The 57671-nt window shown below is 68.1% G+C and carries 56 protein-coding genes and 2 pseudogenes (2 of these 58 cut by a window edge); 35 read left to right on the top strand and 23 right to left on the bottom strand.

The features are described 5' to 3' along the window. The 3 genes in view from PT015_RS17260 to PT015_RS17250 are tightly spaced (at most 42 nt apart) and all read left to right on the top strand, a layout consistent with a single transcriptional unit that may run on beyond the window. A protein-coding gene (locus PT015_RS17260) for a DUF4226 domain-containing protein (protein ID WP_285186060.1) crosses the window boundary here: on the top strand, positions 1-746 show its 3' portion. The gene continues 391 nt to the left of window position 1, outside the view; the window shows 746 of its 1137 coding nt (coding positions 392-1137); the start codon falls outside the window, past its left edge; the stop codon is at positions 744-746. Between the two features lie 42 nt (positions 747-788). After that, the gene (locus tag PT015_RS17255; RefSeq protein WP_285186059.1) at positions 789-1106 is read left to right on the top strand and encodes an ESX-1 secretion-associated protein; all 318 of its coding nucleotides are present in this window, start codon (positions 789-791) and stop codon (positions 1104-1106) included. Beyond that, the gene (locus tag PT015_RS17250) at positions 1103-1417 is read left to right on the top strand and encodes a DUF2694 family protein (RefSeq protein ID WP_285186058.1); all 315 of its coding nucleotides are present in this window, start codon (positions 1103-1105) and stop codon (positions 1415-1417) included. The genes PT015_RS17255 and PT015_RS17250 overlap by 4 nt, the downstream gene beginning before the upstream one ends. Here PT015_RS17250 and PT015_RS17245 read toward each other — a convergent pair whose 3' ends face one another. Then, complete coding sequence (locus tag PT015_RS17245) at positions 1418-1561, bottom strand: hypothetical protein (RefSeq protein WP_285186057.1); 144 nt, start codon at positions 1559-1561, stop codon at positions 1418-1420. A gap of 102 nt (positions 1562-1663) precedes the next feature. Here PT015_RS17245 and PT015_RS24640 point away from each other — a divergent pair. The 15 genes and pseudogenes from PT015_RS24640 to eccA all read left to right on the top strand — a co-directional run. Further along, positions 1664-1997, top strand: a pseudogene (locus tag PT015_RS24640) (hypothetical protein); the annotation flags it as partial. After that, entirely contained in the window at positions 1970-3280 is a 1311-nt protein-coding gene (locus PT015_RS17240) for a DUF5631 domain-containing protein (RefSeq protein ID WP_390888034.1), read from the top strand. The pseudogene PT015_RS24640 and the gene PT015_RS17240, both read left to right, overlap by 28 nt. Positions 3281-3320: 40 nt before the next feature. Beyond that, complete coding sequence (locus PT015_RS17235) at positions 3321-3647, top strand: DUF2710 family protein (protein ID WP_390887844.1); 327 nt, start codon at positions 3321-3323, stop codon at positions 3645-3647. Between the two features lie 39 nt (positions 3648-3686). Beyond that, positions 3687-5180, top strand: a complete 1494-nt coding sequence (eccB, locus tag PT015_RS17230; protein ID WP_285186054.1) for a type VII secretion protein EccB — start codon at positions 3687-3689, stop codon at positions 5178-5180. Between the two features lie 2 nt (positions 5181-5182). Next, complete coding sequence (gene eccCa / locus PT015_RS17225) at positions 5183-9268, top strand: type VII secretion protein EccCa (protein WP_285186052.1); 4086 nt, start codon at positions 5183-5185, stop codon at positions 9266-9268. Positions 9269-9362: 94 nt separating this feature from the next. Next, positions 9363-9677, top strand: coding sequence for a PE family protein (locus PT015_RS17220; protein WP_285186051.1), 315 nt, complete (start codon positions 9363-9365; stop codon positions 9675-9677). Positions 9678-9686: 9 nt separating this feature from the next. Beyond that, a complete protein-coding gene (locus PT015_RS17215) occupies positions 9687-10901 on the top strand; it encodes a PPE domain-containing protein (protein ID WP_285186050.1) in 1215 nt (404 codons plus the stop codon). A gap of 145 nt (positions 10902-11046) precedes the next feature. Continuing rightward, entirely contained in the window at positions 11047-11364 is a 318-nt protein-coding gene (locus PT015_RS17210) for a hypothetical protein (RefSeq protein WP_285186049.1), read from the top strand. A 60-nt stretch (positions 11365-11424) separates the two neighbouring features. Continuing rightward, entirely contained in the window at positions 11425-11712 is a 288-nt protein-coding gene (locus PT015_RS17205; protein WP_285186048.1) for a hypothetical protein, read from the top strand. Positions 11713-11779: 67 nt separating this feature from the next. Further along, positions 11780-12616, top strand: a complete 837-nt coding sequence (locus PT015_RS17200) for an ESX secretion-associated protein EspG (RefSeq protein ID WP_285186047.1) — start codon at positions 11780-11782, stop codon at positions 12614-12616. Positions 12617-12651: 35 nt separating this feature from the next. Beyond that, a complete protein-coding gene (locus PT015_RS17195; RefSeq protein ID WP_285186046.1) occupies positions 12652-13680 on the top strand; it encodes a MinD/ParA family ATP-binding protein in 1029 nt (342 codons plus the stop codon). Continuing rightward, positions 13680-15161, top strand: a complete 1482-nt coding sequence (eccD, locus tag PT015_RS17190; protein WP_313824598.1) for a type VII secretion integral membrane protein EccD — start codon at positions 13680-13682, stop codon at positions 15159-15161. The genes PT015_RS17195 and eccD overlap by 1 nt, the downstream gene beginning before the upstream one ends. Then, positions 15158-16807: a type VII secretion-associated serine protease mycosin gene (mycP, locus tag PT015_RS17185; RefSeq protein ID WP_390887843.1), complete on the top strand. Its 1650-nt coding sequence runs from the start codon at positions 15158-15160 to the stop codon at positions 16805-16807. Before eccD ends, mycP begins: the two co-directional genes overlap by 4 nt. Next, positions 16804-18336, top strand: coding sequence for a type VII secretion protein EccE (gene eccE / locus PT015_RS17180; protein ID WP_285186044.1), 1533 nt, complete (start codon positions 16804-16806; stop codon positions 18334-18336). The genes mycP and eccE overlap by 4 nt, the downstream gene beginning before the upstream one ends. 13 nt (positions 18337-18349) lie before the next feature. After that, the gene (gene eccA / locus PT015_RS17175; protein WP_285186043.1) at positions 18350-20197 is read left to right on the top strand and encodes a type VII secretion AAA-ATPase EccA; all 1848 of its coding nucleotides are present in this window, start codon (positions 18350-18352) and stop codon (positions 20195-20197) included. On the opposite strand, the gene PT015_RS17170 is transcribed toward eccA, so the two are convergent. Beyond that, positions 20188-20640 carry a nitroreductase family deazaflavin-dependent oxidoreductase gene (locus PT015_RS17170; protein ID WP_285186041.1) on the bottom strand — a complete coding sequence of 151 codons (453 nt, stop codon included), beginning with the start codon at positions 20638-20640 and terminating at the stop codon, positions 20188-20190. The genes eccA and PT015_RS17170 overlap by 10 nt on opposite strands. 8 nt (positions 20641-20648) lie before the next feature. Beyond that, entirely contained in the window at positions 20649-21482 is an 834-nt protein-coding gene (locus tag PT015_RS17165) for an NmrA family NAD(P)-binding protein (RefSeq protein WP_285186040.1), read from the bottom strand. 105 nt (positions 21483-21587) lie between these two features. On the opposite strand from PT015_RS17165, the gene sigI reads away from it, so the two are divergent. Beyond that, positions 21588-22436, top strand: a complete 849-nt coding sequence (sigI, locus tag PT015_RS17160) for an RNA polymerase sigma factor SigI (RefSeq protein WP_285186039.1) — start codon at positions 21588-21590, stop codon at positions 22434-22436. Here the strand turns inward: sigI and PT015_RS17155 are convergent. After that, entirely contained in the window at positions 22433-23512 is a 1080-nt protein-coding gene (locus tag PT015_RS17155) for a MinD/ParA family ATP-binding protein (RefSeq protein ID WP_285186038.1), read from the bottom strand. The genes sigI and PT015_RS17155 overlap by 4 nt on opposite strands. 663 nt (positions 23513-24175) lie before the next feature. Between PT015_RS17155 and gltB the strand changes: the two genes are divergently transcribed. The 3 genes from gltB (at position 24176) to PT015_RS17140 (ending at position 31242) form a co-directional block, all read left to right on the top strand. After that, positions 24176-28768, top strand: a complete 4593-nt coding sequence (gltB, locus tag PT015_RS17150; RefSeq protein ID WP_285186036.1) for a glutamate synthase large subunit — start codon at positions 24176-24178, stop codon at positions 28766-28768. Continuing rightward, on the top strand, positions 28761-30212 hold the full coding sequence (locus PT015_RS17145) for a glutamate synthase subunit beta (RefSeq protein ID WP_285186035.1): 1452 nt from the start codon (positions 28761-28763) through the stop codon (positions 30210-30212). Before gltB ends, PT015_RS17145 begins: the two co-directional genes overlap by 8 nt. Positions 30213-30639: 427 nt before the next feature. Further along, positions 30640-31242 carry an RDD family protein gene (locus PT015_RS17140; RefSeq protein WP_285186033.1) on the top strand — a complete coding sequence of 201 codons (603 nt, stop codon included), beginning with the start codon at positions 30640-30642 and terminating at the stop codon, positions 31240-31242. 3 nt (positions 31243-31245) lie between these two features. On the opposite strand, the gene PT015_RS17135 is transcribed toward PT015_RS17140, so the two are convergent. Then, a complete protein-coding gene (locus tag PT015_RS17135) occupies positions 31246-32094 on the bottom strand; it encodes an LLM class F420-dependent oxidoreductase (RefSeq protein ID WP_285186032.1) in 849 nt (282 codons plus the stop codon). Between PT015_RS17135 and PT015_RS17130 the strand changes: the two genes are divergently transcribed. The 3 genes from PT015_RS17130 to PT015_RS17120 are packed head-to-tail and all read left to right on the top strand — an operon-like array spanning position 32093 to position 34177. After that, positions 32093-32572: a hypothetical protein gene (locus PT015_RS17130; protein ID WP_285186031.1), complete on the top strand. Its 480-nt coding sequence runs from the start codon at positions 32093-32095 to the stop codon at positions 32570-32572. The two genes, PT015_RS17135 and PT015_RS17130, sit on opposite strands and share 2 nt — an antisense overlap. A 31-nt stretch (positions 32573-32603) precedes the next feature. Next, on the top strand, positions 32604-33611 hold the full coding sequence (locus PT015_RS17125) for a PHP domain-containing protein (protein ID WP_285186029.1): 1008 nt from the start codon (positions 32604-32606) through the stop codon (positions 33609-33611). 38 nt (positions 33612-33649) lie between these two features. Further along, entirely contained in the window at positions 33650-34177 is a 528-nt protein-coding gene (locus PT015_RS17120) for a hypothetical protein (RefSeq protein WP_285186028.1), read from the top strand. Between the two features lie 10 nt (positions 34178-34187). Here PT015_RS17120 and dinB read toward each other — a convergent pair whose 3' ends face one another. Both dinB and PT015_RS17110 read right to left on the bottom strand, forming a co-directional pair. Beyond that, positions 34188-35396, bottom strand: a complete 1209-nt coding sequence (gene dinB / locus PT015_RS17115) for a DNA polymerase IV (RefSeq protein ID WP_285186027.1) — start codon at positions 35394-35396, stop codon at positions 34188-34190. A 21-nt stretch (positions 35397-35417) separates the two neighbouring features. Beyond that, positions 35418-36059, bottom strand: a complete 642-nt coding sequence (locus tag PT015_RS17110) for a TetR/AcrR family transcriptional regulator (protein ID WP_285186026.1) — start codon at positions 36057-36059, stop codon at positions 35418-35420. 77 nt (positions 36060-36136) lie between these two features. On the opposite strand from PT015_RS17110, the gene PT015_RS17105 reads away from it, so the two are divergent. After that, positions 36137-37606, top strand: coding sequence for a flavin-containing monooxygenase (locus PT015_RS17105; protein WP_285186024.1), 1470 nt, complete (start codon positions 36137-36139; stop codon positions 37604-37606). On the opposite strand, the gene rraA is transcribed toward PT015_RS17105, so the two are convergent. From rraA to PT015_RS17060, 9 genes are all read right to left on the bottom strand, one after another. Further along, positions 37603-38094 carry a ribonuclease E activity regulator RraA gene (gene rraA / locus PT015_RS17100; RefSeq protein WP_285186023.1) on the bottom strand — a complete coding sequence of 164 codons (492 nt, stop codon included), beginning with the start codon at positions 38092-38094 and terminating at the stop codon, positions 37603-37605. The genes PT015_RS17105 and rraA overlap by 4 nt on opposite strands. Before the next feature lie 9 nt (positions 38095-38103). Continuing rightward, positions 38104-38604, bottom strand: coding sequence for an Rv3852 family protein (locus PT015_RS17095; RefSeq protein WP_285186020.1), 501 nt, complete (start codon positions 38602-38604; stop codon positions 38104-38106). Between the two features lie 91 nt (positions 38605-38695). Continuing rightward, complete coding sequence (locus PT015_RS17090; RefSeq protein WP_390887842.1) at positions 38696-39211, bottom strand: copper resistance CopC family protein; 516 nt, start codon at positions 39209-39211, stop codon at positions 38696-38698. After that, complete coding sequence (locus PT015_RS17085) at positions 39208-39891, bottom strand: YcnI family copper-binding membrane protein (RefSeq protein ID WP_285186019.1); 684 nt, start codon at positions 39889-39891, stop codon at positions 39208-39210. The genes PT015_RS17090 and PT015_RS17085 overlap by 4 nt, the downstream gene beginning before the upstream one ends. A 34-nt stretch (positions 39892-39925) precedes the next feature. Beyond that, the gene (locus PT015_RS17080) at positions 39926-40582 is read right to left on the bottom strand and encodes a DUF6474 family protein (RefSeq protein WP_285186017.1); all 657 of its coding nucleotides are present in this window, start codon (positions 40580-40582) and stop codon (positions 39926-39928) included. A gap of 94 nt (positions 40583-40676) precedes the next feature. Beyond that, the gene (locus tag PT015_RS17075; protein WP_285186015.1) at positions 40677-41075 is read right to left on the bottom strand and encodes a transcriptional regulator; all 399 of its coding nucleotides are present in this window, start codon (positions 41073-41075) and stop codon (positions 40677-40679) included. 469 nt (positions 41076-41544) lie between these two features. After that, complete coding sequence (locus PT015_RS17070; protein WP_285186014.1) at positions 41545-42078, bottom strand: peptidase; 534 nt, start codon at positions 42076-42078, stop codon at positions 41545-41547. Between the two features lie 190 nt (positions 42079-42268). After that, a complete protein-coding gene (locus tag PT015_RS17065) occupies positions 42269-42892 on the bottom strand; it encodes a superoxide dismutase (protein ID WP_285186012.1) in 624 nt (207 codons plus the stop codon). A gap of 154 nt (positions 42893-43046) precedes the next feature. Next, entirely contained in the window at positions 43047-43205 is a 159-nt protein-coding gene (locus PT015_RS17060; RefSeq protein WP_285186011.1) for a hypothetical protein, read from the bottom strand. A gap of 480 nt (positions 43206-43685) precedes the next feature. Between PT015_RS17060 and PT015_RS17055 the strand changes: the two genes are divergently transcribed. The 3 genes and pseudogenes from PT015_RS17055 (at position 43686) to PT015_RS17045 (ending at position 46025) form a co-directional block, all read left to right on the top strand. Beyond that, positions 43686-44030 carry a rhodanese-like domain-containing protein gene (locus PT015_RS17055; RefSeq protein WP_285186010.1) on the top strand — a complete coding sequence of 115 codons (345 nt, stop codon included), beginning with the start codon at positions 43686-43688 and terminating at the stop codon, positions 44028-44030. A gap of 32 nt (positions 44031-44062) precedes the next feature. Then, positions 44063-45064: pseudogene (locus PT015_RS17050) on the top strand (DUF4328 domain-containing protein); the annotation flags it as partial. Between the two features lie 136 nt (positions 45065-45200). Beyond that, positions 45201-46025, top strand: coding sequence for a glycerophosphodiester phosphodiesterase (locus PT015_RS17045; RefSeq protein WP_285186006.1), 825 nt, complete (start codon positions 45201-45203; stop codon positions 46023-46025). Here the strand turns inward: PT015_RS17045 and PT015_RS17040 are convergent. From PT015_RS17040 to PT015_RS17025, 4 genes are all read right to left on the bottom strand, one after another. Beyond that, entirely contained in the window at positions 46022-46570 is a 549-nt protein-coding gene (locus PT015_RS17040; protein ID WP_285186005.1) for a ferritin, read from the bottom strand. The two genes, PT015_RS17045 and PT015_RS17040, sit on opposite strands and share 4 nt — an antisense overlap. Positions 46571-46680: 110 nt before the next feature. Then, complete coding sequence (locus PT015_RS17035) at positions 46681-47766, bottom strand: LCP family protein (RefSeq protein WP_285191150.1); 1086 nt, start codon at positions 47764-47766, stop codon at positions 46681-46683. Continuing rightward, complete coding sequence (locus tag PT015_RS17030) at positions 47747-48505, bottom strand: CPBP family intramembrane glutamic endopeptidase (protein WP_285186004.1); 759 nt, start codon at positions 48503-48505, stop codon at positions 47747-47749. The genes PT015_RS17035 and PT015_RS17030 overlap by 20 nt, the downstream gene beginning before the upstream one ends. Before the next feature lie 32 nt (positions 48506-48537). Further along, positions 48538-49314 carry a DUF2470 domain-containing protein gene (locus PT015_RS17025; protein ID WP_285186003.1) on the bottom strand — a complete coding sequence of 259 codons (777 nt, stop codon included), beginning with the start codon at positions 49312-49314 and terminating at the stop codon, positions 48538-48540. Between the two features lie 101 nt (positions 49315-49415). Between PT015_RS17025 and pheA the strand changes: the two genes are divergently transcribed. Both pheA and PT015_RS17015 read left to right on the top strand, forming a co-directional pair. Then, positions 49416-50342, top strand: coding sequence for a prephenate dehydratase (gene pheA / locus PT015_RS17020; protein WP_285186002.1), 927 nt, complete (start codon positions 49416-49418; stop codon positions 50340-50342). Beyond that, the gene (locus PT015_RS17015) at positions 50339-51007 is read left to right on the top strand and encodes a histidine phosphatase family protein (protein WP_285186000.1); all 669 of its coding nucleotides are present in this window, start codon (positions 50339-50341) and stop codon (positions 51005-51007) included. Before pheA ends, PT015_RS17015 begins: the two co-directional genes overlap by 4 nt. Here PT015_RS17015 and PT015_RS17010 read toward each other — a convergent pair. The 3 genes from PT015_RS17010 to PT015_RS17000 all read right to left on the bottom strand — a co-directional run bounded on the left by PT015_RS17010 (position 51004) and on the right by PT015_RS17000 (position 53111). Beyond that, positions 51004-51204 (bottom strand): hypothetical protein, encoded by a 201-nt coding sequence (locus PT015_RS17010; RefSeq protein ID WP_285185999.1) that lies wholly within the window; start codon positions 51202-51204, stop codon positions 51004-51006. The two genes, PT015_RS17015 and PT015_RS17010, sit on opposite strands and share 4 nt — an antisense overlap. Before the next feature lie 127 nt (positions 51205-51331). Further along, the gene (locus PT015_RS17005; protein ID WP_285191149.1) at positions 51332-51670 is read right to left on the bottom strand and encodes a metallopeptidase family protein; all 339 of its coding nucleotides are present in this window, start codon (positions 51668-51670) and stop codon (positions 51332-51334) included. 16 nt (positions 51671-51686) lie between these two features. After that, a complete protein-coding gene (locus tag PT015_RS17000; RefSeq protein ID WP_390887840.1) occupies positions 51687-53111 on the bottom strand; it encodes a septum formation family protein in 1425 nt (474 codons plus the stop codon). A gap of 88 nt (positions 53112-53199) precedes the next feature. On the opposite strand from PT015_RS17000, the gene serS reads away from it, so the two are divergent. The 4 genes from serS to PT015_RS16980 form a co-directional block, all read left to right on the top strand. Further along, entirely contained in the window at positions 53200-54456 is a 1257-nt protein-coding gene (gene serS / locus PT015_RS16995; RefSeq protein ID WP_285185996.1) for a serine--tRNA ligase, read from the top strand. Beyond that, positions 54453-55652: a formate-dependent phosphoribosylglycinamide formyltransferase gene (gene purT / locus PT015_RS16990; RefSeq protein ID WP_285185995.1), complete on the top strand. Its 1200-nt coding sequence runs from the start codon at positions 54453-54455 to the stop codon at positions 55650-55652. The genes serS and purT overlap by 4 nt, the downstream gene beginning before the upstream one ends. 104 nt (positions 55653-55756) lie before the next feature. After that, on the top strand, positions 55757-56893 hold the full coding sequence (locus PT015_RS16985) for a GGDEF domain-containing protein (protein ID WP_285185994.1): 1137 nt from the start codon (positions 55757-55759) through the stop codon (positions 56891-56893). A gap of 102 nt (positions 56894-56995) precedes the next feature. After that, positions 56996-57671: the 5' portion of a GGDEF domain-containing protein gene (locus tag PT015_RS16980; RefSeq protein ID WP_285185992.1), read on the top strand. Its footprint extends 452 nt past the window's final position; only the first 676 of its 1128 coding nucleotides appear in the window; the start codon lies at positions 56996-56998; its stop codon lies off the right edge, out of view.

Below are 57671 nucleotides of genomic sequence, written 5' to 3'. Positions count from 1 at the left end.
CCAAGTCGAGCTCCACCGAAAGCCACACGGCCCCACCGAATTTTGCGCCGGATTCACTGACGGACGAGTTCCCCGACGACGACTACGGCATGCCGCCCGAGGAGGCCCCCGGAGCGCCGGCGTCCGCGCCGGTGCCGGCCGGGATGCCCAGCATGCCGTCGTTCGGTGGGGGAGGGGTGCCGAGTGGGGGCGGCTTCGGACTTCCCGGTGGGCTTCCGCTGCCGTCCGCCCTGCCCGAAGAGCCTGCCACCCTCGATGACGCGGCGTTCGATGCCGAGGAGCCCGACAACCAACTCGTCTCCGACGACGAGGGCCACGAGTCCAAGCCGGATGAACCCGCATCCGGACCGACCACCGTGACGCTGCCCAACGGCGAGACGTTGACCGCCGCGTCCCCGCAGCTTGCCGCGGTCATCGAAGCCGCCGCGGCCGGAACCCCGATCGCCGACGCCTTCCGCCACGAGGGCATCACCATTCCCGCCCCCGGCACTCCGGTCGGCGAGCCGCTGGACCCGGCGCGGTTGGTGCCCGGCGACGTCGGCATATTCACCGACCGGCACGCGCTCGCCCTCGGCGAGAGCCGGGCGCTGGTCAACGGGCAGATTCAGCACACTTCTACCGTCAGCGGCCCGACGTTCCTAGGCTGGGAGCACCCGCCGGTGCCGGTCAACGCGTCCGCGCCGGCCGCTACCGATCCACCCGCGCCCACCAGGCCGGCAACCGTCGACAGACCCGAGACAGCGTAGAAGCAGCCCGGCCCGCGCCGGAACGTCAGAAGGAGAGAGCGGATGGCAGACCGAATCCATGTGGTGCCGGCGCATTTGCGGCAGGCGGCCGGCCATCACCAAGAGACGTCGGAGTACCTGCGCGCGCTCCCGTCGTCGCACGAGGCCATTCAGCAGAGCCTGGACTCGCTCGGCCCGATCTTTGGTGACCTCCGCGAAGCCGGCCGGGAGCTGCTCGAGCAGCGCCGGCTCTGCTACGAGCAACAGGCCGACAATCACGCGCAGATCGCGGACGACCTGACAAAATCGGCCGGCATGTGGGAAGAGCACGACGCGGCAGCCGCCCAACAAATTGAGCGCATCTCCGACGACGGTCGATGACCGAGGCCGATCCCGCGTTCGACACCGTTCATCCAAGCGGGCACATTCTGGTCCGCTCATGCCGCGGCGGATACATGCACAGTGTGACGCTGACCGAAGCCGCGATGCACACCGATGCGGACAGCCTGACCGAGGGCATTCTGCTGACCGCCGATGTCTCGTATCTCAAGGCGGTAATGGAGGTTCGGGGTGAGATTGTCGCCGCGGGATACACCCCGTCCGCCGAGGTTCCTACCGCCGATGATCTTGACGTGGCGATCGAAAGATTGGTCGCCCACGAGCTACCGCGCCGCGACGAAACGGACCGCTAACTAGCGAACCCAGGTCTGGACCGCGTCGCGCTCCGGGGCAATATCAGCGGGCGGCTCGACGGGGTTGGCGCCGAACAACTCTCGCGCCTGGCTCAGTAGCGCGCGCACCTCATTCAACTGCTGCTGAAGCCCTGTATCAGCCATGCGTTCACGCTACTCAGACACCGTTATTCGCACAATTCACCCGTCTTTGCGGGCCGTCAAACAGCGCGGCTGTCGATGCGGCGTTGACGGTACGCTTGGCCGGTGGCGATCTTCGGACGGAATACGGCGCGTCAGCGCCTCCGGAGGGCTGCCCAGGAATCGCTGAAGATCCCGGCGTTCAAGTCCCCGGTCGATGCCACCCCGTGGATCACGGGAGGCCTCTGGCCTGCGGAACTGTCCATGGTGACGGCCGAGACCGCCCCGCTCGTCAAGTATCTGAAGGCCGACCTCCAACGAATCGTCAATTCGGCGAACGAGGAACTCAAGAACATTCGCTGCGCGGGGCTGGTCGATTCGACCCGGCAGGCGGAAGAAGCGCGAGTGATCAACGACGCCCGCGCCTTTGCGGTGCGCCGGGTCGAGTCGACCGTTCGGCACCTCCATTCCTTGAAATCGAAATTGCCGCCGGAGCACCGCCCGGTAAATGGCGTCGACGAGACGGAGAAAACGGCGCGATTCAAACTCGCTCCGCCGAAACAGGATCCCGAGCCGACCGTTGAAATACCGATCGTGGAGCCCGAAGTGGCGCCCGCTCCGCCTGCCCCGGAGCCTGCCGAGGCCAGGCACCAGAAGTACGAGCCGTTCGATCCCTGGGAGTCCCTCGAGTCGCCCGAACCAGAGGAGCTGACGCGGCGGTGGGAGCCCCTCGCGGAGGCCGCCGTCCCGGCAGCGGCGCCCGAGTTCGCGCCATCCGAGCCCGAACCGGAGCCTGAGCCGGAATACGAGCCTGAGCCGGATGTCGAGACCGAGCTCGAGCCCGAGCCGGAAGCCGAACCGGAATCTGAGCCGGAACCCGCTGTCGTGCAACTGGATCCGGAACAGTCGACCCCCAAGCACGCGTTCGACTCCGACGACACCGAGGTGCTCGAGGAACTCTCGTCGCTGCTGCAGGAGATCGCACCGCTGACACAACCGCCGATCGAACCGCCGCCACCCGCGCCGCAGCCGGTGATCGACGAGGCCGAGGCCAGCCGGCACCTGCCGGTCATCGAACCCGCCGCGGCCGCCGAGCCGTCGGAGTCGGATCGCGACCGGCTGGAGCGGCAGCTCAAGTTCGTCGCGCGCCAGGAACCCGGACTGCGGTGGGCGGTCGGCCTGCGCGAGGACGGCAGCACGCTGCTGGTGACCGACCTCGCCCACGGCTGGATACCGCCCGGCCTGAAGCTGCCCACCGACGTCCAACTGCTGGAGCCGGGTCGGCGCAAGGGCACCGCGGCGACGCTGCTCGGCCAGACGACCTTGGTGGCCACCTACGCGCCGGGCGACCCGCTCGGGTGGGCGATGGACTACGAAGTCACCGACACCTCGTCGCGACCGCGCGAACTTCCGCCGGTCGACGATCTCGGCTGGGTGCTCGGCGAGGCGACCCACTGGCGCGACGGGCTGCCACGGATGGTCAACACGTTGGCCAGGGCGGGGGCCGCGGGCACCGGCATCGTCGATGCCGAGATCGACATCCTGCGCGTCTACCTCGACACGTCGCGATATCAACTGCTCGCGCAGTACCCGGACGTCGACCCGGGGTTGTTGCTGAACTGCCTACTGCTGGCGGCGACCGAGGGGATCGCCACCAAGAACAACGTGCTCGCGAACTACCACTTCGCCTGGTTCCAACTGCTCAGTTCACCGCCGGCCAGCGGATGGAAGGCCGGCCCGTGACGAATGAATTGACGCTGTTCGGAGGGGTCGAGATACTGCCATGATGCCGGGGCCGGGTAGTCGCGCGCAGCTCAGCGACAAGGATCTCGTGGAGTCGGTGCTGCGCGAGTTGAACGACGCCGCTGACAAGTGGGAGGCCCTCGTCGGGCAGGCCGAATCGGTCACTTACAGCGTCGATCTCGGCGACATTCACGCGGTCGCGAACGCCGACGGGCGGCTGGTCGACCTGTCGTTGCACCCGAGCGTGATGTCCGGCTACAGCCATGGGGAGCTCGCCGACCGGTTGAACCTCGCCGTCGCAGCCCTGCGCGACGAGGCCGAGTCGGAGAACCAGGCCCGCTACGGCTACGGCGGAGCCCTGCAGTGACGGGAAACCGGTTGACGCACAACGAAGAAGGACGCTGACGTGCCACTCAATCTCTCCAACCGCGACCAGAACTCGGGGCACCTGTTCTACAACCGCCGGCTGAAGGCCGCGATCACCCGGTTCTCCGTGCGGATGAAGCATGACGACCGCAAACAGCAAGCGGCGGTAGCGTTGTCGATGGTGTTCGTGCTGATCGGCATCGGCTGGATGGCGCTGCTGCACGTGATGAAGCCGGCCGGTCTGGTTGGGCAGTCCTCGATCATCGGCAACCGCGACACCGGGGCCGTCTACGCCAAGGTCAACGGCCGGCTCTACCCGGCGCTGAATCTGACCTCGGCGCGCTTGGTGGTGGGCGCCAACGCGGCGCCGACATGGGTCAAGGCGTCCGAGATCGCCAAGTATCCGACCGGCCCGATCGTCGGCATTCCCGGTGTGCCGGACAGTCTTCCGATCACCGCGAGTTCGGTCTCGGCATGGTCGGTGTGCGACACCGCGCCCGCCCGGGGCACCGGGACGTTGCCGTTGGTGACCTCGATCGCCGGCGAACTCGCGAAGGACGGCCGGGCCGCGCCGATGCAGCGGAACCAGGCGATCCTGGTCACCCACAAGGGCGCGACCTACGTGGTGTGGGGTGGGCAGCGGTCGCAGATCGACCCCGCCGACCGATCGGTCACCTTCAACCTGGGATTGGATCCGGGGCTCACCTACCCGATCGAGATATCCAATGCGCTCTTCGACGCGATGCCGGCCACCGAACCCCTGATCATTCCGGCGATCCCGGATCTGGGGACGCCATCGACCTGGCTCCCCGGGTCGCCCGTGGGCGCCGTGCTGGAGACGCGCGACGCCAACGGCACCGTCACCGGCTTCTATGTGTTGCTGCCCGACGGAGTGCAGAAGATCACCAGCTTCGTCGCAGACCTGCTGCGCACCGCGACGGCCCAGGCCTCCGCAACGCCGACACTCATCTCGCCGGACAAGTTGATCCACATTCCCGCGGTCGACGTTCTCAACGTCGGGTTCTATCCATCGGGCAAGCTGAATTTCGTTGACACCGCGGCCAATCCGGTGACGTGCGTGGGTTGGCAGAAGCAGACCACCGACCCGCAGGCCACGATCAACATCATCAGCGGCCGCGGTCTGCCGGTGCCGATCGGAATGGATCAGCGCCTGGTGCGCCTGGTGCGCGACGACCGTGCGCCGGAATCCGTCGAGGCCGACCAGGCCCTCGTGCTGCCCGGTGCGGCCAACTTCGTCGCGACCACCAGCGGTGTTGCCAGCTCGGGTAGCCGCGAGAGCCTGTATTGGCTGTCGCCGCAAGGTGTTCGGTTCGGCGTGCAGTGGGACCGCAAGACCCTTGAGCCGCTCGGGCTCGACGTGGGCAGCGCCGTGCAGGCCCCCTGGCCCATCGTCCGCACGTTCGCGGCCGGGCCGGCCATCAGCCATGACAGCGCGCTGCTCGCGCGCGACACCGTCACCGGGGGCGGGGCCGTCGCGCCCGTTCCAGAACCCAACGCCGCGGCCGGAGGATAACGATGTCGAAACGTGGATTCGTCAGGGGCGCACGCAAACCCGCGCCGACGGTGCCGCCGGTGCGCGTCGCCATCGCTCCGCCGCTGGCCTTGCCGGAACGCGAACCGCGCAACATCCTGCTGATGATCGCGCTGCCCGCGCTGCTGGTGGGGATCATCGGCACGCTCGTGGTGATGTACACCTCCGGTGTCCGATCGCTGCAGTCCGGCTTCTTCCCGATGATGGGGCTCGCGGGGTTCGGCGCGTTGATGTTCAGCGGTCGGTTCGGCCGCGGTCGGCGCATCTCGTGGGGTGAACAGGAAAAGCAACGCCGCATCTATCTGCGCCAGCTCGACGAAGATCGTGAAGAGGTGCAGCGCGCCGCCCAGGATCAGCGCCGCAGCCAGCTGTTCGTGCACGGCGATCCGCAGCAATTGGACACCGTGATCGGCGGGCCCCGGATGTGGGAGCGCCGCCCCGACGATCCCGACTTCCTCGATGTCCGGCTCGGCATCGGCATCCAGCAGGCCAGCGACTCGGCGGTCTCGCTGCAATGGCCGGAGGTGCCGATCGGTGAGGAACTCGAACCGGTCACCGGCGGTGCCCTGCGCGATTTCATCCTGGAGCAGAGCAAGATTCGCGGCATCGGCAAGGTGCTGAGCCTGCGGTCCAAGCCCGGGTTCAGCTTCATCGGGCCCGAGCCCGCCGAGCTGCACAACCTGGCGCGGTCGATCCTGTGCTCGCTGGCGGTTTACCACAGCCCGAACGACGTCAAGCTGATGGTGGTGACCCGGCATCCGGAGCTGTGGTCGTGGCTGGTGTGGCTGCCGCACAACCAGCACGACGAGATGTTCGACGCATGTGGCTTGCGCCGCTTGCTGTTTGCCTCGCCCACCGAGCTCGAGGAAGCACTTGACGCCGAGCTGCACCGCAAGGGCCGCGGACCCTGGACGCCGCCCGTGGGCACCAGCCCGACGTCGATGCCGTCGGCGATGGAGTCGGCGGGCACCCGGCTCGGCCCGCACTGGGTGATCGTCGACGACAACATCGGCACACCCGAGCAGTGGGAGGGCGTGACCGGGCAGAAGGGTATGGCCGGAATCACCGTGTTGCGCTTGGCAACCCGTCCCGGTGTCGGAGTCGGGTTCGCCGACGAGGAGCAGCGGTTCGACCTGCGGGAGCGTCACCTCTATCACCGCGACGCGTTCTACGCGGTCGCGGACATGCTCGCCGAGAGCACCGCCTACCGGTACGCGCGCGCCCTGGCCAGGTGGTCGCCGATGACCGCGGGGGAGTTGTCCGAAACCGACAGCCAGGCGGGAGAGTTGTTGCGGGCGTTGGGAATCAACGATCCGCGCCAACTCGACGTCGACCGGCTGTGGGCCGAGAGCCGCGGCCGCGGCGACGCGAAATGGGCGATGGTGCCGGTCGGCGTGAAACCCGGCGGTGAACTGCAGTACGTCATCTTCCGCGCGAAAGACTTCGGCGGCTTCGGTTTCCACTCGGTGGTGATCGGCACGTCGGGTTCGGGTAAGTCCGAGTACTTCCTGTCGCTGGCCAACGGCATCGCGCTGACGCACTCACCCGAGACGTTCATCCTGATCTTCGTCGACATGAAGTTCGAATCCGCCGCGCAGGACCTTGCGGGCCTGCCGCACGTCGCGGGGTCGCTGTCGAACCTCGGCAAGGACGAGCGCCACCTGGCCGAGCGGATGCGCAAAGCGATCGACGGCGAAATCCACCGGCGTTACCGGCTTTTCAAGGAGGCCGGTGCGCGTGACGCCAACGAATACGAGGAGATGCGGCTCGCCGGCCGCGACCTCGAACCGGTGCCCATCCTGCTGGTGATCATCGACGAATACCTCGAGTTGTTCCATCACCACCAAGAGTGGATCCAGCTCGTCATCCACATCGGCCAGGAAGGCCGCGGCTGTAACGTCTTCTTCACCCTTGGCGGTCAGCGGCTGGACCTGTCTTCGCTCAGTAAAGCGAAGAGCAACATCGCCTTTCGGGTCGCGCTGCGTGCGGAGACGGCCGAGGACTCCCGCGACGTCATCGGCAGCGACGCCGCGCTGCACCTTCCGTCGAAAGAGAACGGTTACGCGCTGATGAAGGTCGGCCCGCGTGACCTCGAGCCGTTCCGCTGCTTCTATCTGTCGGCACCGTTCGTGCTGCCGAAGAAGGTCGTCAACGTCAACCGCACGATCGATGTCAGCTTCTCCCAGCCCCGCCCGCTCACGTGGGAGTACCAGCCGCTCAGCGTCGAGGACACCGCTGCGCTCGCGGTGGCCGACGAGCCCGAGGAACCGGACGAGTTCCTGTTCCACTCCGACGGCTTTCGCAAGAAAAAGCTGCTCGACGTCATCCGCGATTCGCTGATCTCCAACTCGGCCCGGCTGCCGCACCAAATCTGGCTGCCCCCACTGGAAATCAGCGAACCGGCCGATGCGCTGGTCAGCTACTGGCGGGGTAAGCCGTGGCACGTCGACTACGGCCAGAACCCGGGGCTCACGTTCCCGATCGGGATCGTCGACATCCCCGAGGACCACACGCAGCAGGTACACGTGATCGACGCCGAGATGGACAACATCATGGTCGTCGGCACCGCCCAGCGCGGCAAGAGCACCACGCTGATGACGCTGATGACGTCCGCGGCGTTGATGTATCGCCCGGAACGCGTGACGTTCTTCTGCATCGGTGCGTCGCTGTATCCGGTGGAGGAGATCCCGCACGTGGCCGGCGTCGTCAGCCTGAACGACACCGAAGGCGTCTCGCGGACGATCGCCACCATCGAGGGACTTATCCGTGCGCGAGAGGCGTCGTTCAAGCACTACCAGATCGACATCTCGGAGTTTCGTGAGCGACGGTTCGGCGCGGCCGGCGGGGGTGGCACCGACCCGGAGGACAAGTTCGGCGACGTGTTCCTCATCGTCGACAACTACGGCGATCTCTACGAGAAGGACTTCACGATGGGCGATCGCGCGATGGCGATTGCGCGCCAAGGCCTTTCGTACGGCGTCCATGTGATGACGAGCGCCAACGGCTGGTTTGTCGGCCAGAAGCAGGGGCTGCTGAACGTGTCGAACGCGCGCATCCAGTTGCGGTTGAGCAACCCGGACGAGTCGCAGATGGGCACCTCGACGGAGCGGCGCAAGGCCGCGCGAAACACGTTGGACCGACCGGGATTCGGTCTGACCCGCGACGGGCACGAGATGCTCGTCGGCGTCCCGGAGATCACCGGGACCGAGAGTGAGCGGGTAGCCGCGCGCGGCATCGGTGCGGTGATCGCCGCGGTCACCGGCGCCGACAAGGTGGACACGCTGTCCCGCCTGCCCGAGCAGGTGGCGCTGACCCAGATCATCGAGGCCTACGAGCGGACGCCCGAGGCAACCGATCCGCTGAACCTCCCGTTCGCGATCGGGGAGAGCGCGCTGCAGCCGGTGGCGCTGCCGATGCGGGCGGTGCCCAACATGCTGGTGATGGGCCGCCAGCTGTGCGGGAAGACCACGACGCTGGCCGCCATCGGGCAGGCGATCACGCAGCGATTCACGCCGGAGCAGGCGCAGATCACCGTGATCGACCCGAAGACCACGCTGATCGGCAAGATCCGCGGCCCGCACGTCCGTGCCTACGCCTACACCGCGGAGGACGTCGATGCGGTGATCGGCGAGCTGGCGAACGAGCTGCGCGATCGCCTGCCACCGTCGGGTCTGACGCAGGAGGAACTGCTGAATCTCAAGGCCTGGGAGGGGCCGCGACAGTTCGTCCTGATCGACGACGAGCATGAACTCAGAGGGCACAACCAGGTGATGAAGCCGGCTGCGACGGCGCCGCTGTGGCCGTTGATCGAGCGCAGCCGCCAGATCGGGCTGCACGTCATCGCCGCCCGGCTGCCCGGCAACTGGGCCGGTCAGGTCGTGATGAACCCGTTCCTGCAGAAGATGACCGGGTCGCGGTCGCCCACGCTGTTCATGGACAACGACCCGGCGACGGTCAAGGTGTACACCCGGATCAGTGCGCAACAACTACCCCCCGGCCGCGGGCTGATGGTGACGACCGAGGGCGAAATCGAGGGAGTGCTGGTCGGAAGCCCGGAGGCCTACGAATAGCCAGGCTTAATGCGCCGCACAATTGGCGTACACACGGTTGAGAAAAAGACCTTAGACTCAAGAAATTCCGCAGGGAGGTTCTGCGGAGCAGAACATGGGAGAGAACATGTCGATGTTCAATGTGAACCCCGCAGCGGTGAACCTGTCGTCTCTGACCGAGGCGGCCATCACCGGTCAGATGGCGGCCACCACCGCGGCCGGGTCGGCGGCGCTGACCGGCGTCGTTCCGATGGCCGGCTCCGCGGATGACGTCGCGTTCGCGACGGCGATGGCCGGCGCTGGCGGCGCCTACCTGGGAACCGCGGGAGCGCACTTCGGCGAGCGCGGCATCTACTCGGCCGGTCAGAGCCTGTCGTCGGTCAGCTACGTGCTTCAAGAGCTGATCAGCGCCGCGCAGTTCTCTTTCTAAGCACTCGGTATGCCAATCGACCCCAGGTGGGTCGCGGCGCCGCCCGAGATCGTCGCGGCGATCTTCGAGGCCGGCCCGGGCCCGGAGTCCATCGTCGCCTATGCGGCCGTCATGGCCACCGAGGCGGCGAGCCATCAGATGGGTATGGCGGCGTCGGCCGCCAACATGACCAGCACCGCCGACGTCTGGACCGGCGTGGCCGGCGCCGCCAACGTCGCCCGAGGCACGACCCTCAACATGGGCGGCCTCGAGCCGCTGGCCGGCCACTGCGCCAAGCACGTCTTGCTGGCCCAGTCCGCGGTGGATGCGTACACGATGGCGGCCCCGTCGGTCATCCCGTCGGTGGCCTGCACCGCGAACCGTGACCTCTGGGGTGTGCTCTGCGCGACCAACTGGTTCGGCCAGAACTTCCCCGGCATCACGTCTCAAGACCTGGAGTACTTCGGCGACTTCTGGCCGCAGAACTCCAGCGTCGGGCTGCTGTATGCCACCACGCTGGGCGCGATCGCGGCTGCCGCGGCGATTCCGCCGCCGGCTTTCGCGGAGGTGGCCCCGGTCGGCATGGGCGCGGCGGCCAGTCTCGCGGCGCAGGCCGGTCAGACGGCCGGAACCAACGCCGCGCAGGCGACGACGACGGGCGGTACTCAGCTGGCCAGTTCGGCCGGAGCGGCGCCGTCGGAGGCCTCCAGTCAACTATCGTCCGTGCTCGGAACGGGCCAGCAGATGATCTCGATGCCGATGCAGGCGTTCCAAGGCATGTCGCAGGGCGCTACGCAAGGTTTCCAGAGCGGACTCGGTCCGCTGCAGAGCCTGATGGGCATGTTCACCGGCGCGGGTGCCGGTGCCGGTGCCCCCGGGGCGGCCAGCCTGGCCGCGATGGGTGCCCCCCTCGGCGGCGGCGGCGCTGCGGCGGGCGGCCTGGGTGCCGGTGGCGCCGGGATGGGCGGCCTGAGTTCCAGCGCGGCCAGCCTGACCAGCTTCACCTCGCCGGCCAGCACCTTCGAGCCGGAGACGGCCGGACGACCGACCGGCAAGGCCGGGGTGCTCAACGCCGCCGATCTGCGCAGCCCGACCGCCCGCGCGGGCGGGCAGGCCATGCCGATGTCGCCGGCCGGCATGCTCGGCCGCGGTGACAACGCCTCGGGCGACAAAAAAGAGGACATCACCCACGCGCGCATCGTCGTGAATTCGGATCACCCGGACGCACAACGTACAGATCTTTAACAATTCGACACAACTGGGACAGATGTGACAATTGCGCGCTATATACAGCAGCAAAAAAGCTGAAGTGACACATCCCGAATAGCGCTTAGACTTTTGCCCATGCCCCACCCCGGGGATGGGGTAGGCGAGACCAAAGGAGAGGTGAATGAGCAACGTATCCGGACCGAGAATTCCGCCCGAACTGGCCATGCAGGTGAAGCAGAAGATCGACTCCCTGATGGAGCACGCGACCATGGCCGCGACCCAGGGTCTGCACGCGATCGAAGAAATGGTGATGAGCGGCGGGCACTCGGGTGACGCCGCCATGATGTCGCACACCAAGGCGATCGAGATCAACAACGACCTCACCCGGGTCATCACCGGATGCACGCACCTGGCCCACTCGCTCGGTATCGCGGTCAACCAATTCGTCTCGCACGACCAGGACGCCAAGAATCAGATGTCGGCGATCTCGCCGCTGTAGGCCGTCAGGTTCGTCGCCAACTAACTCAGCTATATCCCGCAAGAATCAGGAGACAGAACTATGCACCCGGAATTCATCACCTACAGACCCGACGTGATCATGGAGGGCACCGGAACGCTGGCCTCAGCATCGGCCGCCCTGCAGGAGGCCCAAACCGATCTGGTGAGCATCAACAACATGCTGGCCGAACACATGCACGGTACGTACCACGCGACATACCGGGAAAACATGATGCAGATCGAGCAGCCGTTGCTGCACCTGGCCGAGACGGTCGGCGTGCACGGTCAAGTGCTGAACTCGATCACCAACGACGCCGTGATGCTCGACGCCTCGCTCGGCGCGGGCTAATCAAACCAAGCCAAGCTGGGGCGCACGCGAAAGCTTGCGCCCCAGTGGCATCTCATAGGGACGTTTCGTGCTGACCACCACTGTCGATGGCTTGTGGGTTCTGCAGATTCTCACCGGAATCGAAACCCTCGCACCGGAATTGGGGCTGCGCGCCATCCGGCCGAGCGCAGAAAGCAAGGAAGCCGCGCTGGCCGACCCGGTGGCGGCGGACCTGCGGGCCGCGGGCGTGATCGACGACGAGGGGACCGTCGACCACAACGTCGTCGAATGGCTGACCGTGCTGTCACGGCGCGACGTCGCCCTGATGTTCAACGTGCGCACCCCGGACAACGGGCAGGCGCTCACCGGCGCGCTGCTGGCGCGCTTCGCCGAGTGGTGGGTCGTCATGGAGCGCTCCGAGGACTTGATCCGCGTCTCCGGCGCCGGTACCTCGACCGCCGAGGGTTCGGCGAACGCGGTGATCCGCGCCCAGATCGAGCGACTCTGCGGTACCAACGCCCCGGCGCCGCTGCGGCCGGTGACCCTCGACGTCGACGCACTCAAAGAGAAGGCGACGAATCCTCAGGCGCTGGAGGCGTTCCTGATCAGCCAGCGGCTGGACACCGACCAGCATCAGATCCTCAAGATGGCCGCCGATCCCGCGCGGTCGGCGCAGGCGGGGATCGTCGCGCTGCAATCCGGGCTGGCGCTCGCCGGCCCGACCCGCACTCAGGTCGAACCGGGCGCGGTCACGATCATCGACACCCCCGAGGGGCGGATCGTTGCCGAGCACGAGATGTCGGCAGGCAAGCAGTGGATGATCCTCGCGCCGGGCAGCGCGAGCAACATCACCGAGGCGGTTAACCGGATGATGCGCCGACTGCCCGCCAATGATGAATGGTTTTCATACCGAAAGGTAGTGTAAGTGAAGGTCTTCACTAGCGTGTTAGCATCGGCATCGTGACAAATCCGTGGAACGCGGCACCAAATTCACCGGAACAAGGCCGTCAATCGCAAAGATCTTCTGCCGGTTCGCGTTCTCAGCACCCCGACTCCGTATCGGAAACGCTACGCATCTCCGATATGGTCAGGGCGCGCAAAATTCCACCGGGTTCCGGGTGGCGCAAATTCATATATTCTGCGTCATTTCAGACAATTAATCTCGGTGAGTCACCGGCCGAGCGGCATTACCGTGAATTGCAGGGCCGCATCCGCCGCCACATCCGCAAGCAGTACGTCGTAGGAGTGGTGTCCGGCAAGGGCGGGGTCGGCAAGACCACGATGACGGCGTGCATCGGCGCGGTGTTCCGCGAGTGCCGCCCCGAGAACGTGGTGGCTATCGACGCGGCCCCCGGATTCGGCACGTTGGCCGGCCGGATCGACGAGTCCCCGCCGGGCGACTACTCGGCTGTCCTGAACGACACCGATGTACAGGGCTACGCTGACATCCGGGAACACCTGGGGCAGAACAGCTTAGGGCTCGACGTGCTGGCTGGAAACCGTGCGTCGGATCAGCCGCGGCCGTTGGTCCCGTCGATGTTCGCGGGTGTGTTGTCGCGGCTGCGCCGCACGCACAACGTGATCGTCGTCGACACCTCCGACGACCTCGAGCACCCGGTGATGAAGGCGGTGTTCGACGCGTGCGACACGTTGGTCTTCGTCTCGGGTCTGACCGCCGATACCTCGCTGCCGGTGACCCGCGCGATCGACCTGTTGCGGTCGATGGGCTACCACGAATTGGTCTCACGCAGCATGGTCATTTTGAATGACAGCCGCGACAAATACGACTCCGATGCACTGGCATATCTGACCGAACGATTCGGGCAGTCCGGCGCGACGGTCGAATTCATGCCTTTCGATCAGCATTTGGCCAAGGGCGGAATCATCGATACTCGCCACGAATTGCAGAAGAAGACGCGGCTCCGGCTATTCGAGATCACCGCGGCATTGGCGGACAAATACGTTCCGGACGCCGACAGGCCGCGGTAATGGCGAAGGTCGCATTCCCTGCGCGCTGCGCAGTTGCAGTGGTATGTGGCGAACACCTTGTCTCACAGGTGTATCCGGCCTCCGTGCCGGTCGAGGTCTTCGTCGACAACATCGTCGAATTGCTCAACGACGAGCTCAAACGCCGCGGCCTCACCGGACTGGAATCCGGCATCGGCTACGAACTGCACAAAGCCAACGGCGTGCGCCTCGACGTCACCAAGACGCTCGACGAACTCGGCGTCGAAGATGGCGCCACGCTGGTGCTGGTGCCCGCGGTCGAGGGCGATTCCTTCGAGCCGCAATACGAGTCGTTGTCGACCGGTCTGGCCCGGGTCGGAAAGCGGCTGTTCGAGCCGGTGACGGCAGCCACCGCCGCCCACACGTCGCTGGCGATCCTGGCGATGATCTCGGCAGCGGTGCTGGCCCTGGCCCTACGGACCCGGGCCGCGAGCGACTCGATGGCACCGGCCATCGTGACTGGTGTGCTGGGCATGCTGGTCATCGGCGCCGCCGCGGTCGCCGCACGCTGGTGGCCCCTTCGCACGGACCTGATCGGCGGCTTCGCCTGGATCTCGGTGCCCCTGCTGTCGGTCAGCCTGGGCGCCGCCGCGCCGGGCCCGGTCGGGGCGGCCCACCTGTTCATCGCGGCGCTGGCCGCGGCGATGCTGACCTCCGCGGTCGCTGTCTTCACGGGACGCTTCGTCAACATCGCCGCGACGGCGGTGACGCTGTGCGGGCTCGGGGGAGTGATCGCCGCGGCCCGGATGTGGCGGCCGGTCCCGGCGCAGTGGCTCGGCATGTCCACGCTGGTCGTGCTGCTGTTTCTGCTGACCCTGGCCCCGACCATCGCTCTCTGGTCGGCGCGGATCCGCCCGCCGTACTTCGGTTCGGTGACCGGGCGCGACCTGTTCCGGCGCAGCGCCGGTCTCCCGGTCGACGCGGTGTCGCCGGTGGAGGAGGCCGCCGAAGAGGAGTTGAGCCCGGACACCACCCCGCGCGGCGCCCAGATCGCCGCCTCGGCGGTCCGTGCCAACAACGTGCTCACCGGCATCTGCATCGGCGCGAGCATCGCGCTGCCCGCGGCGGTGTGGGCCACGTTGATGCCCGGCCAGCACCGCAGCGGCTACGCGGTGGCCCTGGTCGCGCTGTTCGTCCTGATCTTCATCAGCCGGGGGCGCGCGTTCGCCGACAAGCGACAGGCCGTCGCCCTGGTCGTCGGCGCCGCCGCGGCCACCTGTGTCGGGGTGATCAAGTACGCCTGGCACGCCCCGGCGGCCGCGTCCGACGCGGTGCTGTGGGGCGCGTTGATCCTCGCCGGGTTCGGTGCGGCCGGGCTGGTGGCGGCGCTGCTGGTGCCGATCACCCGGTTCACCCCGCTGGTCCGGATGATCGCCGAGTGGCTCGAGATCGCGGCGATCATCGCCGCTCTGCCGCTGGCCGCATGGATCGGTGGGCTGTTCAACTGGGTGCGCATGCGATGAGGCCGGCCACGATCGCGCGGCGGGTCTCCGCCCTGACCATGGTCGGCCTGCTGGTCGGCGTGCCCACGACTTTGCCTGCGGCGCAAGCGATTCCACCGCCAGCCGTCGACCCGGCCCGGGTTCCGCCGGACGGCAAGCCGGGCCCGGAGGCGCCGATGCGACAGAGCAACATCTGCGCGCGCACGATCACCGTCGCCGACCCGAATGTCGCCGTCACCGCGCCCGGTTTCACGCTGCTCAACATCGCCAAGGCGTGGCAGTACTCCACCGGCAACGGCGTGCCCGTCGCGGTGATCGACACGGGCGTCAACCCCTTTCCGCGACTGCCCGTTATCCCCGGCGGCGACTACATCATGAGCGGCGACGGGTTGATGGACTGCGACTCGCACGGCACCGTTGTCGCATCGCTGATCGCCGCTGCGCCGCAAGGCATTCCGATGCCCGCAGCGATGCCGTCGGTCCCGGCGTTCCCGCCGCCCGCCGGCCCGCCGCCGGCGATCGCCGCACCACCGCCGCCGGGTGGCCCGCCCCCGCCGATCGCGCCGCCCGCACCCCCGCCGGCCGTGACGATCACCGAGACCAAGCCCGCCGCACCGCCACCTCCGCCGCCCCCGGGCGACGAGCCGTCGAACGGACCCGGCGACCCGGCGCCTAGCGCACCGGACGACCCCGAGGTACCGGGCCTGCCGCCCGGCGCACCCGACGGCGTCGCCGGCGTCGCGCCGCACGCGCGGATCATCTCCATCCGCCAGTCCTCGCGAGCCTACGAACTCGAGCGCATGGGCGGCGGTGACACTCAAGCCCGCAAGAAGGCCGGCACCATCGCGACCCTGGCCAGTGCCATCGTGCACGCGGCCAACATGGGTGCCAAGGTGATCAACATCAGCGTCACCGCCTGCCTGTCGGCGGCGGATCCGTTGGACCAGAGCGCGATTGGGGCCGCCGTCTGGTACGCGGCGACGGTGAAGGACGCCGTGATCGTCGCCGCCGCCGGCAACGAGGGCGAGGATGAGTGCGCCCAGAACCCCGGCTTCGATCCGCTCGACACCGCCGACCCGCGCGACTGGCACCAGGTCAAAACCGTCTCGTCACCGTCGTGGTTCTCCGACTACGTGCTCTCCGTCGGCGCCGTCGACAACACCGGCGCGCCGGTGAGCAAGAGCCTCTCCGGGCCGTGGGTGGCCGCCGCCGCACCCGGCGTCGGCATCATCGGCCTCTCGCCACAGACCGGTCTGCCGGTCAACGCCTACCCGCCGCTGCACCCCGGTGAGAAGAACAACCCGTTCTGGGGGACCAGCTTCTCGGCGGCCTACGTCAGCGGCGTCGCCGCCCTGGTGCGGGCCAAGTACCCGGCTCTGACGGCGCACCAGATCGTCAATCGCATCCTGCAGACGGCGCACAACCCGCCGCGCGGCGTGGACAACCAGGTCGGCTATGGCGTCGTCGATCCGGTTGCGGCGCTGACCTTCAACGTGCCACCAGGCGACCGTCTGGCACCCGGCTCGCAAAGCCGCGTCATCGTGCCGGCCGCGCCACCGCCCCCGCCGGACCACCGGGCCCGCACCGTCGCCGTGGTGTTCGCCGGTCTGGTGGTCGCTGCGGCGCTGATCGCCTCTCTTGTCGCGCGGGCTCGGCGCGAGCGATGACGGCTACCATCCGGCTGGCGATCATCGTCGGAATCTTCGCCCTCGGCCTGATCGGCTGGACGTTCGGCGGATACCCCGGCGCCGCGGGCGGTGTGGTGATCGGCATCGCGGCCGGAGTCATCCGGTGGTGGCGCCAGCCCGCCTGGTCGTGGCTGATGCTGTGGCGGCAGCGCAAGCGGGCCATCACGCTCAGCGAGCCGATCACCGTGGCCAACGACCGATCCGGTGGTGGCGTCCGTTACCAGGACGGCGTCGCGGTGGTGGCGGTGCAACTGCTCGGCAAGGCGCACCGGCCGACGCTGTTCACCGGCTCGACGGCGACCTTCACCGAGAACACCGTCGACGTCGCCGAGTTGCTGCCGCTGCTGCATCAAAGCCTCGGCCTGTCCGTCGAATCGATCAGCGTGGTCACCGTCGGCGCCCGGCGCCGCAGCAGCGGTGACTACCCGCGGGTGTACGACACGCTGATCGGTACACCGCCCTACGCCGGCCAGCGCGAGACCTGGCTGATCGTGCGGATCCTCGGACTGCCCAATGCCGGTGCGCTGCAATGGCGTACCTCGGTGGGCACCGCGACGCTGGCCGCCGCGCAGCGCATTGCCGCGGCGTTGCGGCAGCACGGCATCCGTGCCAAGGTCGCGACCGCCACCGACATCGTCGAGCTGGAACGCCGGCTGGGGTCGACGGCGCTCAACGCCCACCACCAGCGCTGGCGGACCGCGCGCGGCGAGGGCGGCTGGCTGACGTCGTACTGGTACCGGCCGAACGACATCACCGCGGAGAGCCTCGAGCATGCGTGGGCGCTGCGGGCCGACGGAATCATCCAGAACATCACGGTTTTCGGCGACGGCAGCATGACCGCCACGGTCACCGTGCGCACCGCGCAGCCGCCGACCGCGCCGCCGAGCGTGATCCTCAAGACGCTGCCGGGGGAGCAGGCTCGCGCGATCGCCGCGAACCTCTGCGGGCCGATGCCGGTGCTGCACGGCCTGCGCCGCGGCGTGCTGACGACACCGCTGGTGATCCCGATCGGGCCGTCCGGCGTGCTGCTGGGCAAGGTCGACGCCGGTAACCGGTTGACGCTGCCGCTGGACGACCCGGGCGAGTTCAGCCGGGTGCACATCGCCGCGCAGGACGCGCTCGCCAAACGCATCGTGGTGCGGCTGGCCGGAGCCGGCGAGCGGGTCACCGTGCACACCCGCGACCAGCAGCGCTGGGCCAGCGTGCGGATGCCCGACATCGCGGTCGGCCCGCAGGTCCGGCCGATGGCCGGCACCACGGTCAGCGTGGTCGACGGCACCATCACTCCGGCGCCGCGGCCGAACACCCTGATCTCGATCGGCGAACCGGGCACGCCCTATCGCGGATCGGCCGATGTGCTCATCACCCAGATCGGCCCGGCGACCGTCGATGTGACTGCGGCCGGTCAACTGCATACGGTTGAGGTCGAGTTGTTCCGCGCCGAGAATCGTTACATCTCGTCGGAGCCGACGAACCTGAGGACATCCGAGCTCGAAGCAGTGGAATAGGAGGCGCGGCGCAATGACCAGCGCGACCACCACCGCCGCCGCCCGCAAGCGGTTCGACCAGGCGATGGACCTGTTCGACGGCGACGAGGACGCCGCGCAGGTGCGTTTTCGCGAGGCCACCGAGATCGATCCGTCGATGGCGGACGCCTGGCTGGGCCGGATCGCGGCCGGTGATACCGAGCTCGCCTCGTTGCAGCAGCTGTACGCCTACGGCGCCCGGCTGCATCGCGAGACCAACCGGCTGGGCGTGCGCCTGTCCGCGTCCATCAAAGCCGGCCCGTACCTGGCCATTTCGGTCACCGAGTCTTCGCACGCGGGTCTGGCGCTGGCCAGCGCGCTGGTCGACGACGGTCAGTACGAGAAAGCCGAAGCGCTGCTCAAGGATTCGGCGCTGCTGGACACCTGGGAGAACCACCAGTGGCAGCAGTACGTGCGGGCCTACCTGATGTTCGCCACCCAGCGTTGGCCGGACGTGATCTCGGTGGCGGCGACCATCCTGCCACCGCAGGCCATCATCATGTCGGCGGTGACCGCGGCGACCAACGCGCTGGCGGCCCACGCCGCGGCGCACCTCGGTCAGGCCCGCGTCGCGCTGGACTGGGCGGACCGGGTCGACATGCGCGCCGGCGGTGCGTCCGAGGCGCGGCGCCACCAGTTGACCGACACCGCGGTGACGGCGATCGACCCGAACGAATTCCCTTTGATCGCAGCCGATCTCGCATACGTCCGAGGCATGGCACACCGTCAGCTCGACGAAGAGGACAAGGCCCAGATCTGGCTGTCCAAGGCGACCATCAACGGCGCCCTCATCGAACCCGCCAAGGACGCGCTCGCCGATCAGCAGCTGCAACTGGTGGTCACCGACGAGGAGACGATCAACACCCGCAGCAACAAATGGGATGTCTCCACCGAGCGGTCGGCGTCTGATCGCCGCGACGAGGAGAACGAGGAGCGCCGCGAGGAGTTGCTGACCGAGGGCCGCGCGCTGCTGAACAACCAGGTGGGCCTCAGCGAGGTCAAGCGGGCCGTGGCCGAACTCGAGGACCAGATCGAGGTCCGCGCCCTGCGGATGGCGGCCGGTCTGCCGGTCACCAACCAGACCAACCACATGCTGCTCGTGGGTCCGCCCGGTACCGGTAAGACGACGACCGCCGAGGCGTTGGGCAAGATCTACGCCGGCCTGGGCATCGTGCGCCACCCGGAGATCATCGAGGTCAAGCGCGCCGACTTCTGTGGCGAGCACATCGGCGCATCCGGCCCGAAAACCAATGAGCTGATTGCCCGTTCGCTCGGGCGCATCCTGTTCATGGACGAGTTCTACAGCCTGGTCGAGCGGCACCACGACGGCCGCCCGGACATGATCGGCATGGAGGCGGTGAACCAACTTCTGGTCGCGCTCGAGGTGCACCGGTTCGACTTCTGCTTCATCGGCGCGGGATACGAGAAGGAAGTCGACGAATTCCTCACCGTCAACCCGGGTTTGGCGGGCCGGTTCAACCGCAAGCTTCGGTTCGCCTCGTATGCGCCCGACGAGCTGGTCGAGATCGCCGTCCGTTATGGCGAGCCCCGCGCGACGGTCATCGAGCCCGCCGCTCGTGAGGCATTGAACATGGCCTGCAAGACATTACGCGCCTACCTTGCGCCGGACGGTACGCACGGCATCGACGTCATGCAGAACGGACGGTTCGCCCGCAACGTCGTCGAGCGGGCCGAGCGGCTGCGCGATTCCCGGGTCGCCGCCCAGCACCGCACCGACAAGGGCTCGGTGACGGTGGAGGATCTCGAGACCCTGCGCACCCAGGATGTCGTCGCGGCCGTCACCGACGCCTGTGCGGAAAAGCATGTGCCGGTTCAGCTTTGACCGCTGAGCGCATCGAAGCGGAACACCGCGATGCGTCCGGCCAACGCCTCGAACTCCTCAGGCGTCCCGTCGACCACCATGCCCGAACTCTTGGCGAAACTGACACCGACGGGCACCTCGGCGGGAAACGCCCGGAGAATCGGACGGGCCTGTGCGGCAGTCAGTTCCACGATGCGTACCGGGCGTGACCGGCGGCCACGACTGAGCGTGCCGGCGCCGGCGGCCCGGGCGTTGGCCGCCCAGTCCGCGCCGGGATAGCCGGCGACAACGTAAAGACCGCCGTCGTAGCGAAACGGCGTCATCGGCGTGCTGCGCGGCTTGCCCGACCTGCGCCCGGGCACGGTCAGCACCATCGCGGGCCCGGTCGGAATGCCGAGCCGCTGCACCGCCATCATCAGCTTGTTCATCGGCTTGAGGTAACGCGGTGGACGGGGATCAGACACGTTGTCTCCTAGGCGAACAGGTGGCGGTTGTCGGACACCCATGCCGCAAACGGCGTCGCGGGCCGGCCGGTGATCTTCTCGACGTCGTGGGTGACCAGCGCCGGCGTGCCGACGGCGGCGGCCTGCATCGCGATGTAGGCGTCGGCGAAGTCCGCACCCAGGCCGATGCTGACGAAGCGCTCGCGCACGACGGCCGGCGGTGCCTCGAGGTAACGCAACGAGCGACCCAAGACGGTGCCGATGACGTCGACCAGCTCGGTGTTGGTCAGCGCCTGCGGCCCGGTGAGTGGGATCCGTTGTCCGACAAACTCATCGGTGAGCAAGGCGCGGGCCGCCACGGCGGCGATGTCGACCTCGACGATGGGGGCGCTGGACGCGTCGGCGTACGGCCCACCGACGACGTCGCCCGCGCGGATCTGCGCGCCCCACATGCCGGCGAAGTTGGTCGCGAAGACCGACGGCCGCAGGCTCACCCACGCCAGACCGGAGTCGACGCAGAGTTCCTCGACCTCCTTGTTGCGGTCGCCGCGCACCCGCGACGGCTGCCGGTCGAAGTCGCCGTCGGCGTTGATCGCCGACAGTGCGACCAGGGTGCGGACCCCGTTGCGGCGCGCCGCCGCCACCACGTCGGCGAGGTCGTCCCCCAACGCGCGCGAATTGAGGAACACGGCGGTCGCCCCGGGCAGCGCATCGAAAACGGAGGCCGCCGCAGCCACGCCGTCGGGAAATCCGGCGGTCTGCGGTGCGCGCGTGACGGCGCGCACCCGAGCGCCCGCCGCGGCGAGCAGCGATACCAGTGGGCGTCCGACGTTGCCGGTCGCACCGGTGACGACGATGGTCATGATGGTCTCCTTATCGACATGCTTTTCAGACAAGGACGGGCCCGCAGATGGGAAAGTTACGACGGCGCCGTGTAACTTTTCGCCCACCCGGATCGTCGTGAACTCATGAGCAATATCGCGCAAGCGTGGCGGGGGCACCGCCCGTATCTGGTGAACCTCGCCTACCAGATGCTCGGCGACGTCGGCGACGCGGAAGACGTTGCGCAGGAGGCCTTTCTACGGCTATCGCGGGCCGACATCGACGCCATCGGGGATGTTCGCGCCTGGCTGACCGTAGTGGCGGGCCGGCTGTGTCTCGATCAGGTTCGGTCGGCACGGGCCCGCTACGAACGACCCGGCGACATCGACGCGACGGCGATCGCACTGCACGCCCGGTCCGGGCCGGGTCCGGCGGAGCGGGTGACGCTCGACGACGAGGTGCGCACGGCACTGTTCGAGGTGCTGGGCCGGCTGAGCCCCGGCGAGCGAGTGTCGTTCGTGCTGCACGACGTGTTCGGGGTGCCGTTCGACGAGATCGCCGAGACCGTCGGCCGGCCGGTGGGCACCTGCCGTCAGCTGGCCCGCCGGGCGCGGGCGAAAATCGCTCTCGCGCAACCGAAGCCGGGCGAGGTCTCGGCGATCGAGCACCAGCGGGTCACCGAGAAGTTCATCACCGCCTGTGCGGACGGCGACCTGCAGGCGCTGGTCGAGGTGCTCGACCCGACGGTGTGGGGTGTCGGCACGATCCTGGCCGATCCCGCGCCGCCCCCGCAGATCAACCACGGGCCGCACGACGTCGCGGTCAACCTGCTGCGCTATCTCGGCCCGGGAGCGACGGTGGTCAGCGGTCCCGCCGGCCAACCCGTGTTGCTGGCGTTCGACGAGCGACGCCTCTTCGCGGTCGTCGTGCTGACTATCACCGACGCGCTGGTGACCAAGATCGAGGCCACGGCGGACCCGGCGGCGCGCGGCTAGCGCTGACCTTCCGGCCTGGTCGCGAAGAACCCGGTGATCGCCGCGGAGACTTCCAGGAACTTGCGGCGCGTCTTGCGCCCGAGCTCCGTGCGGACATCGATGACGCCGCCGGGCCGCAGGTGCGGGTCGAAGGGCACTTCGACGACGGTCTGACCGCGCTCGAGGAACTGGCTGGCCAGCGCCGAGCGGTGGCGCTTGTCGGAGTGGCCGTCGGAGTCGTTGAGCACGACCACGGTCCGGCGGAGCAACCCGTTGCGGCCGTGCGCGGCCAACCACTCCATCGTCTGGGCCGCGGCCCCGGCGCCGTCGGCCCACGGCGAGGAGACCACGATCAGCGCGTCGAGGTCGCTGAGTGCCTCCTGGGTCACCGGTGCGTCCATGGTGGAGCCGCAGTCGATGATCGCGATCGTGAAGTGCCGATCGAGCCGTGAAGTGGCCTCGCGGTACAGCGCGGCGTCGAGCACCCGGCGCGGCCCCGCGGTCGGCTCGCCGGCCAGCACGTACAGGCCCGCCGAGTTGCTGCCGACCCGGCTGCTGACGTCGGCGAACGAGCGCAGGTTCTTGTCGGCCGCGATCTCCCAGTAGGAGCCGTGGGTTCGTGGGTCGATCCGGCTGCCAAGGCGGCCGAAGGCGGTGTCGGCATCGATCGCGACCACGCGGTCCTGGCGGCGGAGTTCCGCGAAGATCGAGCCGACGCTGGCGGCCACGGTCGTCTTGCCGACTCCGCCCTTCCCCAGCACGCCGACCTTGTAATTGCCGCGCAGGGTTGCGGCAACGGTGGCCTCGTTGGCGGCGTCTTGCTTCTCGATGGCGGACGGACCGGGGTTGACCAGCCCGAACGTCGCTTTGAAGACGAGTCGCTGCCAGCCGTACCTGGGACCGGGCCCGCGCGGCGTCTGTTCGGCCGCCGAAAAGTCGACGGTGTTCCAGGACTGCTGGGCCGGTGGTGTGGCGGGCGGTGCCGCAGGCGGGGGAGCGGGCTGCTGCTGGGGCGCCTGGCGGGGCGGCCACTGTCCGGGGTTGGACGGGGGCGCCGACCGTTGCCGATCGCGCAGGAAGTCGTCTTGCTCGGTCATGACGCCGTCGAAGCCGACGTGTGCCGCCTACCCAAGCTCATGACTGCATCGTAGAGCCGCCGCGACCGTGCGCATTGATTGCGCAGGTCCCCGCCCCGCGCCGGGAGCAGACCCGGAAAAATTCCGGGCAACTTTCCGGCCGGCGCCGGGGCCGGGCGGCGGGACACGCCGGCGGCACCCCCAAGCGGGCGCTGCCACGCGTTTTGGCGCCGGATAGGCGGCACTGTGAGCCAGTTGACTCGACGCGACGAGCCAAGGCCGCAATCACAGCAAACTGCCGCGGCGAATGGTCCGTGGGCCGGTGGGCGGGCCGCGGCGTCCCCTGCGCGCCCGACGGGCCCAAATACTTTGCGGCACAGTGTTACCGCACCGATCGCGGTGTGGATGCCGTCACAACGGCGCGGTACACGCCACGGGCGGGTTAAGATGGCCCAAGTTGGCATGTCAGGCGGGTTTTGTCATATCGTTTTACGACTTGTCGAAAACCGGTAACCGGGCCACCGTTCAGCGCCGTACGGATACTCCCTACCGGGATCGTCGTTATCCGGCGAGCAGCACATCGGCAAGACCGAAGGGGCCTAGCCCACAGCCCTCAGGGCGCGGCCTCCAACGGACAGCTGGTGACACGCTGCGGCAGAAACTTTGGTGAAGGAGCAGGTGCGAATGGCGCCCAACCACCCGGGCTCCCAAGGGCTCTACAACCCCGCATTCGAGCACGACTCGTGCGGGGTGGCCATGGTCGTCGACATGCACGGCCGGCGCAGCCGCGACATCGTCGACAAGGCCATCACCGCGCTGGTCAACCTCGAGCACCGCGGTGCCCAGGGCGCCGAGCCGCACAGCGGTGACGGCGCCGGCATCCTGATCCAGGTTCCCGACGCCTTCTTCCGCGCGATCGTCGACTTCGACCTGCCCGAGGCGGGCAGCTACGCCACCGGCATCGCCTTCCTGCCGCAGTCGTCCAAAGACGCCGCCACCGCCTGCGCTGCCGTCGAGAAGATCGTCGAGGCCGAAGGCCTGCAGGTGCTGGGCTGGCGCAACGTGCCCACCGACGAGGCCTCGCTGGGCGCGCTGGCCCGCGACGCGATGCCGACCTTCCGCCAGATCTTCATCGCCGGCGCCGACGGCATGACCCTCGAGCGCCGCGCCTACGTGATCCGCAAGCGCGCCGAGCACGAGCTGGGCACCAAGGGCCCCGGCCAGGACGGACCCGGTCGCGAAACCGTCTATTTCCCAAGCCTTTCCGGTCAGACCTTCGTCTACAAGGGCATGCTGACCACACCGCAGCTCAAGGCGTTCTACCTCGACCTGCAGGACAACCGGCTCACCAGCGCGCTGGGCATCGTGCACTCGCGGTTCTCCACCAACACGTTCCCGTCATGGCCGCTGGCGCACCCGTTCCGCCGCATCGCGCACAACGGCGAGATCAACACCGTCACCGGCAACGAGAACTGGATGCGCGCCCGCGAGGCGCTGATCGAGACCGACGTGTTCGGTTCCCGCGACGATGTGGACAAGCTGTTCCCGATCTGCACCCCGGGCGCCTCGGACACCGCGCGCTTCGACGAGGCGCTGGAACTGCTGCACCTCGGTGGCCGCAGCCTGCCGCACGCCGTGCTGATGATGATCCCGGAGGCCTGGGAGCGGCACCCGTCGATGGACCCCGCGCGGCGGGCGTTCTACGAGTACCACGCCTCGCTGATGGAGCCGTGGGACGGACCGGCGTCGATGACGTTCACCGACGGCACCGTCGTCGGCGCGGTGCTGGACCGCAATGGCCTTCGCCCATCCCGCATCTGGGTGACCGAGGACGGCCTCGTGGTGATGGCGTCCGAGGCCGGCGTGCTGGATCTGGACCCGTCGAAGGTGGTCCGCCGGATGCGGCTGCAGCCGGGCCGGATGTTCCTGGTGAACATGACCGAGGGCCGCATCGTCTCCGACGAGGAGATCAAGGCCGAGCTGGCCGCCGAACAGCCCTACCAGGAATGGCTCGACAAGGGCCTGATCCCGCTGGCCGAGCTGCCGCAGGGCGACTACGAGCGGATGCTCGAGCACCGGGTGGTGTTGCGCCAGTTGGTGTTCGGCTACACCTACGAAGAGCTCAACATGCTGGTTGCGCCGATGGCCCGCACCGGCGCCGAGCCGATCGGCTCGATGGGCACCGACACCCCCGTCGCGGTGCTCTCGCAACGCCCGCGGATGCTCTACGACTACTTCCAGCAGCTGTTCGCCCAGGTGACCAACCCGCCGCTGGACGCCATCCGTGAAGAGGTGGTCACCAGCGTCGAGGGCACCGTCGGCCCGGAGGGCGACCTGCTCAACCCGACGCCGGACTCCTGCCGCCAGATTCACCTCAAGCAGCCGATCCTGCGTAACCACGAACTGGCCAAACTCATCAACCTCGACCCCGACGTGGAAGTCAACGGACGTCGGCATGGACTGCGCTCCAAGGTGATTCGCTGTCTGTACCCGGTCGCCGAGAATGGCGCCGGGCTCAAGGCCGCACTCGACACGGTGCGCGAGCAGACGTCGGCGGCGATCGCCGACGGAGCGCGGATCATCATTCTCTCCGACCGGGAGTCCGACGAGAAGTTGGCGCCGATCCCGTCGCTGCTCGCCGTCTCGGCCGTGCACCACCACCTGGTCCGGGAACGCAGCCGCACCAAGGTCGGCCTGGTCGTGGAGACCGGTGACGCCCGCGAGGTGCACCACATGGCCGCGCTGATCGGCTTCGGCGCCGCCGCGATCAACCCCTACATGGCGTTCGAGTCGATCGAGGTCATGCTCGATCGCGGCGACTTCGCGGACCTCGACCGCGACAAAGCACTGAACAACTACATCAAGGCCGCCAGCAAGGGTGTGCTGAAGGTGATGTCCAAGATGGGCATCTCGACGCTGGCCTCCTACACCGGCGCGCAGCTGTTCCAGGCCGTCGGCGTCGACGAGGACGTGCTCGGCGAGTACTTCACCGGCCTGACCTGCCCCACCGGCGGCATCAACCTGTCCGACATCGCCGCCGACGTCGCGACCCGGCACGCGCTGGCGTTCCTGGACCGCCCCGACGAGCGGGCGCACCGCGAACTCGAGGTCGGCGGCGATTACCAGTGGCGCCGCGAGGGCGAGTACCACCTGTTCAACCCGGACACGGTGTTCAAGCTGCAGCACTCGACCCGCACCGGGCAGTACAAGGTCTTCAAGGAGTACACCGACCTCGTCGACAACCAGAGCGAGCGGATGGCGTCGCTGCGCGGCCTGCTGCAGTTCCGGGAGGGGCTGCGCCCGCCGGTGCCGCTCGACGAGGTCGAGCCGGCCAGCGAAATCGTCAAGCGCTTCTCCACCGGCGCGATGAGCTACGGGTCGATCTCCGCCGAGGCACACGAGACGCTGGCGATCGCGATGAACCGCCTTGGCGGACGGTCGAACTCGGGTGAGGGCGGCGAGAACATCGCCCGCTTCGAGCGGGAAAGCAACGGCGACTGGCGGCGCAGCGCGATCAAGCAGGTGGCCTCGGCCCGCTTCGGCGTCACCTCGCACTACCTGAGCAACTGCTCCGACATTCAGATCAAGATGGCTCAGGGTGCGAAACCCGGTGAGGGCGGCCAGCTTCCGGCCGGCAAGGTCTACCCGTGGATCGCCGAGGTCCGGCACTCCACCCCGGGTGTGGGCCTGATCTCGCCGCCGCCGCACCACGACATCTACTCGATCGAGGACCTGGCTCAACTGATCCACGACCTCAAGAACGCCAACCCGCAGGCCCGGATTCACGTGAAGCTGGTGTCCGAGAACGGTGTCGGCACCGTCGCCGCCGGTGTCTCCAAGGCGCACGCGGACGTGGTGTTGATCTCCGGCCACGACGGCGGCACCGGGGCCACCCCGCTGACGTCGATGAAGCACGCCGGCGCGCCGTGGGAGCTCGGCCTGGCCGAGACCCAGCAGACGTTGCTGCTCAACGGGTTACGCGACCGGATCGTGGTCCAGGTCGACGGACAGCTCAAGACCGGCCGCGACGTGATGGTCGCCGCGCTGCTCGGCGCCGAGGAATTCGGTTTCGCCACGGCACCTTTGGTGGTGACCGGCTGCGTGATGATGCGGGTGTGCCACCTGGACACCTGCCCCGTCGGCGTGGCCACCCAGAACCCGGTGTTGCGCGAGCGGTTCACCGGCAAGCCAGAATTCGTGGAGAACTTCTTCCTGTTCATCGCCGAAGAGGTCCGGGAGTACTTGGCGCAGTTGGGCTTCCGCACCATCAACGAGGCGGTCGGTCAGGTCGGCTCGCTGGACACCACGCTGGCCCGCGCGCATTGGAAGGCGCACAAGCTCGACCTGTCGCCGGTGCTGCACGAGCCGGAGTCGGCGTTTATGAACCAGGACCTCTACAACAGCTCCAAGCAGGACCACGGCCTGGACAAGGCGCTGGACCAGCAGCTGATCATCATGAGCCGCGAGGCGCTGGACTCGAAGAAGCCGGTCAACTTCTCCACCACCATCGCCAACGTCAACCGCACGGTCGGAACGATGCTGGGCCACGAGGTGACGAAAGCCTATGGCGGCCAAGGCCTGCCGGATGGCACCATCGACATCACCTTCACCGGGTCCGCCGGCAACAGCTTCGGCGCATTCCTGCCCAGCGGTATCACGCTGCGGGTCTACGGCGACGCCAACGACTACGTCGGCAAGGGATTGTCGGGCGGGCGCGTCGTGGTCCGGCCGTCGGACAACGCCCCGGCGGACTACGTCGCCGAGGACAACATCATCGGCGGCAACGTCATCCTGTTCGGCGCCACCAGCGGCCAGGCGTTCCTGCGCGGCGCGGTGGGCGAGCGGTTCGCGGTGCGTAACTCCGGTGCGCACGCGGTGGTCGAAGGCGTCGGCGATCACGGCTGCGAATACATGACCGGCGGCAAGGTGGCGATCCTGGGCAGCACCGGCCGCAACTTCGCTGCCGGGATGTCCGGCGGCATCGCCTACGTCTACGACCCCGAGGAAGCCTTGGAAGCCAACCTCAACTCCGAGATGGTCGAACTCGAGACCCTTGACGACGACGACCTGGAATGGCTGCACGGAATGCTGCAAGCACACATCGATGCCACGGATTCCGCGGTCGGCCAACGCATTCTGGCGGACTGGGGTGCCGAGCAGAAGCGCTTCGCCAAGGTGATGCCGCGCGACTACAAGCGGGTACTCGAGGCGATCGCCGAGGCCGAGCGCAACGGCACCGATCCCGACGAGGCGATCATGGCGGCCGCCAGTGCCTGATCCCAAGGGTTTCCTCAAGCACACCCACCGCGAGACGCCCAAGCGCCGCGCGGTCGACCTGCGCCTCAAGGACTGGAACGAGGTCTACGAAGACTTCCCGCACGCCAACCTGCAGACTCAGGCGAGTCGCTGCATGGACTGTGGAATTCCGTTCTGCCACAACGGTTGCCCGCTGGGTAACCTGATCCCGGAGTGGAACGACCTGGTCCGCACCGACCGGTGGCGCGAGGCCATCGAGCGGTTGCACGCGACCAACAACTTCCCGGAGTTCACCGGCCGGCTCTGCCCGGCGCCGTGCGAATCGTCCTGTGTGCTGGGCATCAACCAGGATGCGGTGACGATCAAGCAGATCGAAGTCGAGATCATCGACAACGCCTTCGACGAGGGCTGGGTCGTCCCGCTGCCGCCCGACGAGTTGACCGGCAAGAAGGTTGCCGTCGTCGGCTCCGGCCCGGCCGGGCTGGCCGCCGCACAGCAGCTGACCCGCGCCGGCCACTCGGTGACGGTGTTCGAGCGCGCCGACGCCATCGGCGGCCTGCTGCGGTACGGCATCCCCGAGTTCAAGATGGAGAAGCGCCATCTCGACCGCCGGCTGGAGCAGATGCGGGCCGAGGGCACCGAGTTCCGCGCCGGCGTCAACGTCGGGGTCGACATCACCGCCAAGGAACTGACGTCGGACTTCGACGCGGTGGTGCTGGCGGGCGGCGCGACCGCGTGGCGTGACCTGCCGATCCCCGGCCGCGAGCTGGACGGCATCTACCAGGCGATGGAGTATCTGCCCTGGGGCAACCGTTACGCCGCGGGGCAATTGGACGAACCGCCGATCACCGCCAAGGGCAAGAAGGTCGTCATCATCGGCGGTGGCGACACCGGCGCCGACTGCCTCGGCACCGCCCACCGGCAGCTGGCGGAGACCATCCACCAGTTCGAGATCATGCCGCGCCCGCCGGAGACCCGCGCCGCGTCCACCCCGTGGCCGACCTACGCGATGATGTTCCGCGTCTCGTCGGCGCACGAAGAAGGTGGCGAGCGCGTGTTCTCGGTCAACACCGAGGAATTCGTCGGCAAGGACGGCCACGTCACGGCGCTCAGGGTGCACGAGGTGACCCAGCAGGACGGCAAGTTCGTCAAGACCGAGGGCAGCGACTTCGAACTCGAGGCCGATCTGGTGTTGCTGGCGATGGGCTTTGTCGGCCCGGAGCACAAGGGCTTACTGACCGACCTGGGCGTCGAGTTGACCGACCGCGGCAACGTGGCGCGCAACAACAACTTCGAGTCAACGGTGCCGGGCGTGTTCGTTGCCGGAGACGCAGGTCGGGGGCAGTCCCTGATCGTCTGGGCGATCGCCGAGGGTCGGGCCGCGGCGGCCGGTGTGGACCGGTTCCTGATGGGCGAGACCGCCCTTCCGGCGCCGATTGTCCCCACTGCAGCACCGCAACGCTAGTCACAATTGTCACACTCGCAACATTTGATAAATTGCGCGGCGCGTCCTACACTGTTTGCCAGCTAATGGGTGTCTAATAGTTCGAGATAGGCGCCGCGGGGTGTGGAGCCTGGTTGAGCTAATCGACCGCAGGAGTAAACAGCGTGTACATGAACCCAATGACCCGCTCGCGGGTCGGCAGAATGGCCTGGTCATGGTTCCGTTTCCCGGTCAAGAGCCGTGAATTCCCCGCCAAGCATGAGCGCCTGGTAACCGCCGACGAGCTGTTGCGCTTCGGCTTCTGATCCCCACCCGGGCGGCCCATCGAGGCCGCCGGTTGTTTGCTCGACGACACCTTTTCGTGACTTTTCCGAGTGCATAGGGTGACGTCCAAGGGATTTCCAATTGGACGGGGTTAGCGTGCGCCAACATTTGCAGAAAGGCGCTCATGACCGTCCCTCCGCCCCCAGGAAACTATCCGCCTCCTCCGGGTGAATACCCGCCGCCCGGGAACTACCCGCCCCCGCCGCCGCCGTCCTACGGCGCCGGCCAGCCGTTTCCGCCGGGTCCCGGCTTGCCCACCGACGCCTACACACCGTGGCTGACGCGGGTGCTCGCGACTCTCATCGACCTCGCGCCGTACGCCGTCATCCTCGGAGTCGGACTCGGAATCGAGGCGGCGACGCAGGAAACAGCTTGTGTCACAGATACTTCCGAGTACAACATCGGGACGGTCTGCGCGTCCGGCAACTCCACGCTGGGGGTGGCCGCCGTGATCATCTCCGCGCTCGTCGGCATCGTGTACGTGTTCTGGAACTACGGCTACAAACAGGGCACCACGGGCTCCAGCATCGGAAAGTCGGTGCTGAAGTTCAAGGTGGTCAGCGAGGCGACCGGTCAACCGATTGGATTCGGGATGTCGATCGTGCGCCAGATTGCCCACACCCTCGACGGGGCGCTCTGCTACGTCGGGTATCTGTTCCCGCTGTGGGATGCCAAGCGACAGACGTTCGCCGACAAGATCCTGAATACGATCTGCGTACCCATCTGATACTCAGCCGAGCAGGCCCGAATCCCGGATCGCCTCGGCCAGCGGTTCCAGCACCGCCGGGTCGTGTGGGGGCGGGATGTAGACGATGCCCAGGTCGAGGCCCTCGGCCGCCATCGCCGAGGCGTCGTCGATGACCTTCGCGTAATTCAGGTCCGGCTCGAGTCGCAGGTGCGACGACGTGATGATCTCGCTCGGGTCGCGGCCGATGTCGGCGCAGTGCGCCGCGAGCACGCGACGCTTGTGGGCGAATTCGGCGGGGGTGCCGCCCGCGAAGTTCCAATGCTGGGCGTACTGCGCGGTGATCCGAAGGGTGCGCTTCTCCCCGCCACCGCCGATGCAGATCGGCGGGTGCGGTCGCTGCGGGCCCTTGGGCTCGTTGCGGGCGCCCTTGAGCCGGTAGAACTTTCCGTCGAAGTCGGTGGTCTCGTTGCCGAGCAGGCTGGTCAGGACCGCGCAGGCTTCCTCGAACCGGTCGAAGCGCTCCTTGATGCTGCCCAGTTCGATGCCGTACGCGCCGGATTCCTCCTCGTTCCAGCCGGCGCCGATGCCTAGTTCCAACCGGCCGTTGGAGATGATGTCAAGGGCCGCAGCCATATTCGCCAGCACCGCGGGGTGACGGTAGTGGATGCCGGTGACCAGGGTGCCCAGCCGCAGCCGGGTGGTCGCCTGGGCGAGTGCGGTGAGCGTCGTCCAGCCCTCGAGACACGGCCCGGTACTGTCACTGAAGATCGGGTAGAAGTGGTCGAATGTCCACCCGGACTCGTAGACGTCGATGTCGTCGGCGGCCTGCCAGACGGCCAGCATCCGATCCCAGGTGGTGTTTTGGGGTGAGGTCTTGAACGCGAATCGCATGATTTCGACGGTAGTCCAGCTCGGCGCCGAGGGTCCGCGTCGCTACGCCGACATCGTCCCGTTGCCGCTCGACGTGCGGATCACGCTGCTCTGGGCCGGGCTGATCTTTCTGCTCGCGCTGGTACTCGGCATCTGGAAGTACCGTCAGGTGCTGCTGTCCGAGAACCATCAGGCGCACCCTTACGTCGACATCGCGCACCGGGCCGCACTGCTCTACTCCTTCGCCACGTTGCTGGTCGCGACGTTCGTGCAGCTGAGCGTCTGGCCGCAGTGGGTGAACCTGACCGCGGCGATGGTGCTGGTGTTCTTCTTCGTCGTCGCGATCCTGACGTACATCTATCACGGCTGGAAGCGGGACACCGACAACCAATTCGCCCACCCCGATCGCGGGATGCGGATCGGGATGATCGCGCTGGTCGTCGGCGAGATCGGCGGCTTCGGGGTGCTGCTCGCCGGGTTCATCGCCGGACAGTTCTAGCAGCGGCGCGCCGGAGGGGCACACTGGAGCGATGGACCCGGTAGCCGCTCTGCGCGAGATCGCCTACTTCAAGGACCGCGCCCGCGAAGAATCCCGGCGGGTGATGGCCTACCGCAACGCCGCCGACATCGTCGAGCGTCTGGACGACGCGGAGCGTGAGCGGCACGGCCAGGCCAACAGCTGGCAGTCCCTGCCGGGCATCGGCCCCAAGACCGCGAAGGTGATCGCCCAGGCCTGGTCCGGCCGCGAACCCGATGCGCTGGTCGAATTGCGTTCGAAGGCAGAGGATCTCGGCGGCGGCGAGATTCGCGCGGCGCTGCGCGGCGATTTGCACCTGCACTCGAACTGGTCGGACGGTTCCGCCAACATCGATGAGATGATGGCCACCGCGCAGGCGCTCGGCCACGAGTACTGCGCGCTCACCGATCATTCGCCCCGACTGACGGTCGCCAACGGGCTGTCGGCCGAGCGGCTGCGCAAACAACTCGACGTGATCGACGAGCTGCGAGATCGGTTCGCGCCCATGCGAATCCTGACCGGTATCGAAGTCGACATCCTCGACGACGGCAGCCTCGACCAGGAGGAGGAACTGCTCGAGCGCCTCGACATCGTGGTGGCCAGCGTGCACTCCAAGTTGTCGATGGAGTCCGCGGCGATGACCCGGCGCATGGTCCGCGCCGTCAGCAATCCACACGCCGACGTGCTCGGGCATTGCACCGGACGGCTGGTGGCCGGAAACCGCGGCGTCCGCAAAGAGTCGACGTTCGACGCCGAAGCGGTGTTCACCGCATGCCTCGAAAACGACACCGCCGTCGAGATCAATTCGCGGCCCGAGCGCCGCGATCCGCCGACCCGGCTGCTGAACCTCGCGCTCGAGATCGGCTGCGACTTCAGCATCGACACCGACGCGCACGCGCCGGGCCAACTCGACTTCCTGGGCTACGGCGCGCAGCGCGCTCTGGACGCCGGTGTGCCCGTCGACCGCATCGTCAACACCTGGCCGGTCGAGCAGTTGCTGGCCCGCACGCATCGAAATTAGCGCGCCGGGGCGGCCTTTCGCGGTTCTACAGTGGGGCGATGAAACGTGCATGGGTGGGCGCGCTGCTGCTCGGTGCGGTTGTGGCGGCGCCGCCGGCGACCGCGGATCCGCTGCCGGACCTGAGTGGCTACACCGAGGCCAACCCCGATGATTTCGGTAATTACTACAACTACCCCGCGACCTACGGGATCAACTTCTCCGTTGCCGCCGGCTACCGGTGTCGGATCACCTACACCTGGAAGGCGAACCCGAACGTCAAGGACGCGTGGTGCTGGGGTGATCTGCCGGGAACCGCATCAAACGCCGTGTCGGTACGACTGGGGATGGATTCCGACCCGGCAAGGTTTTACAACGGCGATCTGGCCGGCATCGAGGAATACCACCCGCCCCCTCCGAACGTGAATCCGCCACAGCAGGTCGACCCGGCGTCCTACAAGCTGCTACCCGCGGGCAGCAAGGTGGCCTACTCCGGATCGGCGACGTGCGCGGCGGCGGACGCGATGACTGTCTGTGTGCTGGGCGAGCACGGTTTTGTACTGAAACCCGATGGCAGTCAGGCATTTTGACCGAAGCGAATCAGTCCGGCAGATGCGGCATCTCCACGCCGACGTTGCGACCGACCAGCACGCCGCGCGTGAGCGCGGTCTTGCCGTAGCGGCGCCGCACGCTGTCGATGGCGGCATCGACAACGCCGGGCTCGGCACCCGTGGTGAAGGGCAGCACCAATTGCTCGGCGCCGTCGCGATCGATCTCCGAGACGGCAAACCCGACGAGCGTCAGCCCGCGCTCGGCGATCAGTGGCGCCGCGGCGGCGACCAACCGGCGGGCCGTGCCCAGCAACGCGTCGGTCGAGCAGGTCGACCGAGACATCGTGTGTGAGCGGGTCGCGCGGCCAAAGTCGTTGAACCGCAACCGTAATGTGACGGTCCGCCCGGTCCGCCCGGCGGCGCGCATCCGGCCGGCGATCCGGTCGATCAGCCCGATCACGACCGCGTCGATCTCGGCGGCCGACATGCCGTTACCCGCCCGGCCCAGAGCCCGCTGCGCCCCCACCGACCGACGGCGCACTCCCGTCGTCACCCGGCGGCGATCGATGTTGTGCGCCAGCGCATACAGCTGCCGGCCCATCGCCGGCCCCACCATCGCGGCCAGCATCGACTCCCCGAGTTCGGCCACGTCGGCCACCGTCTCGATGCCGTGCGCGCGCAACTTGTCGGCCGTCACCGCGCCCACGCCCCACAACCGGCGCACCGGCAGGGGGTGCAGGAACGCCAGCTCGCGCCCGGGCGGAACCAGCAGCAGCCCATCGGGTTTGGCCTCTTGACTGGCGACTTTGGCCAGGAACTTCGTGCGGGCGATACCGACCGTGATCGGCAGGCCGACCCGGTCGCGGACGTCGCCGCGCAGCCGCGCCGCGATCTGCACCGGCGTCCCAGACACCCGCCGCAGCCCGCTCACGTCGAGAAAGGCCTCGTCCACCGAGATGGCCTCGACCAATGGGGAGGTGTCGCGGAAGACCTCGAACACCGCCTCGCTGGCGAGCGAGTAGGCGTTCATCCGCGGCGGCACCACCACGGCCTGCGGGCACAGTCGCCGCGCCTGAGCGCCGCCCATCGCCGTCCGTACCCCGAAGGCCTTGGCCTCGTAGCTGGCGGCGAGCACCACCCCGCCGCCGACGATCACCGGGCGCCCGCGCAGTCCGGGGTCGTCGCGTTGCTCGACGGAGGCATAGAACGAGTCGAGATCGGCATGCAGGATCTCGGCCTCACCAGACGACACGAACACATGTTCGCATCAGGGGCTGACTTATCGAGCGGGCTCGCCGTAAATGCTGGTCACCCAGATGTGCACCAGCGTCTCGAGCAGGCGCTCCCGCGGCACCGACGGACGGTCGTCGGCGAACGAACTCAGCATCAGCCGCTCGTTGAGCAGGTTCAGTGCCGCCGACAACTCCTCGGCCGGCAGCGTCACCGGGGCCGCGCCGCGAGCGCGCTCGGTCTCGATGACCATCGCGATGTGGCCGACCCACTTCTCCATGAACCGTGACCAGAGCTTGCGGACGTCGGCGTTGGTGCGCGCGGAGTCGGCGGCCAGCGAGACGGCGCGATGCGAGCCGAATGTCTCGACGAAGACGTTGATGCCGATCCGCCACAGCGCCTTCAGATCGGCCGGGGGATTGGTGACCATGCTCTCCAGCGCGGAGTCGGCTTCGACGATCACCCGCTCGAACAGCGTCAGCAGCACCGCATCTTTTGACGGGAAATAGAAATAGAAGGTCGGGCGGGAGATCCCGGCACCCTTGGCCAGGTCGTCCACCGAGATGTCGGCCAGTGGCCGGTGCTCGAGCAGCTGCTCCGCGGTGGTCAGAATGGCGATCTCGCGGTCGTCGCCCGATGGGCGCGCGGAACGCCGACCTCGGGAAGTGCGATTGGAGCTGACGGTCGCCACGGGCGTTACTTTACACGGTGTTGAGAGAATCAACAGGGTGTTGACTGAATCGACACGGCGTTGATAGCGTGTCCGCCATGACTGAGCATCTCGATGTTGTGATCGTCGGCGCCGGCATCTCCGGCATCAGCGCGGCCTGGCACCTCCAGGACCGCTGCCCGTCCAAGAGCTACGCGATCATCGAGCGTCGCGACGACCTCGGTGGTACCTGGGATCTGTTCAAGTACCCGGGCATTCGCTCCGACTCGGACATGTTCACCCTCGGCTTCCGCTTCAAGCCGTGGGAGTCGACGACCTCCATTGCCGACGGCGCGTCGATCAAGAGCTACATCCGAGAGGCCGCCACCGAGAACGGCATCGACAAGCACATCCGCTACGGCCGCAAGGTGGTCGCCGCCGATTGGTCGGACGCCGAGAACCAATGGAACCTGACGATCGACAACAACGGGCAGCCCGAAGAACTCACCTGCTCGTTCCTCTTCGCGTGCAGCGGTTACTACAACTACGACCAGGGCTACCTGCCGAAGTTCGAGGGGTACGACGACTTCGAGGGCACCACGATCCACCCGCAGCACTGGCCCGAGGACCTGGACTACGCGGGCAAGAAGATCGTCGTCATCGGCTCGGGCGCCACCTCGATCACGCTGATCCCGTCGCTGGTGAAGACCGGCGCCGGCCACGTGACGATGTTGCAGCGCTCGCCCAGCTACATCGGCTCCTTGCCGCTGAAGGACCCGTTCGCCGAAGGCGCGCAGAAGCTGTTGCCGTCCCGTGCGGCCAATGTTGCCACCCGCTGGCGCTGGATCGCCTTCAGCACCTTCCAGTACCAGCTCGCCCGCAAGTTCCCGAAGTCGATGCGCAAGACGCTGCTGACTATGGCCAAGCGGTACCTGCCTGCCGGTTACGACGTCGAGAAGCACTTCGGCCCGAGCTACAACCCGTGGGACCAGCGGCTGTGTCTGGCGCCCGGCGGCGACCTGTTCAAGACGATCCGCAAGGGTCAGGCCGACGTGGTCACCGACACCATCGACCGGTTCACCAAGACCGGCATCAAGCTCGGCTCCGGCCAGGAGATCGACGCCGACATCATCATCACCGCAACGGGTTTGAACCTGCAGTTGTTCGGGGGCGCCGAGATCCGGCGTAACGGTGAGACGGTCGAACTGAACGAGACCATGGCCTACAAGGGCATGATGCTGACCGGCATGCCGAACATGGCGTTCACCATCGGCTACACCAACGCGTCGTGGACGCTGAAGGCCGACCTGGTCTCCGAATTCGTCTGCCGCGTCATCAACTACATGGACGAGAACGGCTTCGCGACCGTGGTGCCGCAGCATCCGGGCGACTCCGTCGAGGAGCGTTCGCTGATGGACTTCACCCCCGGCTACGTGCTGCGCGCCCTGGACTACCTGCCCAAGGCCGGACACGTCTCGCCGTGGCGGCTCAAGCAGAACTACTTCATGGACCTGCAGCTGATACGTCGCGGCAAGGTCGACGACGAGGCCCTGAGCTTCTCGAAAAAGCCTGCCGCACTTGCGGTCTAGCTAGGCCCTGCCGCAGCGACGACGACGATCCCGTCGTCGTCGCTGTAGGCGATGTCGCCCGGGACGAATTCCACGCCGCCGAGGTCCACCGTGACGTCGCGGGTGCCCGCGCCGGTCTTGCCGCTCTTGCGCGGGTTGGTGCCCAGCGCCTTGATGCCGAGTTCGATCGTGCGCAGCGCGGCGGAGTCGCGGACGGCGCCGTTGACGATCACGCCCGCCCAGCCGTTGCTGCGGGCCAGGTCCGCGATCAGGTCGCCGACCAGTGCGGTGTGCAGCGAGCCGCCGCCGTCGACGACCAGTACCCCGCCGTCACCCGGCTCGGAGAGCACCGACTTGAGCAGCGCGTTGTCCTGGTGGCAACGAACCGTACTGATCGGACCCGCAAATTCGGTGTGGCCGCCGAACTGACGGAACTGCACGTCGCAGCTGCGGACCTCGGGTCCGATGTCGTCGACGAGGTCGGCTGTCGGTCGAAATATCAACGTCACCGGGCCATGCTAGTCATCGTCGCGGCGCAGCTGGCGGATCAGTAACACCGCCAACACACTGATGGCGATGGCCACCGCGAACGCCACCGGGGACCTGCCCGCGGTGCTGGCCGGCGGCGCGGTGGGCAGCGGATTGCGGGCCGCCTCGACCGTCGACTTGGCATGCGCGGCAGCATCTTTCGCCGCAGCCTTCAGCTGCCCGTTGGTTTCCGGGGCCGGCGGCGTAGCGGCCGCCTTCGCCGCGGGCGCCTTCTTCGCCGGGGTCTTCTTGGCGGGCGATTTCTTCGACACGGCCTTCTTGGCCGCCGCCTTCTTGGCCGGCGTCTTCTTCGCCGCCTTCTTCGCGGGGGCCTTCTTGGCGGGCGTCTTCTTCGCCGGCTTGGCCGAGGTGTCGGCGACCGGCGGCGGTGGCGTGGGCTTCGCGGCGGGCTCGGGTGGAGGGGGCGTGCTCAGGGGTGGTTCAGGCGCGGGGTCGGGCGTCTCGTGCGGGCGATCCTGCGGGTGTGCCATCCGGGGAGCTCCTTTGCCGTTTCTCGTCGCGTGCGCCGGAAGGGTTGGAACCCATCATGCCAGCGCCAGGGAAGTAGTTGATCGGGCCTGTTCAGGGTTTATTTCGCAGGGCCCACAGCGCGCCACCGCCGACCAGGATGACCGCGCCCAGCACGAACGGCCAGATCGGCAGTTCGTCGGGCGAATCACCGGGTGGCTGAGCCGACGGACCGGGTGTGCCGGAGCCCTGAGCGGTCAGCCGGAACGACCACGCACCCGCGACGACGTGGCCATCGGCCGAGGTCACCCGGTAATTGACGGTGTAGTCGCCGACCGGGCCGAGTGGGCGCACGCCGACGCTGACGACCGTTCCGTGCACGTGCGGTTCGCCGGCGGTCCACAGGTTGCCGTCCGGCCCGACGACCGTCATCGCCGCGAATGTGGTCTGCAGGTCTTCGTTGAAGGTGGCGCTGACCCGGACCGGCCCGGTGCTGATCGCGGCGTGATCGGCTGGATCGGCCGCGACCCGGGCGGCGTGCGCGGCGGCGGCGCCCGCCGTCAGCGTCGCGGTGAACGCGAACGCCGCGAGCAGCAGCGCCGTCACGACGAGGTGTGCCCGACGGGTCACGGCCGGCGCACGATCAGCGCCAGACCGACGCCGAGTGCGCCGACCAGCAGGGCCGCGCCGGCCAGGATCCGGCTGGTGGTGTCGACGACCTTGCGCGGCTGGGGCGACGGCGATGCCTCCGGGGGTGCCGCCGCCGCGGTTGGCTCCGGATGGTGGGCGACCTTCGGCGTCGAGCCGCCGTTGAGCTTCAGCGTCGGTACGGGATGCTCCGGCTCGGCGCCCCCGGCCGCGGCCGGCTGGTCCCACTTGATCACCGCGCCGTCGGCGTAGGTCTGGGTCGTGGGAAAACTGACGGAGTCGCTGTCGGGCAACTTCACCGCGATGCGGAAGACGTCGAACTGGTCGGCCGGAATGCCCGCGTCCGGAGCCGCGGTCCACGTCACCGACTTGACCTTGTCGCCGTCACGGTCGAGCCGGGCGCCCCAGCCCGGTTTGGCTTCGATCTTCACCCCCGACACGTCGGGGAGGTCGATCGCCACGGTGGTGGTGGGCGCACCAGTCGTCGATTCGTTGGGCACCTGAAAGCTGACCGTGGCATAGCCGCCCCGGGTGGCGTCTGCGCTGCTGGCCTGAACGTGTGCCGACGCCGTCGCGAGCATGGCGAACGGTCCGGCGTACAGCAGCGCCGCGGCGGCGGTTCCGATCAGGCTGCGTCGAATGATCCTGCGCGGGGAGGGCATCGGGGGAGCAGCTCCTGTCTGGAATGGGCCGGGCTCAGGCCAAACCGAGCCGAGCCATCAGGTCGGCGTCGATCTCGTCGAGCTGGCTGGAGATCGCGGCATGCGCGCCGCGCCGCCGGGCGGCGGGCATGTTCTCCGCGGCGGTGACGGCCGCCGCGAGGTCGGCCAGCCGTGCGGAGATGGCGTCGACGAAGGCCGCGGTCTCGGCGTCCTTCGGCTTGTTGTCCTGCACGGTTCGTAGCGACTGCTCCGCGCCCGCGATGCGCGCCGAGAGCCGTCCGCCGCTGCCGGAGAACTGGCCGATCTGCGCCAGCGGAACGCCGAGCTGGTCGGCCCGGCGCTGGTCGATCTGGCCCCGCGCCGCGATCGCGACGCGATAGGCCACGGGCACCAGAATCGGGGCGAGCAGGCGGGACACCGTCAGCAGCCGGCGGATCCGGGTCGGCGAGAGCAGGGCGCCCTCCCGGACGGCTTTGAGATTGGTCTCGGCAACCTTCAGCGCGTTCTGGTCGCTGTCCCGCTGCGCCTTCAGCTGCTCGCGGAGAGCTTTTGTCTTAGCCCGATGTTCGGCCTTGAACCGGCGCACCTCGTTGCGTGCCGACAGCTTCGCCTCGAGCTTGGCCTTGGCCTTGATCGCGCGCGCCTCGGCGCGACGGGTCGCGCGGGTTTTTCGCTTGCCGAAGAGGCTCATTCGCGCACTACCTCCCCGGAATCTCGTCGACGGTCGCGGTGCCGGTGTGGCATCGATGGGCCAACCCTAACGGGACCGGTCGGGCCGACCGGCGTCAGGCGTCCAGGTGCTCTTTGCGGCGAAGCTCGTCGACCCGGTGCGCGATGTCGTCACGCGCCTCGGGGGACAGCTCGCTAGCGCGCACCGCGATGCGGCGCACACCCTCGTCGCGCATGACCAGCAACCACGACAACTCCCTCTCGAGCTTCTCGTAGTACTCGTCGTCGGTGAAGTAGGCGGGTTTGATCCGAAAGAAATTCGCCAGGGCGGCCATGGTGGTGGACGACGGGTTGGTGCGGTTGCCAGAACGTAGCTGGGACAGATACGGAGCCGACATCGTGACCCCCTCCGCCTTGAGCGCCGCAATGACTTCTGCCGACGTATGCGGCCCGCGCCCGGGCGGGTACACCGTGTCGAACAGGCGGTTCAGGCGGGCGGAAAATGTCGTGCTCATATATATGACCTCCACCGGGTTGGTAGATCGAAAAAACCGCTTCAAAGTATTTGCTGACTATCGTAACCAGAGTTGCCGCCGCAACCAAGCGCAAAACTAAGAGAAAATTGACACCGGCGATATTTCCAGGGTTGGACTGTAGTCGCTGGCTATTTGAGTGCTGTTGTCCAGCGTATACACATGATATTTTAAGGATATTGTTCGAGCTTTCATCGCTTCGAGGTCTATTGACCCGACGTGCGCCCTTAACAAACGCGGCCGTGGCTATCTGCATTGCCGGTTACCACTAAGCAAACCGGATTTGCTGTAGACAGCCGCAGAGTCGGCTGTGAGCCCGCTTTCAGGGCCATTTAGGTGATGGATATTAGGCGCATGTTGGACGAGCCGTCCGGAACGTCGGTCAACCCGGTCGGAGCGCTAGAGGAGACGGCCATACCGGCCACCATCACGCGTCCGGGTGTCGGAACGACTATGCGGCAAGCAGCATTGCCAGGATTGCTGTGTCGGGGTGGCTGATCGGGTCGACGCCGACCCGGCTGACCATCGACGTGATGGTGCCGTCGGCCTCCGCCTCGACCCAGGCCGCGCGGTGCTCGAGGCCCAGGTACGGCAAACCCGGCAGCAGCACGCATCCCGATGCGGCGCCGTTGCACTCCGGTAGCGACGGCGTCGTCTCCGACGGCGGATGCAGCATCAGCAACGCGGGTGGTTGATGGTCGGCGAAATAACCCGGCCGGATGGCGGATTCGCCGACGACCGGTCCTTCGGCGAGCACCAGTCCGACCGTGCCCGGGGCGGGCGCATCGGGCAGCTCTTCGCGAACGCCGAAAACCGTTGTGGTGTTGAGCAATCCGGGCAGCGAGGCCACCCGCACGGCGACCATCAGCAACTGCGCCCATTCTTTGGTCGAATCAGGCCAACGGCCGGAGATGACAAAGCCTTTCAGGGCACCACGGGAATGGAAGGGAGCCACCTCGATGGCTCGGCCTGCACCAGCGTCCATGTCGCCCTCCGCCACAGTCGATTCGGGTATCCGCGATACGCCGGTGGGTCGATCCGCTCAGCATGCGGCAGCCTGGCACCCCTCGCAAGCGGACACGACTGACGGACGGCGACCAAATCGGCGAGAGGCGGTCCGAAACGGGGTTCGGGGCGCCACGCGAACCGCGCGACGCCCCGAACGAGAGCTGAAATCAGTTGGCGATCAGGTGCTTCGCCTTCGAGGTGGCCTCGGCGTAGCGCTTCTGCACCTCTTCCCAGTTGATGACATTCCAGAACGCCTTAGTGTAGTCGGCCTTGACGTTCTTGTAGTCCAGGTAGAAGGCGTGCTCCCACATGTCGAGCAGCAGGACCGGCACGACGCCGAGCGGGAAGTTCGTCTGGTGGTCGTAGACCTGGAACGTCAGCAGGCGGTCGCCCAGGCTGTCGTAGGCCAGCACCGCCCAGCCTGAACCCTGGATGCCGTTGGCCACCGCGCTGAACTGCGCGCGGAACTTGTCGAACGACCCGAAGGCGTCGTCGATGGCCGCCGCCAAGTCGCCGGTCGGCTTGTCACCACCGTTGGGGGACAAGATCTTCCACCACACGACGTGATTGACGTGGCCGGCCAGGTTGAAAGCCAGGTTCTTCTCGTTGAGCAGGATCGTCGAGTGGTCGTCCTTGCTGCGCGCCTCTTCCAGCTTGGCGACGGCGTCGTTCGCGCCCTTGACGTAGGTGGCGTGGTGCTTGTCGTGGTGAAGCTCGTTGATCGCACCCGAGATGTGGGGTTCCAGGGCTCCGTAGTCCCAATCCAAATCGGGCAAGGTGTAATCAGACACGAGTTTCCTTCCTGGTGATGATCGTTTCGGATCTACTCTGACGGGCCGTTCGCAGGCTGTTTGCGGCGGGTGGGCTTTGTCGTTGTCAACCCTGCTCCATCGCCGCGCATGCCGCAAGAACGGACGCGACGGGCGAGTACCCGGCTAGATGACTTCAGAACCAAACGATGACGGCGAGCACCGCCAGCAACACCAGGGCGATGACGGCGGCGCGCAGGCCGGCCAGCAAGTAGGAGCGGTTGCACGTCGCCGACGTCGTGTACCAATGCGACGGCGAACTCGCCGACTGCGGTCCAAACGGCTGCGTCGTCATCGGATGGCTCCGGCCTGCTCGTCCAACTACTTCCCCCGTGAGATGAGTCACAAGTGATCTCGGTGTTGGCGATCATAACCCCTTCTGTATCCGGTGCGAAATTGCGCCGATCCCGACCCGCTGACCAGCGAATTGTTGCTGAAGGTGTTGTTTTCCGTGTGCCAAATAAGGACGGCTCCGGTGGGGCGGCCGGGTAGCGACACGGCTCCGTTCACTGTGACATCGCCCATACGGGGTGGGTTCGCGGACCGTGAGATCGGCTAAGAATTCGCTGAGTGCCCGGCCAGCCTGTCGATCACGAACTGGTTAACGACGGGGGTTATCCACAACCGCACAGCCGGCGCGGGGCCGAGAACGTGCGGCAATGGCCACCCGGCGGACAAAACCGTCTGTGGATAAACCTGTGGAAACTGTGGATACCGGGTTTTAGCTGGAAGCACGGCATCGCGCCGTTCGACTGCGCGTGCCAAGATCGACACCGTGAGTTCAGAACCGCCTTTCGCACACACGACCGTCGCCGATCTGCCCGCGGAGTTCGGGCCGTCGGCGGTGTTGCTGGACGTGCGGGAGAACGATGAATGGCAACGCGGCCACGCCGCCGCCGCCCAGCACATCCCGATGGGCGAGGTGCCGGGCCGGTTGGCCGAGATCGACCGGTCGGCCACGCTCTACGTCGTCTGCAAGGCGGGCGGACGCTCGGCAAAAGTGGCCGAGTTCCTGGCCCGCGACGGCTTCGAGCCGATCAACGTGGACGGTGGCATGCTGGCCTGGGCCGCGGCGGGTCGTCCGGTCGTCACCGACGGCGGCGGCGCGGGAAGTATCTGAGTTCCGCGCCTGCGCACGGCTAGGCTGATCTGATGATTCAAGTGTGTTCGCAGTGCGGCACACGCTGGAATGTCCGCGACAAGCAGCGTTCGTGGTGTCCGCGCTGCAACGGAACGTTGTTGGCGCCGTCGGCCACCGAGGCGCCACCGTCGTCGAATCCCCACGCCGGTTGGAGTGCCGGCCCGCGCACCGCGCCGCGACTGCCACCGGGATACCGGTGGATTGCCGTGCGACCCGGCCCGCCTCCGCCGCCGCGTCGCCGTCGCCGCCCGCTCGGGCCGACGCCGCGCTACCTCGCGATCCCGCGTTGGGGGCTGGCGGACCGGGTCGATCAGGACACCGAGCCCGGGCGCGACCTGCGCAAGGCGCCGACGGCAGACACCATCCGCAGCTCGATGTTCGTCTCGGGCATCGCCCTCGCTGCCGCCGCCCTGGTGCACGCACTGCGTTACCTGCTGCTGGTGATCAACCGCAACACGTTGCTGAACTGGCTGGTGGCCGACGCGGCGGCGCTGCTCAGCGTGCTGGCCAGCCTGGCCGCCGTCGCGGCCGTCATGACCACCGCGTTTCTGCTGACCCAGTGGCTGATCGCCCGCCGAGCCGCTGCGTTCGAGCACGCCGGGCGGACGGATTCGCGGAGCCGACGGGCGCTCTGGTTCGGCACGCTGTTCCCGCCGTCGGCCGCCATCGCGCTGGCCGTCACCTTCGCCGTGGCCGCTGCACTGACCGAACACATGGCCAGCTGGGCTTTGATGGCGGCGTGCGTGACGTTCTCCTGCGTGCCGTTGGTGGGTTCGGTCTGGGCGCTGGTCTACGTGATCGAGCTGGCCAAGACCGAAGACCACTACGGCCAGTTCCGCCAGGTGATCTGGGTCTGGTGGCTGATGTGGTTGCTCAGCAGCCTCACGTCGGTGTTCGCGTCGATCACCAGCGGCGCGCCGGACTCGCAGGGCATCGCCAACAACACCGTCGCGATGATCGTCGCCTACCTGGTCGCGCTCGCCGCGGTGCTCGCCACGGCGAAGCTGTTCGAGGCATTCGAGCGCAAGCCGGTCGAGCGGCCCGCGCATCGCTGGGTGGTGGTCGCCGACGATCACGACGGCCCCGCGCCCACGACGGAATCTGCTTCAGCGGTTGAGCTGCCGGGTGAAGAACCGGCAGCATAGAGACATGCCGCATGCCGAGGAAGTGGTCGCCCGGCATCCGTTCGTAGTCGCCCACCGCGGGGCCTCGGCGTCGCGTCCGGAGCACACCCTGGCCGCCTACGATCTCGCACTGCGCGAAGGGGCCGACGGTGTCGAGTGCGACGTCCGGCTCACCCGCGACGGGCACCTGGTCTGCGTACACGACCGCAAACTCGACCGGACATCAACCGGCGCCGGCCTGGTCAGCATGATGACCCTGGCGCAGCTTCGTGAGCTGGAATTCGGTGCCTGGCACGGCAGTTGGCGTGCCGACGGCACCCACGGCGACACCGGGTTGCTGACCCTGGACGCGCTCGTCGCACTGGTGCTCGACTGGAAGCGGCCGGTCAAGCTGTTCATCGAGACCAAGCATCCGGTCCGCTACGGCGCGTTGGTCGAGAGCAAGGTGCTGGCGCTGCTGCATCGCTACGGGATCGCATCGCCCGCGTCGGCCGACAGGTCGCGGGCGGTGGTGATGTCGTTCTCGTCGGCGGCGCTGTGGCGGGTGCGGCGCGCGGCGCCGCTATTGCCGACGGTGTTGCTCGGACGCAGCCACCGATACCTCGGCAGCAGCGCGCCCAGCACGATCGGCGCGACCGCGGTGGGGCCGTCGATCGGCACGCTGCGCGAGCACCCCGAACTCGTCGACCGCGCGGCGGCCCAGGGCCGCGCGCTGTACTGCTGGACGGTCGACGACTACGACGACGTCAGCTTCTGCCGCGACATCGGGGTGGCCTGGTTGGCCACCAACTACCCGGGCCGCGCGAAAGCCTGGCTGGAAGACGGCCTCACCGGCGCCGACCCGCACTAGCCGAGCCGGCCCCCGGCCGCGGCGGGTGCATCGCCCGAACCCTGTTGCGGGTCGATCTCGCGGGCGACGAAGTTCTCCAGGTCGAACAGGTTGGCCCCGGCCCGGTCGGCGACGCGGACCAGCGTGGTCATCAGAGCGACCTCCTCGACCTGCTCCCTGAGGAACCACTGCATGAACTGCTCGCCGAGGTAGTCGCCCTCGTCACGGGCCACCGCCGCCAACCGGCTCACCTGCTCGGTCACCACCCGCTCCTGATCGAGTGCCAGCGCCAGTGCCTCGCGCGGGGTCTCGAAGGAGTTACGCACGCCGTCGACGCCCGGAATCTCCACGCGCACATCACGATCCAGTAGGTACTGCACCAGCATCATCGCGTGGTTGCGTTCCTCGACGGCCTGCGCGTAGAAGTGCCTGGCGAGCCGCGGGAGGTCGGCGCCGTCGAAATACACCGCGATCGCGATGTATTGCTGGGCATTGGTGAACTCGTGGAAGACCTGCTCGTGCAGCAGGGCGTGAAACTTGGTCTTGTGGGTGTCGTGGTCGTTCATGTCGGCCACGTTAGACGAGCATGAAATGCCTTGTCACCCAAGGTAATACTCACTGAGGCGAGCGTCGCCTAACTAAACGAAGGCTAGGTTTACCTGCGGCGCAACGCCGTTCAGGGCTGTTCGCCCACGGTAGCCGGCACCGGCTGATCGGCGGCCATCGCGTCGAACAGCGCGGCGGCCTTCTGGTGATCCCACACCACTACCGAGCCGGAGTCGGTACTGGTGAATTCCCCGATGGGAACGGTCATTTCGGTGGTCGCGCCGTGCAGCGACCACGCCAACCGGGCCAGGTCCCAGACGTGGTCGCCGTGGTCGACCGTCAGCGCCTCGACGGCGGCGTGCGGCACGGCGTACCACCGCCAGGGGTTGAGCCAGATGGCCGGGCTCGTCGCGCGATGCAGCAACGACGACATGAACTGCCGTTGATCGATCATCCGATCCAGGTCGGCGCGCGGGGTGGCCCGGCTGCGGACGTAGCCGAGCGCGTCGCGGCCGGCCAGCTGCTGACAGCCGGCGGGCAGATTGATACCGGCCAGCGGATCGTCGATCGGTGCCGTCGGGCAGACGGTGACCCCGCCGAGGCCGTCGACCAGGCCGGCGAACCCGCCGAAGCCGATCTCCGCGTAGTGGTCGATCCGCAGCCCGGTGGCCTGCTCCACCGTCTCCGCCAGCAGCGCTGCGCCGCCCATCGCGAACGCGGCATTGATCTTGTCGCGGCCGTAGCCGGGGATCGGCACGTACGAGTCGCGCGGAATCGAGACCATCGTCACCCGTGTGCTCGACCCGAACTCCGGCACGTGCACCACCAGGATCGTGTCGGTCCGGCCGTTGCCGGTGTCGCCTCCGGTCGCCAGGGCCTCCTGCTGTTCGACGGTCAGCCCCTGCCGGCTGTCGGAGCCGACCAGCAACCAGGTGCTGCCGTGTCCGCCGGCGGGCCGGTCCGGGTAATCCTTCAACACCGTCTGCCGGTGCAGCGCGGTCTCCAGCCACAGGGCGCCGCCCAGGGCCGCGGCGCTGCCCAGCAGCACGGCGATCACCAGGCTCAGCGAAATGACCTGCAGCCAAGCCCTTTTCGGGCGCGGTGCGGTGGATCGACGGATACCGCGGCGGTTCGGTGCCACCGGCCGGGGCGGCGGGATGCCCGGGGGAGGGGGTCGTCTTCGCGGTTCGTCCACGTCAGTGCAGCCATCGCAGATGCCCGGCCAGCAGCGCGTACCCGACGAACGCGACGGTGTCGATCAGGCCGTGCGCGATCACCAGCGGCCACAACCGGCCGGTGCGCCGCCAGGCGTAGCCGAACACCAAACCCATCACCACGTTTCCCAGGCCCGCCCCGAACCCCTGATAGAGGTGGTACGCGCCGCGCAGCAGACTCGACCACAGCAGCGCCGCCCGCGACCCGACGCCAAGTTGGCCCAGCCGGGTGAGCAGATAGCCGACGACGATCACCTCTTCGGCCCAGCCGTCGGCGAACGCGGTGAGCACCAGCATCGGCACCCGCCACCAGGTGTCGCCCAGGCCGGACGGGATCACCGACGCGTTCATGTGCAGGGCTCGCGCGACGAGATAGAGGCCCAGCCCGGGCAACCCGATCAGCGCGGCCAGACCCACCCCGCCGAGCAGATCTGGCCGCCAGCGAAACCGAGCCAGCCCTATCACGGCGGGCGCTGAACCGTTGCGCCACAACAGGTATAGCGCGAGCGCACCCCAGGAGAGCAACTGCACGACGATCGACGCATTGAGGCCCAGGTCGATCAGGTCGAAGTAGGACCGCTTCGGGTTGAGCGGGATTTTCTGCGAGCTCAGGCCGCGCAGGACCGAGTCCGCCAGCTGCAGCGCCGCGGTGACGGCGCTGAGGCCGAATGTCACGCACAGCACGATCGCGATCTCGATGCGCAGTGGCCTGCGTTCGCTGTCGCTGAGGGGCGCAACCACCCCGACACGGTAACCGCCGGGGCCAAGGACTTTCAGTCCCGGCGCGCGCGCAGACCGTTGACGAAGGGGCAACCCAGCAGCACGCGGATGGCCTTGCCCAGCCCGATCACGTCGTCGACCGGGGTGCTGAACGGCAGCCGGATGTCGCGATCGCCCTCGGCGCTCTCCACCCGTAGCCGCATGCCGTAGCGGTCGATGCCGAGCGGACGGACGTCACCGCGCCGCAGCCGGGCCGGCAGCCGGGAGGCCAACCGTGCGACCACGTCACGGTGCGCGGTGTCGAGGTGGCGGATCCAGCAGGATTCGAACGCGCAGAACGGGTCCGGACGGGCGGCCAGCAGCGCCGCGGAGTCGACGGCTTCGGCGCCGGTCGCGTCGGTGACCACGACCGACTCGATCTCGAGCCGGGCCAGCAGGTACTGGGTGTCGCCCTCGGCGACCGGGCCCGACTCCGGCGTCCGGACCTGCAGCAGCGCGGGGTGCGGCCGCTCGGTGGCGATCAGGTCGAGCATCGCGCGGACCTCCGCTGACGGCACCAGGTGCAGTCGGCCCCGGATCCAGACGAGCGAGCGGACCGGCTCGCGCAGCGGGAGCGGCGCATAGTCGGCCAGCTCCAATACGGCCTGCACGCCGTCGGCATCGCTGTCGACGGGCACGGCGACGGCGAAGGATCCGTCGGCGAGCAGGTGATGCAGGGGCGTGGTGAGCGGCTCGGCGCTTTCGACTGCGAGCAGCGCGCCACCGGCACGGATGCAGGTGCTGCGAATCCGTTCGGCCGTCGTCGGCGCCGGGCAGTGAGCGAGTGTCATCGTTGACCATCCTGGCTTGCGGAGGAACTAGTGAGGTAAGCCTTACTTAACTAAATCCGCTCCGACGGCGCAAGACCTACGACCCGATAGGGTTGTCAGTCGTGGCCAGCATCGCGTATCTCGGTCCGGCGGGGACCTTCACCGAAGCGGCGCTGTTGCAGATGACGGCCGCCGGCCTGCTTCCGCGGGGCGCGGCGGACTCCTGGCAGCCGCTACCGGTCGACAGCACCATCGCCGCGCTCGACGCGGTGCGGTCCGGGGCCGCCGAATTCGCCTGCGTGCCGATCGAGAACTCGATCGACGGCTCGATCATGCCGACGCTGGACAGCCTCGCGATCGGGACGCCGCTGCAGATCTTCGCCGAGCTGACGCTGGACGTGTCGTTCAGCATCGCCGTCCAGCCCGGTCGCACGGCGGCCGAGGTCCGCACGCTGGCCGCCTTCCCGGTAGCCGCGGCGCAGGTGCGGCAGTGGTTGGCCGCCCATCTGCCTGCCGCGGAACTGCGCCCGGCGATCTCCAATGCCGATGCGGCACAACAGGTCTGCGACGGAGTGGTGGATGCCGCGGTCAGCTCACCGCTGGCCGTCGCACATCGCGGCCTCGCGACGCTGGCCGACGGCGTGGTCGACGAGGCCAACGCGCGCACCCGGTTCGTGTTGGTCGGCCGGCCCGGTCGCCCACCGGCGCGCACCGGCGCCGACCGCACGTCGGTAGTGCTGCGCATCGCCAACGCCCCGAGCGCGCTGGTCTCGACGCTCACCGAGTTCGGCATTCGCGGTATCGACCTGACCCGCATCGAATCGCGGCCCACCCGAACCGAATTGGGCACCTACGTGTTCTTCCTTGACTGCGTCGGCCACGTCGACGACGACGCGGTCGCCGAGGCGCTCAAGGCGCTGCATCAGCGGTGTGAGGACGTCCGCTACCTGGGGTCCTGGCCGACCGGGGAGGTTGCCGGGGCGCCACCGCCACAGCTGAACGAGGCCACCCGGTGGCTGGACGCACTGCGCGACGGGTCGGCGCAGTGAGCGGTCGGCTGGTGTTGGTGCGGCACGGTCAGTCGTTCGGCAACGTGGACAAGCGGCTGGACACCCGGCCGCCGGGCGCGGAGCTGACGCCGCTGGGACGGGAGCAGGCCCGCGATTTCGCGACGGCTCTGACGGCGCCGCCCGCCCTGCTGCTGCACTCGGTCGCCACCCGCGCGGTGCAGACCGCGGCGGAGATCGGCGACGTGGCCGGCGTGCCCGCCCGCGAGGTCACCGGCATCCACGAGGTCCAGGCCGGCGATCTGGAGAACCGGAACGACGACGCCGCCGTCGACGAGTTCCACGCCGTCTACGAACGCTGGCTCAAGGGCGAGCACGACGTCGCGATGCCCGGCGGCGAGAGCGCCGAGCAGGTGCTGGACCGTTATCTGCCCGTGGTGGACGAGCTACGCACCCGCTACCTGGATGATGACGGCTGGAGCGGGGACATCGTGGTGGTCAGTCACGGGGCGGCCATCCGATTGACCGCGGCGTTATTGGCAGAGGTGCCAAGCACTTTCGCGCTCGACCATCATCTGGCCAACGCAGAGTTCGTGGTCCTCGCGCCGGCCGGGGCGGACGGTTGGACCTGCGAGCAGTGGAGCACGCACCTGCCGCCGTTCGTCGACGATGACGGGGAGGACTCGACCGCCGACCCGATGGGTTAGCCGGCGAGGACCGAGGGCGCGTCGACGCGCGCGCAGTCGCAGCCCACCGCGTCGCAGTCGAGGACGAAGGTGTGCGGCAACAACTCCGGGCCGGCGCAGTCGGCATCGGTGCATTCCGACCGGTGCAGCCAGTGGTAAATCAGCGTGCCGTGGCAGTGCTCCAGGCCCGCTCGGCAGTCGCGGCAGTTCGGGTCCACGCGCCGTTTGTAGCACCGATAGCCGACAGATCCGCGCCGCCGCGCCCGTGCCGGGCCGCGTCGTCGCCGCGCTAGCTCCGATTGCCCGGCTCCTCAGCGGCCCGTGCCGGGCCGCATCGTCGCCGCGCTAGCCCCAACCCAGTTCGTGCAACCGCTCGTCGTCGATGCCGAAGTGATGGGCGATCTCGTGCATCACGGTGATCTTCACTTCGTCGACCACGTGCTCGTCGTCGTCGCACATCTCCAGCAGCGGCTCGCGGTAGATCGTGATGGTGTCGGGCAGCGACCCCGCGTAGTGCGAATCGCGCTCGGTCAGCGCGACGCCCTCGTACAGGCCGAGCAACTCGTCGTCGTCGGGATGACGGTCCTCGATCAGCACCACCACGTTGTCCATCACGGCCGCCAGCTTCGGCGGGATCAGGTCGAGCGCCTCGGAGACCAGGTCGTCGAACCGCCTCGGATCCATCGTGACGGCCACCGGGTTACTGCCCCGGCGCAGGGCCCTGCGGTTCCGGCCCGGGCGGCTGGGCCTGGGGACCACCCGGCGGCGTCCCCTCTTGAGGGGCCGGGCCCTCGGGCGGGGGTTGCTGCGGTGCCGGCTGCTGCGGTGCCGGCTGCTGCGGTGCCGGCGACTGCGGTGCGGGTGCCTGCTGGCCCGGCAGATGCTGGTTGCCCTGTCGCTGGCTGCTGGACCCCGACGATCCCGACGAACCGTTCGAGCCCGATGAGTTGGACGAGCCGTTGGACCCGGTCGACGCGGCCCCTCCGCCGCTCGGCTCCGGGGCGTTCGGTCCGGTCGGGATCGGCGGCAGGTTGAGCCGCTCCTGCGGGATGTCCGGCGGCGGCACCGGCGATTGGCCGTTGATCTTCAGCGCACCCTTGGCGCTGTTCAGCAGCGTGGCCCAGCCGCCGTTGCCGAGCGTCGCGCCGATGCTGCAGGCCACCTCCCGGCTGTCGGCCGACCAGCTGGGCAGCGACAGGGTGCTGTAGATCAGCGTCAGCGTGGTGCTGCGCAACTGCACCGGCGCGAGGTAGGCGTCGGTCTGCTTGGTGCAGGCGTCCTTGATGAAGGCGTCCTGCTCGGGCTCGGGCGGCAGGCCTTCGGGGAATCGGGCCAGCAGGTTGACCGTGCCGGTGACCTCCATCGCGTGCGGCGCGACGCAGTCGACCGGAATGTCGGTGGGCTGGTTGGTGGCGGGGTCGATGCCCAGGCAGGTGCCGTCCGGCCAGACCTTCGACTGGTCGACGTCGGCGACCTTGCCCTTGTACGCGACCTGTTGGTTGCCGGCGCCCGGCAGTTGCAGGCCGCAGAGCATCCGGCGCTCGCCGAACTGCCGCCACGCCTTGTCGCCCGACCAGAGCATGCTGATGACGAACTTGCTGTTCGGGTCGAACTTGGCGCCCAGGTAGCGGCGGACCGCCGACTCACACTGTTCCTGGCTGATCTGCTCGATCCGGGTGGCGGTCGGTGGCGGCGCCGACGGGCCGTATTCCGAGCCGGGGAAGGTCCGCATGTCGATCGACTCGGCGACCTCGAAGCGGTGTTCGTCCTTGCAGTCGACGACGTTGGCGGCCTCGGGCATCCGGTCCGGCCACATCAGGCAGTTACCGCTGGCCGCCCGATTGAACGCGTCGTTGCCCTTGGCGCCCGTCGGCGGGACTGGGTCGATGTAGCCGGCCAGCCGGCCGGGCCCGCCGCCGATCGGCAGCGCGGTGACCAGGCCCGCGATCAGCAGACCGCCCAGCGCGGTGAGCAGCAGCGCCCGTCTGGTTGCCGAGGCCTGCAGCGTCCCGTTCAACGAGCTGAGGAACTCCACGCGCGGCCGGCGACGCTTCGGGGCGTCGTCGACGGCCGCCTCGTCAGCGTCGTGCTCGTCGTGATCGGAGTGATGCCACATCGCCTCCATTCTGACAGGCGAACTCCGTTACGTGACGGCTGTTACAGAAGTGAAATGGTTGCCGTGGGTCGACGGCCACCGCGTAGGGTTCTAGCCCGTGATCGACCTGAAGTTCCTCCGGGACAATCCCGACGCCGTGCGCGAGTCTCAGCAGAAGCGGGGCGAGGACCCGACGCTGGTCGACACGCTGCTGACGGCGGACTCCGCACGCCGGTCGGCGATCGCGGCAGCGGACTCGCTGCGGGCCGAACAGAAGGCCGCCAGCCGAGACGTCGGCAAGGCGACTCCCGAGCAGCGGCCGACGCTGCTCGCGCGGGCGAAAGAGCTTGCCGAGCAGGTGAAGTCGGCGGAGGCGCAGCAGGCCGAGGCCGGGGCCACGTTCACCGCCGCGCACATGGCGATCTCCAACGTGATCATCGACGGCGTCCCCGCCGGCGGGGAGGACGACTTCGTCGAACTCGAGCGCGTCGGCGAACCGGCCGCGATCGACCACCCCAAGGACCACCTCGAACTCGGTGAGGCGCTCGGCCTGCTCGACATGGAACGCGGCGCCAAGGTGTCCGGGTCGCGGTTCTACTTCCTCACCGGCCAGGGCGCGCTGCTGCAGCTGGGTCTGCTGAACATGGCGATCCGGTTGGCCGCCGACAACGGCTTCACCCCGATGATCCCGCCCGTCCTGGTGCGGCCGGAAGTAATGTCCGGGACCGGGTTCCTCGGCGCGCACGCCGACGAGATCTACCGGGTCGAAGCCGACGACCTGTACCTCGTCGGAACGTCGGAGGTTCCGCTGGCCGGCTACCACTCCGACGAGATCCTCGACCTCTCCGGCGGGCCGCTGCGCTACGCCGGTTGGTCGTCGTGTTTTCGTCGGGAAGCCGGCAGCTACGGCAAGGACACCCGCGGAATCATCCGGGTGCACCAGTTCGACAAGGTAGAAGGCTTCGTCTACTGCAATCCCGCCGACGCCGAGGCCGAGCACCAGCGGCTGCTGGGCTGGCAGCGCGAGATGCTGGCCCGCATCGAGGTGCCGTATCGCGTGATCGACGTCGCCGCAGGCGATCTCGGCTCGTCGGCGGCGCGCAAGTTCGACTGCGAGGCGTGGGTGCCGACCCAGCAGGCCTACCGCGAGCTGACCTCGACGTCGAACTGCACCACCTTCCAGGCCCGCCGGCTCGCGACCCGCTACCGCGACGAGAACGGCAAGCCGCAGACCGCGGCGACGCTGAACGGCACCCTGGCCACCACCCGCTGGCTGGTCGCCATCCTGGAGAACCACCAGCGACCCGACGGCAGCGTGCGCGTCCCCGCCGCACTGGTCCCGTTCGTCGGGACCGAGGTGCTGGAACCGCGTTGACCAGCATCGGAACCCCGCTGTCGCCGCATGCGACCAAGGTCATGCTGCTCGGTGCCGGCGAACTCGGGCGCGAGGTGGTGATCGCGCTGCAGCGCCTCGGCGTGGAGACCATCGCCGTCGACCGCTACGACAACGCACCGGGGCAGCAGGTCGCCCACCATGCCCGGACTATCGCGATGTCGGAACCCGACCAGCTCAAGGCGCTGATCGAGACCGAACGGCCGGACATCGTCGTGCCCGAGATCGAGGCCATCGCGACCGAGGTGCTGCAGGAGTTGGAAGAGGCCGGCGTCGTGCGGGTGATCCCCACCGCCTTGGCGGCCCGGCTGACCATGGACCGCGAGGGCATCCGGCGGTTGGCCGCCGAGACGCTCGGGCTGCCCACCAGCCCGTACCGGTTCTGCGACTCGCAGGCCGAAGTCCAGGCGGCCGCCGACGCGGTCGGCTATCCCTGCGTCGTCAAGCCGGTGATGAGTAGCTCCGGCAAGGGTCAGAGCAAGCTCGACGGGCCCGACGATGTCGAGGCGGCGTGGGCCTATGCGATGGCCGGCGGGCGAGTCAGCCACAGCCGCGTCATCGTCGAGGGTTTCGTCGACTTCGATTACGAGATAACACTATTGACCGTCCGTGCGCTCGGCTCGGACGGTGTGGTGGCCACCCAGTTCTGTGCGCCGATCGGGCACAGACAGGTCAGCGGTGACTACGTGGAGAGCTGGCAACCACACCCGATGCCCGCCGCCGCGCTCGACAACGCGCAGAGCATCGCCCGCACCGTTACAGAAAGCCTTGGCGGACAGGGAGTTTTCGGCGTCGAGCTTTTCGTCAAGGGCGACCAGGTGTGGTTCAGCGAGGTCAGCCCGCGCCCGCACGACACCGGCATGGTCACGATGATCACCCAGTGGCAGAACGAGTTCGAGTTGCATGCCCGGGCCATCCTCGGCCTTCCGGTCGACACGTCACACAAGACGCCGGGGGCGAGCGCGGTGATCTACGGCGGCGTGGACGCCGCGGGCGTGGTCTTCGACGGCGTGGACGACGCACTGCGCGTGCCGCGCACCGACCTGCGGCTGTTCGGCAAACCGGAAAGCTTCGCCACGCGGCGCATGGGCGTGGCGCTGGCCTACGACGAGAACGTGGACACCGCGCGGCGCAACGCCGTCGAGGCGGCGAGCCGGGTCCGGCCGCGCGAGATCTGAGCCGCCAAACCCCGGTCGCGCCGCTACCTGCTGCTTTATGCTTCTCGGCGGCCGTCGAAAGTGCGGCGGCCGGGCAACCGCGTTGATGGGTACGGGTAAGCGCGATGGGTTGGTTCAGTTTCTGGTGGCGGCAGCCAGACCACTACAACCACGTCAGTGCACTGCTCGCCGCCCGCAAAGTCGAGGCGCTCACCCGCGCGACGACCGGCGGCATCGCGGCCGGCCTGGCGCTGATGGCCCTTGGGACGCTGTGGATTCCAGGCGGCCCGCGGGGTGAGGTCGCACGGGGTTGCGCGGTCGCGGCCTGCCTGGGTGCGGCACTGGGCGCGTCGGCGTTCGTGCGCCGGTGGCCGACACGGGCCCAGGCGATCCGGTTCGCGTTGCTGTCCAGCGTCAGCATCGCGATCGTCGCTCTCGCCCAACACGATCCACTGATGGCCGTGCTGACCCTCACCCCGCTCGCGATGCTGGCCAGCTACATCGCGCTGTTCCACGCCGCCTGGGTGATGCTGCTCAACCTGGCCATCGCCGCGGGTACCGGTCTCGTCGAAGCGGCGCGGGTGGCCCAGCAGTACAACCTCGTCGCCGCCGTGTGCGCCTACGGACTGCTGCTGATGCTGAACCTGGCGACGCCGTTCGGCATCCAGACCGTCGCGCACGTGCTGGGCACCGACGCGCTGCTCGCCGAGCGGGATCAGCTCACCGGGCTGCTGACGCGGCACGCCTATCAGCGCTGCGCGCTGGCCTGCGTCGAGCGCGCGACGCAACAGCAGGCCTACGTCGTCGTCTCGGTGATCGACCTGGACCGCTTCAAACAGCTCAACGACAGCTACGGGCACAGCACCGGGGATGACGCGCTGGTCTCCGTCGCGCGGGCGTTGCGTGATTCCAGCGACGACGCCGCCGTGATCGGCAGGGCGGGCGGCGAGGAGTTCGTGATCGCCGCCAGCTGGCATCCGGACGACGTCGGCCGCAAGGCTCAGCAACTCTGCGAGGTCATTGCCGCGCTGCCGTTCGGCATCACGGCCAGCGTCGGCACCGCCGGCAGCTATCCCGCGTACCGCACCGGTAGCGCCGGCGACTTGCTCGTCGAGCTCACCGCTGCGGCGGACGCGGCCATGTACGTCGCCAAACGCGACGGCGGTAACCGTGCCGGTCATCATGAATGGCCACTGCCGCCGCCGTTGTCCGATTTCCCCGCGGAGCCCGGCGGCTACGTCAGCGACGAGCTCACCGCGTAGCGCAGCAAAGTCCGGCCGGGCCTTCCCGGCTGCCTTATCATCTTGTGACCGAGCGTCCTGCACACAGGCCGGGGCTGCCGGTCCGAACCAGGTGAGAGCGCGATGGGGTGGGTCAGTCAGTGGTGGCGCCAGACCGATCACTATGACCGGCTGAGCGCGCACCTCGCCGCCCGCGGGATGGACACGCTGACCCGCATCACCGTCGCGATCATCGCGGGTGGCTTGTCGGTCGTCGCGCTCGGCACCACGTTCACCCCGACCGGGCCCGACTCCGTGGCCGAGCTCGCGTGCGCGATGGTGTCCTGCGTCGGGGCGGCGATCGGTTGCGTGCTGTGGGCGACGCGCTGGCCGGCTCGCAAGACGGCGATCTGGTTCGCGCTGCTGTCCAGCGCCTGCATCGCGCTGATCGCGCTGGCCCAGAGCGACCCGCTGGTCGCGATGATGACCTGCGCGACGTTCGGGACGCTGGCCACCTATATCGCGCTCTTCCACCGGGCGTGGCTGATGGCCTACAACTTCACGATCGCCGGCGTAATCGGCGCGATCGAGGGCTTCCGGATCGCGCAGGGCCCGGGACTCGTCGTGGCGGTCTGTGCCTATTCGCTGCTGCTGTTGTTGAACCTTGCCGTCCCGTTCGGTGTGCAGGTTGTCGTACACGTTCTGGGTCATGACGCGGTACGCGCCGAACGCGACCAGTTGACCGGTCTGTTCACCCGTCGCGCATTCCATCGCCGCGCCAAGGCGTGCCTCGAGCAGGGCGGCGAACAGCAGGCCTACG

The organism is Candidatus Mycobacterium wuenschmannii, assembly GCF_030252325.1.
Classification (GTDB): Bacteria; Actinomycetota; Actinomycetes; order Mycobacteriales; family Mycobacteriaceae; genus Mycobacterium; species Mycobacterium wuenschmannii.
This window is presented reverse-complemented; position numbering and strand designations above follow the sequence as displayed.

Excerpts from the sequence above, each read along its gene's own strand:
- PT015_RS17245 (WP_285186057.1), bottom strand. The coding sequence starts at position 1,561 with ATGGCTGATACAGGGCTTCAGCAGCAGTTGAATGAGGTGCGCGCGCTA.
- PT015_RS17165 (WP_285186040.1), bottom strand. The coding sequence starts at position 21,482 with ATGACCATCGTCGTCACCGGTGCGACCGGCAACGTCGGACGCCCACTG.
- PT015_RS17130 (WP_285186031.1), top strand. The coding sequence starts at position 32,093 with ATGATTTCGACGGTAGTCCAGCTCGGCGCCGAGGGTCCGCGTCGCTAC.
- PT015_RS17135 (WP_285186032.1), bottom strand. The coding sequence starts at position 32,094 with ATGCGATTCGCGTTCAAGACCTCACCCCAAAACACCACCTGGGATCGG.
- gltB (WP_285186036.1), top strand. The coding sequence starts at position 24,176 with ATGGCGCCCAACCACCCGGGCTCCCAAGGGCTCTACAACCCCGCATTC.
- PT015_RS17080 (WP_285186017.1), bottom strand. The coding sequence starts at position 40,582 with ATGAGCCTCTTCGGCAAGCGAAAAACCCGCGCGACCCGTCGCGCCGAG.
- eccA (WP_285186043.1), top strand. The coding sequence starts at position 18,350 with ATGACCAGCGCGACCACCACCGCCGCCGCCCGCAAGCGGTTCGACCAG.
- PT015_RS17025 (WP_285186003.1), bottom strand. The coding sequence starts at position 49,314 with ATGACACTCGCTCACTGCCCGGCGCCGACGACGGCCGAACGGATTCGC.
- PT015_RS16985 (WP_285185994.1), top strand. The coding sequence starts at position 55,757 with ATGGGTTGGTTCAGTTTCTGGTGGCGGCAGCCAGACCACTACAACCAC.
- PT015_RS17040 (WP_285186005.1), bottom strand. The coding sequence starts at position 46,570 with ATGAACGACCACGACACCCACAAGACCAAGTTTCACGCCCTGCTGCAC.
- PT015_RS17075 (WP_285186015.1), bottom strand. The coding sequence starts at position 41,075 with ATGAGCACGACATTTTCCGCCCGCCTGAACCGCCTGTTCGACACGGTG.
- PT015_RS17250 (WP_285186058.1), top strand. The coding sequence starts at position 1,103 with ATGACCGAGGCCGATCCCGCGTTCGACACCGTTCATCCAAGCGGGCAC.
- mycP (WP_390887843.1), top strand. The coding sequence starts at position 15,158 with ATGAGGCCGGCCACGATCGCGCGGCGGGTCTCCGCCCTGACCATGGTC.
- PT015_RS17000 (WP_390887840.1), bottom strand. The coding sequence starts at position 53,111 with ATGGAGGCGATGTGGCATCACTCCGATCACGACGAGCACGACGCTGAC.
- PT015_RS17120 (WP_285186028.1), top strand. The coding sequence starts at position 33,650 with ATGAAACGTGCATGGGTGGGCGCGCTGCTGCTCGGTGCGGTTGTGGCG.
- PT015_RS17235 (WP_390887844.1), top strand. The coding sequence starts at position 3,321 with ATGATGCCGGGGCCGGGTAGTCGCGCGCAGCTCAGCGACAAGGATCTC.
- PT015_RS17105 (WP_285186024.1), top strand. The coding sequence starts at position 36,137 with ATGACTGAGCATCTCGATGTTGTGATCGTCGGCGCCGGCATCTCCGGC.
- PT015_RS17060 (WP_285186011.1), bottom strand. The coding sequence starts at position 43,205 with ATGACGACGCAGCCGTTTGGACCGCAGTCGGCGAGTTCGCCGTCGCAT.
- eccCa (WP_285186052.1), top strand. The coding sequence starts at position 5,183 with ATGTCGAAACGTGGATTCGTCAGGGGCGCACGCAAACCCGCGCCGACG.
- PT015_RS17220 (WP_285186051.1), top strand. The coding sequence starts at position 9,363 with ATGGGAGAGAACATGTCGATGTTCAATGTGAACCCCGCAGCGGTGAAC.
- PT015_RS17045 (WP_285186006.1), top strand. The coding sequence starts at position 45,201 with ATGCCGCATGCCGAGGAAGTGGTCGCCCGGCATCCGTTCGTAGTCGCC.
- eccE (WP_285186044.1), top strand. The coding sequence starts at position 16,804 with ATGACGGCTACCATCCGGCTGGCGATCATCGTCGGAATCTTCGCCCTC.
- PT015_RS17125 (WP_285186029.1), top strand. The coding sequence starts at position 32,604 with ATGGACCCGGTAGCCGCTCTGCGCGAGATCGCCTACTTCAAGGACCGC.
- PT015_RS17215 (WP_285186050.1), top strand. The coding sequence starts at position 9,687 with ATGCCAATCGACCCCAGGTGGGTCGCGGCGCCGCCCGAGATCGTCGCG.
- PT015_RS17005 (WP_285191149.1), bottom strand. The coding sequence starts at position 51,670 with ATGGATCCGAGGCGGTTCGACGACCTGGTCTCCGAGGCGCTCGACCTG.
- PT015_RS17155 (WP_285186038.1), bottom strand. The coding sequence starts at position 23,512 with ATGACCGAGCAAGACGACTTCCTGCGCGATCGGCAACGGTCGGCGCCC.
- PT015_RS17140 (WP_285186033.1), top strand. The coding sequence starts at position 30,640 with ATGACCGTCCCTCCGCCCCCAGGAAACTATCCGCCTCCTCCGGGTGAA.
- PT015_RS17085 (WP_285186019.1), bottom strand. The coding sequence starts at position 39,891 with ATGCCCTCCCCGCGCAGGATCATTCGACGCAGCCTGATCGGAACCGCC.
- PT015_RS17205 (WP_285186048.1), top strand. The coding sequence starts at position 11,425 with ATGCACCCGGAATTCATCACCTACAGACCCGACGTGATCATGGAGGGC.
- eccD (WP_313824598.1), top strand. The coding sequence starts at position 13,680 with ATGGCGAAGGTCGCATTCCCTGCGCGCTGCGCAGTTGCAGTGGTATGT.
- PT015_RS17210 (WP_285186049.1), top strand. The coding sequence starts at position 11,047 with ATGAGCAACGTATCCGGACCGAGAATTCCGCCCGAACTGGCCATGCAG.
- sigI (WP_285186039.1), top strand. The coding sequence starts at position 21,588 with ATGAGCAATATCGCGCAAGCGTGGCGGGGGCACCGCCCGTATCTGGTG.
- PT015_RS17255 (WP_285186059.1), top strand. The coding sequence starts at position 789 with ATGGCAGACCGAATCCATGTGGTGCCGGCGCATTTGCGGCAGGCGGCC.
- PT015_RS17070 (WP_285186014.1), bottom strand. The coding sequence starts at position 42,078 with ATGGACGCTGGTGCAGGCCGAGCCATCGAGGTGGCTCCCTTCCATTCC.
- PT015_RS17095 (WP_285186020.1), bottom strand. The coding sequence starts at position 38,604 with ATGGCACACCCGCAGGATCGCCCGCACGAGACGCCCGACCCCGCGCCT.